49 protein-coding genes and 1 riboswitch (1 of these 50 running past the window's edge) are annotated in these 57671 nt (G+C 43.0%); of the genes, 28 read left to right on the top strand and 21 right to left on the bottom strand.

Annotated features, from left to right (window positions below; genetic code table 11):
* Positions 1–306, top strand: partial view of a TorD/DmsD family molecular chaperone gene (locus L2747_RS13730; RefSeq protein WP_248999589.1) — the end only. It extends 405 nt beyond the left edge of the window; only the last 306 of its 711 coding nucleotides appear in the window; the start codon falls outside the window, past its left edge; it ends in the stop codon at positions 304–306.
* A 111-nt stretch (positions 307–417) separates the two neighbouring features.
* Here the strand turns inward: L2747_RS13730 and L2747_RS13725 are convergent, their stop codons facing one another.
* On the bottom strand, positions 418–915 hold the full coding sequence (locus tag L2747_RS13725; RefSeq protein WP_248999588.1) for a hypothetical protein: 498 nt from the start codon (positions 913–915) through the stop codon (positions 418–420).
* Positions 916–1105: 190 nt separating this feature from the next.
* On the opposite strand from L2747_RS13725, the gene L2747_RS13720 reads away from it, so the two are divergent.
* The gene (locus L2747_RS13720) at positions 1106–1456 is read left to right on the top strand and encodes a RidA family protein (RefSeq protein ID WP_248999587.1); all 351 of its coding nucleotides are present in this window, start codon (positions 1106–1108) and stop codon (positions 1454–1456) included.
* Between the two features lie 50 nt (positions 1457–1506).
* Here L2747_RS13720 and L2747_RS13715 read toward each other — a convergent pair whose 3' ends face one another.
* The 3 genes from L2747_RS13715 to nrfA form a co-directional block, all read right to left on the bottom strand.
* Entirely contained in the window at positions 1507–1944 is a 438-nt protein-coding gene (locus L2747_RS13715) for a hypothetical protein (RefSeq protein ID WP_248999586.1), read from the bottom strand.
* 216 nt (positions 1945–2160) lie between these two features.
* Positions 2161–5412 carry a M66 family metalloprotease gene (locus tag L2747_RS13710; RefSeq protein WP_248999585.1) on the bottom strand — a complete coding sequence of 1084 codons (3252 nt, stop codon included), beginning with the start codon at positions 5410–5412 and terminating at the stop codon, positions 2161–2163.
* Positions 5413–5541: 129 nt separating this feature from the next.
* Positions 5542–5624: riboswitch (cyclic di-GMP riboswitch) on the bottom strand.
* Positions 5625–6163: 539 nt separating this feature from the next.
* Positions 6164–7498, bottom strand: coding sequence for an ammonia-forming cytochrome c nitrite reductase (nrfA, locus tag L2747_RS13705; protein ID WP_248999651.1), 1335 nt, complete (start codon positions 7496–7498; stop codon positions 6164–6166).
* 368 nt (positions 7499–7866) lie between these two features.
* On the opposite strand from nrfA, the gene L2747_RS13700 reads away from it, so the two are divergent.
* On the top strand, positions 7867–8268 hold the full coding sequence (locus L2747_RS13700) for a DUF4156 domain-containing protein (protein ID WP_248999584.1): 402 nt from the start codon (positions 7867–7869) through the stop codon (positions 8266–8268).
* Positions 8269–8310: 42 nt separating this feature from the next.
* The gene (locus L2747_RS13695) at positions 8311–8712 is read left to right on the top strand and encodes an OsmC family protein (RefSeq protein ID WP_248999583.1); all 402 of its coding nucleotides are present in this window, start codon (positions 8311–8313) and stop codon (positions 8710–8712) included.
* A 158-nt stretch (positions 8713–8870) separates the two neighbouring features.
* On the opposite strand, the gene L2747_RS13690 is transcribed toward L2747_RS13695, so the two are convergent.
* The 8 genes from L2747_RS13690 to L2747_RS13655 form a co-directional block, all read right to left on the bottom strand.
* The gene (locus L2747_RS13690; protein ID WP_248999582.1) at positions 8871–9527 is read right to left on the bottom strand and encodes a 3-oxoacid CoA-transferase subunit B; all 657 of its coding nucleotides are present in this window, start codon (positions 9525–9527) and stop codon (positions 8871–8873) included.
* 12 nt (positions 9528–9539) lie between these two features.
* Positions 9540–10268, bottom strand: coding sequence for a CoA transferase subunit A (locus L2747_RS13685; protein WP_248999581.1), 729 nt, complete (start codon positions 10266–10268; stop codon positions 9540–9542).
* Positions 10269–10398: 130 nt separating this feature from the next.
* A complete protein-coding gene (locus L2747_RS13680) occupies positions 10399–11298 on the bottom strand; it encodes a hydroxymethylglutaryl-CoA lyase (RefSeq protein ID WP_248999580.1) in 900 nt (299 codons plus the stop codon).
* Between the two features lies 1 nt (position 11299).
* Positions 11300–13390 (bottom strand): ATP-binding protein, encoded by a 2091-nt coding sequence (locus L2747_RS13675; protein ID WP_248999579.1) that lies wholly within the window; start codon positions 13388–13390, stop codon positions 11300–11302.
* A 1-nt stretch (position 13391) separates the two neighbouring features.
* On the bottom strand, positions 13392–14273 hold the full coding sequence (locus L2747_RS13670; RefSeq protein WP_248999578.1) for an enoyl-CoA hydratase-related protein: 882 nt from the start codon (positions 14271–14273) through the stop codon (positions 13392–13394).
* Positions 14274–14331: 58 nt separating this feature from the next.
* Positions 14332–15939 carry a carboxyl transferase domain-containing protein gene (locus tag L2747_RS13665; RefSeq protein WP_220782460.1) on the bottom strand — a complete coding sequence of 536 codons (1608 nt, stop codon included), beginning with the start codon at positions 15937–15939 and terminating at the stop codon, positions 14332–14334.
* A gap of 101 nt (positions 15940–16040) precedes the next feature.
* Positions 16041–17210 carry an isovaleryl-CoA dehydrogenase gene (locus tag L2747_RS13660; protein ID WP_248999577.1) on the bottom strand — a complete coding sequence of 390 codons (1170 nt, stop codon included), beginning with the start codon at positions 17208–17210 and terminating at the stop codon, positions 16041–16043.
* A 123-nt stretch (positions 17211–17333) separates the two neighbouring features.
* Positions 17334–17732, bottom strand: coding sequence for a MerR family transcriptional regulator (locus L2747_RS13655; protein ID WP_248999576.1), 399 nt, complete (start codon positions 17730–17732; stop codon positions 17334–17336).
* A gap of 279 nt (positions 17733–18011) precedes the next feature.
* Between L2747_RS13655 and L2747_RS13650 the strand changes: the two genes are divergently transcribed.
* Both L2747_RS13650 and gndA read left to right on the top strand, forming a co-directional pair.
* A complete protein-coding gene (locus tag L2747_RS13650; protein WP_283107294.1) occupies positions 18012–20000 on the top strand; it encodes a propionyl-CoA synthetase in 1989 nt (662 codons plus the stop codon).
* A 268-nt stretch (positions 20001–20268) separates the two neighbouring features.
* Entirely contained in the window at positions 20269–21804 is a 1536-nt protein-coding gene (gene gndA / locus L2747_RS13645) for an NADP-dependent phosphogluconate dehydrogenase (RefSeq protein WP_248999574.1), read from the top strand.
* Positions 21805–21878: 74 nt separating this feature from the next.
* Here gndA and L2747_RS13640 read toward each other — a convergent pair whose 3' ends face one another.
* Positions 21879–22763: a 1,4-dihydroxy-2-naphthoate polyprenyltransferase gene (locus tag L2747_RS13640; protein WP_248999573.1), complete on the bottom strand. Its 885-nt coding sequence runs from the start codon at positions 22761–22763 to the stop codon at positions 21879–21881.
* Between the two features lie 332 nt (positions 22764–23095).
* Between L2747_RS13640 and L2747_RS13635 the strand changes: the two genes are divergently transcribed.
* The 7 genes from L2747_RS13635 to ompW all read left to right on the top strand — a co-directional run bounded on the left by L2747_RS13635 (position 23096) and on the right by ompW (position 29860).
* The gene (locus L2747_RS13635; RefSeq protein WP_248999572.1) at positions 23096–24031 is read left to right on the top strand and encodes an SDR family NAD(P)-dependent oxidoreductase; all 936 of its coding nucleotides are present in this window, start codon (positions 23096–23098) and stop codon (positions 24029–24031) included.
* 159 nt (positions 24032–24190) lie between these two features.
* Positions 24191–25057, top strand: coding sequence for an acyl-CoA thioesterase II (tesB, locus tag L2747_RS13630; RefSeq protein ID WP_248999571.1), 867 nt, complete (start codon positions 24191–24193; stop codon positions 25055–25057).
* 54 nt (positions 25058–25111) lie between these two features.
* Positions 25112–25510, top strand: a complete 399-nt coding sequence (locus L2747_RS13625) for a YbaY family lipoprotein (RefSeq protein WP_248999570.1) — start codon at positions 25112–25114, stop codon at positions 25508–25510.
* Positions 25511–25594: 84 nt separating this feature from the next.
* A complete protein-coding gene (locus L2747_RS13620; RefSeq protein ID WP_248999569.1) occupies positions 25595–26212 on the top strand; it encodes a nucleotidyltransferase family protein in 618 nt (205 codons plus the stop codon).
* A 136-nt stretch (positions 26213–26348) separates the two neighbouring features.
* Positions 26349–27095 (top strand): hypothetical protein, encoded by a 747-nt coding sequence (locus L2747_RS13615; RefSeq protein ID WP_248999568.1) that lies wholly within the window; start codon positions 26349–26351, stop codon positions 27093–27095.
* Positions 27096–27540: 445 nt separating this feature from the next.
* Positions 27541–27864, top strand: a complete 324-nt coding sequence (locus tag L2747_RS13610; protein WP_248999567.1) for a hypothetical protein — start codon at positions 27541–27543, stop codon at positions 27862–27864.
* Positions 27865–29212: 1348 nt separating this feature from the next.
* Positions 29213–29860, top strand: a complete 648-nt coding sequence (gene ompW, locus L2747_RS13605) for an outer membrane protein OmpW (RefSeq protein WP_248999566.1) — start codon at positions 29213–29215, stop codon at positions 29858–29860.
* 83 nt (positions 29861–29943) lie between these two features.
* Here the strand turns inward: ompW and L2747_RS13600 are convergent, their stop codons facing one another.
* A complete protein-coding gene (locus L2747_RS13600; protein ID WP_248999565.1) occupies positions 29944–30717 on the bottom strand; it encodes an SDR family NAD(P)-dependent oxidoreductase in 774 nt (257 codons plus the stop codon).
* A gap of 277 nt (positions 30718–30994) precedes the next feature.
* Between L2747_RS13600 and L2747_RS13595 the strand changes: the two genes are divergently transcribed.
* Both L2747_RS13595 and metA read left to right on the top strand, forming a co-directional pair.
* Positions 30995–31396: a YbaY family lipoprotein gene (locus L2747_RS13595; protein ID WP_248999564.1), complete on the top strand. Its 402-nt coding sequence runs from the start codon at positions 30995–30997 to the stop codon at positions 31394–31396.
* A gap of 73 nt (positions 31397–31469) precedes the next feature.
* Positions 31470–32408 (top strand): homoserine O-acetyltransferase MetA, encoded by a 939-nt coding sequence (gene metA, locus L2747_RS13590; RefSeq protein WP_248999563.1) that lies wholly within the window; start codon positions 31470–31472, stop codon positions 32406–32408.
* Between the two features lie 193 nt (positions 32409–32601).
* Here metA and L2747_RS13585 read toward each other — a convergent pair whose 3' ends face one another.
* The 5 genes from L2747_RS13585 to L2747_RS13565 all read right to left on the bottom strand — a co-directional run bounded on the left by L2747_RS13585 (position 32602) and on the right by L2747_RS13565 (position 38041).
* On the bottom strand, positions 32602–33501 hold the full coding sequence (locus L2747_RS13585; RefSeq protein WP_248999562.1) for a hypothetical protein: 900 nt from the start codon (positions 33499–33501) through the stop codon (positions 32602–32604).
* A complete protein-coding gene (locus L2747_RS13580) occupies positions 33488–35932 on the bottom strand; it encodes a fimbria/pilus outer membrane usher protein (protein ID WP_248999561.1) in 2445 nt (814 codons plus the stop codon). Before L2747_RS13580 ends, L2747_RS13585 begins: the two co-directional genes overlap by 14 nt.
* The gene (locus L2747_RS13575) at positions 35929–36621 is read right to left on the bottom strand and encodes a fimbria/pilus periplasmic chaperone (RefSeq protein WP_248999560.1); all 693 of its coding nucleotides are present in this window, start codon (positions 36619–36621) and stop codon (positions 35929–35931) included. The genes L2747_RS13580 and L2747_RS13575 overlap by 4 nt, the downstream gene beginning before the upstream one ends.
* Positions 36622–36682: 61 nt before the next feature.
* On the bottom strand, positions 36683–37210 hold the full coding sequence (locus L2747_RS13570) for a hypothetical protein (RefSeq protein WP_248999559.1): 528 nt from the start codon (positions 37208–37210) through the stop codon (positions 36683–36685).
* 159 nt (positions 37211–37369) lie between these two features.
* On the bottom strand, positions 37370–38041 hold the full coding sequence (locus tag L2747_RS13565) for a helix-turn-helix transcriptional regulator (RefSeq protein WP_248999558.1): 672 nt from the start codon (positions 38039–38041) through the stop codon (positions 37370–37372).
* Between the two features lie 680 nt (positions 38042–38721).
* On the opposite strand from L2747_RS13565, the gene L2747_RS13560 reads away from it, so the two are divergent.
* The 9 genes from L2747_RS13560 (at position 38722) to L2747_RS13520 (ending at position 49854) form a co-directional block, all read left to right on the top strand.
* Complete coding sequence (locus L2747_RS13560) at positions 38722–39912, top strand: acetyl-CoA C-acyltransferase (protein ID WP_248999557.1); 1191 nt, start codon at positions 38722–38724, stop codon at positions 39910–39912.
* A 175-nt stretch (positions 39913–40087) separates the two neighbouring features.
* Positions 40088–41587, top strand: a complete 1500-nt coding sequence (locus tag L2747_RS13555) for a CoA-acylating methylmalonate-semialdehyde dehydrogenase (RefSeq protein ID WP_248999650.1) — start codon at positions 40088–40090, stop codon at positions 41585–41587.
* Positions 41588–41797: 210 nt separating this feature from the next.
* On the top strand, positions 41798–42955 hold the full coding sequence (locus L2747_RS13550; protein ID WP_248999556.1) for an acyl-CoA dehydrogenase family protein: 1158 nt from the start codon (positions 41798–41800) through the stop codon (positions 42953–42955).
* Between the two features lie 78 nt (positions 42956–43033).
* Positions 43034–43822: an enoyl-CoA hydratase gene (locus L2747_RS13545; RefSeq protein ID WP_248999555.1), complete on the top strand. Its 789-nt coding sequence runs from the start codon at positions 43034–43036 to the stop codon at positions 43820–43822.
* Positions 43822–44973, top strand: a complete 1152-nt coding sequence (locus tag L2747_RS13540; RefSeq protein WP_248999554.1) for an enoyl-CoA hydratase/isomerase family protein — start codon at positions 43822–43824, stop codon at positions 44971–44973. The genes L2747_RS13545 and L2747_RS13540 overlap by 1 nt, the downstream gene beginning before the upstream one ends.
* A gap of 125 nt (positions 44974–45098) precedes the next feature.
* The gene (gene mmsB / locus L2747_RS13535; protein WP_248999553.1) at positions 45099–46007 is read left to right on the top strand and encodes a 3-hydroxyisobutyrate dehydrogenase; all 909 of its coding nucleotides are present in this window, start codon (positions 45099–45101) and stop codon (positions 46005–46007) included.
* 11 nt (positions 46008–46018) lie between these two features.
* Positions 46019–46777: an SDR family oxidoreductase gene (locus L2747_RS13530; protein WP_248999552.1), complete on the top strand. Its 759-nt coding sequence runs from the start codon at positions 46019–46021 to the stop codon at positions 46775–46777.
* A 724-nt stretch (positions 46778–47501) separates the two neighbouring features.
* Positions 47502–47729, top strand: coding sequence for a M48 family metalloprotease (locus L2747_RS13525; protein ID WP_248999551.1), 228 nt, complete (start codon positions 47502–47504; stop codon positions 47727–47729).
* A gap of 91 nt (positions 47730–47820) precedes the next feature.
* The gene (locus tag L2747_RS13520; RefSeq protein WP_248999550.1) at positions 47821–49854 is read left to right on the top strand and encodes a S9 family peptidase; all 2034 of its coding nucleotides are present in this window, start codon (positions 47821–47823) and stop codon (positions 49852–49854) included.
* Between the two features lie 18 nt (positions 49855–49872).
* On the opposite strand, the gene L2747_RS13515 is transcribed toward L2747_RS13520, so the two are convergent.
* A complete protein-coding gene (locus L2747_RS13515) occupies positions 49873–50274 on the bottom strand; it encodes a MerR family DNA-binding protein (RefSeq protein ID WP_248999549.1) in 402 nt (133 codons plus the stop codon).
* Positions 50275–50479: 205 nt separating this feature from the next.
* Between L2747_RS13515 and L2747_RS13510 the strand changes: the two genes are divergently transcribed.
* Both L2747_RS13510 and L2747_RS13505 read left to right on the top strand, forming a co-directional pair.
* Positions 50480–52753 (top strand): heavy metal translocating P-type ATPase, encoded by a 2274-nt coding sequence (locus L2747_RS13510; protein ID WP_248999548.1) that lies wholly within the window; start codon positions 50480–50482, stop codon positions 52751–52753.
* Between the two features lie 296 nt (positions 52754–53049).
* Positions 53050–54642: an ABC-F family ATPase gene (locus tag L2747_RS13505; protein ID WP_248999547.1), complete on the top strand. Its 1593-nt coding sequence runs from the start codon at positions 53050–53052 to the stop codon at positions 54640–54642.
* A gap of 283 nt (positions 54643–54925) precedes the next feature.
* On the opposite strand, the gene L2747_RS13500 is transcribed toward L2747_RS13505, so the two are convergent.
* Entirely contained in the window at positions 54926–55897 is a 972-nt protein-coding gene (locus L2747_RS13500; RefSeq protein WP_248999546.1) for an integron integrase, read from the bottom strand.
* Positions 55898–56603: 706 nt separating this feature from the next.
* Here L2747_RS13500 and L2747_RS13495 point away from each other — a divergent pair.
* Positions 56604–57155, top strand: coding sequence for a hypothetical protein (locus L2747_RS13495; RefSeq protein WP_248999545.1), 552 nt, complete (start codon positions 56604–56606; stop codon positions 57153–57155).
* A 103-nt stretch (positions 57156–57258) separates the two neighbouring features.
* Positions 57259–57561, top strand: coding sequence for a hypothetical protein (locus L2747_RS13490; protein ID WP_248999544.1), 303 nt, complete (start codon positions 57259–57261; stop codon positions 57559–57561).
* The last annotated feature ends 110 nt before the right edge of the window (positions 57562–57671 follow it).

The raw sequence follows: 57671 nt of genomic DNA, 5'->3' as shown, positions 1-57671 counted from the left end.
GCTCATGGCGTTGAGTTGCAGCTTGATTACAAGCAGCCCATCGACCATATTGGTTTGTTTTTCGCTGTACTTGATCAAACATTTGGTCGTTTGCAGAGCGAAACAGATAACCAAGCTTTGATCCGCTTTACTCAAGTGTTATTACAGCAGCACCTATTACCTTGGGCAATGCGTTGCTGTGAGCTCGCTGTGGAGCATGCCAACACCGATTTTTATCGCGGTATTGCATTGCTAACCACAGACTTTTTATTGCAACTGCAGCAAGATTTTCAAGTGTTAGCGCTGGATAAACGCTTGTTCCGCTAATATGTTAGCGGTGATGTGAGTACTAAAAAGCCCGTAAATTTAATTTACGGGCTTTTTTTATGGATTTGTCATACTCGCGTTTTATTGGCGTAAGTGGCCTGATAAAAAACCTTAGTTAAAACTTCCCATATTGCGACTAGACTGGCGTTTATCGTTTCTGACTTGCTCAAGTTGGGTATTAATCGTCTGCAATAACTGGCATAACTGTTTTGCATTATCGTCGAGTAGCGCTGCAGTATCTTGATTATTTGCGCAGGGGGTGATTAACGACTGGCTCCATTGGTAGCCGATAGTTAACACTAAATGCTCAGATTGGTTGAGTTCGCTTTGCTCAATCTCTTTGATAAATAATAAACGACTGGCGGCAAACAAGCAGTGAAGGGCGAGTTCATTAGCCAAAGGCGTTTGTTCATCGCTTGTCATAGGTGGCAGCCACACCGGTTCACCTTCAGCAAAAACTAATGCCGAAATGGTGTTGGTCACTGTGCTAAGAGAAGTTGCGCCGCCAAACAGCTGTACCACTTTTTCTGATTTTTGCAGTGTCAGTGCTAAGCGACTAGCAAGGATGGATTTACTCCATTGCTGACCTAAAGAGCGTCTTAATGTCATCTTAATAAAGTCTCGTCTAAACAGCCTCATGATTGAGGCGAAACCAAGCTTATGAAGTAGTTTAGCATTTTGGCAATTAGCCCGATGTGCTTAGTGCAGCATTATCGGATTAAGATGCTAAATTCACTAGGTCTGCGGCACATTTCTGTTAAAATTCGGCTTCTATCACCATGACTTTTAAGGTTCCCCAATGGATATTCAACGCGTTAACCCATGTGCAAATTGGTCTGATGCGACCGTGTTTAATAACATGGTACATTTTGTTGAAATTGCTGCCGATGTTGAAGGCAATATGCTCAGCCAAACTGAGCAGGTTTTTGCTCAAGCCGAAGCGACTTTAGCTAGTGTGGGTAGCGATAAGTCGCGTTTGCTATCAGTGACTATTTACGTGACTGACTTTGCCAACGTCGCGGTATTTAATCAAGCATGGCAGGCATGGTTACCAGAAGGTTGTGCGCCAAGCCGTGCCTGTTTAAAGGTTGAGCTTGCCGATCCGGCTTATCTTGTTGAAATCGCTTTTGTGGCAGCGGTTAAGTCATAGCTTTAAAAGCTTAATTTAAGGATTAGTTTAAGCTTATCATTGGACGTCAGTTACTCTAATTGCTTAAGTAACTGACGTACCTTAGCCCGAGTGTTATCAATGCTACTTACAATGACCTCTGCACTGGTTTCATCATTTTCTAATTCTTGCCAATTTGTTTGCCAGCTTTGTTGAAGCTGTTTTGCCGCAGCGCTAATTTCTGGCTCAGTGATCATACTGAGATCGGCAATTAGGTTTACTTTTACCCAACCTTTACGTGGATTGCCTTGCACAAGGTCTTTATCGTAATGGGCGGCATAGACAATTGATTCGAGCTCAGACAATTGTAGCAATAGCTCAAAGCTTGCAGAGCGTACATTGTTGTTATACTCAGTGATTTCCATTCGCCAAACGTTATAGCTAAAGCCTACCAAAGCAAACAACATGCTGAACACTGCTGTAAGCTGAAATACCGAAATGGTTTGCTCGCCAGAAATTGCGATTTTCAAAGTTAGCGCCTTTTGTCGGTTTAACTAGAGTAATTTTAGACAATGACACTCGGTATGCTTTATTTCTAGTCATTCCTTTACATTGGCTGATGTTAGATCTTTCCTTTATCTCCTTTTATTCTTGTTATTTGCAGGCTTAAAAAAATCCCCTCCAGATCACGCGAACTGAAGGGGATATTATTCAATCTCTAGGTTTATATCGATTGTTGTTTAATATTAAAAGTGACCTAGATACTGCCAATGTTTGTCGCTGGCTTCTGCACCTTGATTTGGGTGAGGGAAGTAAGAATACCAACCTGTTTTCAATCGGTAATAATGGATTTTACCATCAAAGTCATACTCGTAAACATCACCAACGATGCCATATTGACCGTCACTTCCCCATTGACCGATTTGCTCTTGCTTATACCAAGCGAGTAGACGTTGCTCGAATAAACTTTGATTACTATTTAGCTCGGCAATATCCGCTTCGATACTGGTTTCGTCGCCTAGGTAATGCCAATCAGTATTTGATTGTTTATCGGTAGGGAACGCACCGCCTTGTCCTGGACGCTTTTGGATGAAGTACTGTTTGGTTTCGTCCCCCTTTGGCTCTGAAGCAAAAACGGCATTTTCAAGCAAGCCCCAGTGAGTGCTGGTTCGCTCATCCCAATTGAGTAGCTTTTCCTGTGCGAAGTAGGTCAAGATTTTATCATCGACTGAAGAGTTACTGCGATCGAGTGTAATAGGGTTAAAGTTCATATTAACGAAAGCGGCCGCAGAGCCTAAGTACTTCCAGTCATCATTGCTTTGAGGTGAATGTGGAATCGCACTCATGGCGATGGTTTTCTTTAACCAGTAATCTCGGCTGCCAGTTACTTGATTAGGATTAACATACAAGGCACCGACTTTTTCTGAGGCTAAGGTGACGCCGTTGTTAAGAACTTTACTACCGTAGTTATCTGCCATCCAAGTATCAAATTCCGCTACGGTGGTAAAATCTAAAGCGCTTAACGCTTGGTTATCAACCAGCTCTGGTCGAGTGTCAATCGCAGCTCGATATCCGTGATCTTTACCTACCGTCACAGCCTTGGCTGGTTCTTGAGGATGAGTATTGAAAATACGGCTATCGACTTCAACAATGCCAAAATCATCATAGCTAAGGTGAGCAAAGCGCTCGTTGACTAAATCGGTTAGGTACCCCATAAACTGCCATTGGTGATTCGATTGACCCGATTCAGGGAAATACCAATATGAAGTGGTTTTTAAACGGTAGTACTCAATATCACCACCACGGTGATATTCGAACACATCGCCCGGGGTACCTTGTCGGTTATTGTCGCCCCATGTAAAGAAGCGAGATTGACCACTCTCTTGCAGAACTTGTGCGTGTACAATTTGTCTTGGATCTTGCTCAGGGCAACTCACTGCCACAGACTCAGGGTTGCGGTCACGTGCTAAGTTGATATGTAATTTATTGCTCCAATCCAACTTTTGTCGATGACCAATGAGACCGAATACATCTGTTGCGTGATTAGCATAAGTGACTGTTGCCCAGCATTGGCCCAGAGTCGGGGCTGGGTAATCGAAAATATTACCGTGGCTACTGTACATTTCAGGGTAAATATAGCTGGTGTTTTCCTTCATCGGGTCGTAGTAACCGACGACAGTAATGATATCAACCGCCTGCTTGGTTGGTAGTGGGTTAGTGCTATCAGCAACGCCCTGCATCGTTTGACTGTCATTATCCCAATGGGCATAGCCTGTCGGGAAGTCTAAATCTAGGTAGTTTCTTTGCTCTAGGAAGTGTTGCATTGCCTTAGAGCCATAGGAGGTAAAGTGTGGATAGACAGATGTGCTTGAATCGAAATTACCACCGCCCATAGAGTCAGAACCATAGGCATACTTATCGTTAAATGGCGTCACCATTATGCCGCCATAGCCGTAATCACCATCGACTAGATTATGCCAATTAAGATTATCGGTCATTACGCCGCTGTAAGCATCGTATCCCCAACCTGAGTTTTGATGGTGGGTTAGATTTTCTGAGCCACCATTGTAGTCTGGCAAGCCAAGAGCGTGGCCGATTTCATGAGTCGCTTCGTTATAGATACTGTCAAGTAACTGCACGTAGCCGGTGCCAGCTAACAAACCGTGGGCGATATCTTGGATTTGGCCTTTACTGTTTTTATAGCGGCCAATAGAGTGCATTATGCCGATTTGCGGGAAGTAATTGGCATACCATACCGTAGGCGCTGAGCTTGCTAGGCCATAGTTGGCATTTGAGATCCCTAAGGTAATAAGAGAGGCGGCAATTTCATTGTTCATGTCGCTAGCGTAAACTCCAGCATCATATTCACTGTAATTCTCTTTAACGCGGCCATCGGCCATTACCACTTTGTCGAGATAAACCGGCGCGTAAGGACGTACCGTCATCGATGCAACAGGGTAACGCTGGAATAACTGCGAGGTGTAGTGGGCAGTATCTTGCTCCAAATGTTTGATAGATTGAGGCTGAGTTAACATACCAATACGGATCATTGGAAACTCAATATGGCTAGGTGCGCCGAACTCGATTTGGTCTTCACTTAGGACACCTTGAGTACCTTCCCAAGTATCGATAGTCAGACTTAAGCCTTTTTCCATCACATGCCAAGGCAGTACCGCTGTGTATGAATGCTTCGAGTACATCACATCATCACGATCATCAATGACAGAGCGATCCGACTTTAATATTTGTTGTGGTGGGGTCATAACTATGGTGTCGATAAGCTCACCATGGTTGCTAATTTTCAGCTCCAGCATCTTTGGATCGTGGCCGTGTTCTGGCGTGATCACGAGCAAGGCTTCACGCTGGCTAACCACTCGTTGCTGCTCTTTACTGTCATTGCCGTAAGCATCGGCTGTTTGGTTTTGAATAAACCTGACTTGAGCCTGAAAGTCTCCTGATAGATGGTTCACGACGTCTAAGCCATCGATGAAGCCATGAGCCTTGCTGGTGGCTGTGTCGTATGTCTGACAGTTTTTGGTTGCGACAGAAACCAGAGTATCAGTGTCATTACCTGCTAGGTATCTGACATTGCACTGTTTGTTTTCTTCTAGGTAATTATGCCCAAATTGGTCGTGGTAAATGAAGACCCCATCCCACTCATTGATAAGTTTCCACTGGCCATTAACGAAATCAAACATGGCAGTTGCAGAATTATCGGCATATTCATTACCAGCAATAAATGGGAAAAACATCGGATTGCCATCTGGGCTCAAATCGTAAAGAAAGTCACCATACTTTAGATGTGTCTTGCCATTGATGACTTCCAGATTAGCTGGGTCTTTTGCTAAGGCTCTAACTTCGTTAACTCTCGCTTGAACTTGTCGCTGCATTTGCTGCATCTGCTCGACACTAGTCGGTAGAGCGGATGTTGCACTGGTTGCGGTATTCATTCCCATAAGCAGGGTGCTTATGGTGAGTGCTAAGGTTTTTAATTTCATTGGTATTCCTTATTGAGTTTTCAGTATTCAATAAGGCAAACAAAGCATAAGCTAATATCCAGCCAGTGTTAATTTTCAGCCGCTAAGAGTATGTTCTTAAACTGATAAATAAGAGTTGACTGTAGGTTATTTGGCATCCCCGCTATCTTAGGCTAACCCTTAGACCGGAAGCTTTGCGTCCCAGCATTTCTACTGGTTTGCCTTTATCTATATTTTCATGCACATGGATATTTCCAGCGGAGAGAGAATACACTTTAGTGGTGGGTTTGCAATAAGTTGTTGATGTATAAGAATTAATCGTTTATTTCGTGACAATTTATTGACTCATTGATACGTGAAATATTGGATAACAAACACTTGGGTGGCTAATGCTTAAGTCCATGATTTTATAAGGTAAAAAAGTTTGAGGTTAATATTTACTAAAGCTGTGTTTTAAAGAGCCAAAAAAAAGACGCAATAAAATTAATCAAATAAAATAGTTAGTTAGGCTTGTCAGTTTACATAATCATCGAAAAACTGAGTCGGAATGACTCGTGAGGTTTTGCCATTTTCGTTAGCGGATGTTTGATATGAGATTTATCTGCCAGTGAGGCTATAAGTCTAGATTATTGAAAAACACATTGAAAGTGAGCAAAGGTGGCAAAGAACGCAATTAAAACCGGGAAATAATTTCCCGGTTTTGATTTGTATTCACCTTAAGATTAAAACATGCGATTTAAATCTAACGGCCTTAACCACAGTTATATACTTTTTATCCGCCATTCTCCGCTTTATATTCAGCTTCCCATTTAGGGACCACTTTTTCGATAAAGATGGCTTTATCGGCGCGCATCTTATCCATATCCATGCCTAATACTGCTTGAGCTTTTTCTTTAGTCGAGATGTCTGGAATCGCGACTGTCGATACAACACCTTGAGAGTTAAGAATTTCAGCTAGTTTTTTACGAGCTTCAGCTGATTTCTCAAGTGATGTTTTAAGGATGCGAATACCTTCTTCAGGTGCATGTGCCGCTATGCCATGTGAAGCAATTGCAAAGTCCCAGCGCCATTGCGCGTGACGAATATCAGTAAGAGCTGCAGCCATTTTTTCCTCATTAGCACCAGCTTTCCAAGCCGCTGCTGCTTCAAAGTGAGCTTTAACTAGTTCATCTTCAGCCTGTAGCTTTAGTTTATTTACCTGGTCTTTATTGGTTTGAACCAGCGCTTTCATTTGATCTTTAGTTTGGTCATGACAGTTGGCGCAAGTAAATTCAAACTGATCGAACGGGCTTCCGACGTTATGATCTGTGTATTCTTTACCTTCAGCATTAGTGACACGTGGCATATGGCAGTCGGTACAAGAGACCCCCATATCACCATGCAAGCCTTTGGCTGTGGTTTCGTAACCTGGGTGCTGCGCTTTTAGCATTGGCGCTTTAGATAATTGATGAGTCCAATCTTTAAATTTCAGCTTGTCATAGTAGGCTTCCATTGCTTCTACTGACGTGCCGCCATCCCATGGGAATTTAACCCAATTTGGATGCTCTTCATTTTTCTCAAAATAGTATTCAACGTGGCACTGACCACAGACCATGTTCTGTTTTTGGCTTTTATCTGCTTTATCAAATGGTGTGCCTAACGAAGCAAAGGCGCGTTCAGCGAAGGGTCTAGCAATTCTCAGTTTTGGTGTGCCTGGCTTATGGCAATCTGCACAACCTAATACGTGCACTATCTCAGGGCCGCCTTTAGCCCACTTACCTTTAAAGTATTCAGCTTCACCTTGTTCCTCAATAACTCGTGGCACATCAGGGCTTTTACAACTCCAACAAGCCATAGGCATAGGGCCTTCATCCTCTGTCATTGGTGCACCTGTGCGAAGGGTATTTCTTAGATCGGTAATCACATATTGGTGTCCACGTGGGGCATTGTAGTCTTTAGAAAAGCCGTAGCCCGCCCACAAAATAACTAAGTTTGGATCATCTGCTAACGCGTCCGTCACATCTTTACTTTCTGCTGTCTTTTGCCAGCTTTGGTATTGTTTAGGGAATCGTTTCTCATATTGGGAATTGTCAGCTGGGTTGGAGTTTGCAGTAGCATTTAGGCTCATCAAACCTATGCAAGCTCCTATAATCAGAGGCATTTTGTGTGCGTTCATTTGGAGTTCATCCTTTAAATAAGGGTTTAGTTATATGTAAAATGTAGTCGCTAGCTCTATGTTGTCAAAAGCAAAAGGCTGATATTTTTTACATTTTACTTACAAGTGGTTTTAGGAGAGGGCAAAATGTGATGATTATTAATGTTGTAGAATATGCTTTTCCAATCAGGTATACGCCAGTATTTCATGAATGGCGTTAACTTCGGAGCGCTATCATCACTTTATATAGAGTTGTTTGAATTGAATATGTGAGCTAGATAGATTCTTTTAAAGTTATAAAGGCTATATTATCGCCTCCTTTTTAATTTTGATTGTCCATCATGAAATTCGTAAAACTGGCCGCTATCGGCCTAATGTGCTCTAGTCTCTCCGCTTGCATTACCTTTCCAACCGCTGAATCTAACACTGTCAAAGTGTTATGGGATGATACTGATGCACTCGTTGGCTGCGACCACAAAGGCACTGTGATTGGTTCACAAGGTCATTTCTATGACTATTGGCTGCATGCTGATAAAGATATGGTTTGGGGCACATTAAACGAGATGCGCATTAAGGCGGCTAAATTAGAAGCAGATACTATCTATTTGTATAAGCCGCTTGGTTTTACAGGCTCTGTGACAATGATTGCTAACGCTTATGACTGTGAAGTGAATACGACTAAACTTGTAACTAATGAGACAGATACTGCGGTTAGCAAGTCGGTCGCAACAGTGAATCAGTAGTTTTTTTGTCTAAATTCATCAGTAACACATTTAAGGAAAGCCATGAGTATCAAAGTTGATTGGCAAAAAGATTGTCAATTTAAAGTGACTACTAGCAACGGGTTTAGCATTATTATCGATGCTGAAAATGAAGTTGCCCCCTGTCCTACAGAAGTGCTGCTATCAGCGCTAGGCTCATGCAGTGCTACCGATGTGATGCAGTATTTTAAAGACAAACAGGCGCAGCTAGAAAGCCTAAATAATCATCTGACTTACACGCTAACACAAACTGAGCCGAGACTTTATCAAAGTGTTAATTTGCACTTTACAGCTAAAGGAGAGGGGATTTCGGTTGCTGAGTTAGAAAGAGCCGCTGAACAGGCGATTAATCAGTATTGCCATGTGTGTTTGATGCTTAAGCCGGCAATCAAGGTTAGTTTCTCGGTTGAGGTATTACCTAACTAATACAAATTAATATTGCTCGATGTCTGGTTAGAATTGTTTAGCCTGTTAGCGTTAATAATAAGCTTTGACTAATTTTTTTGCTGATTTCTATGGATCAGCTCAAATAAATAAAAACGCAGCTCTAGGGCTGCGTTTTTTATTTAGAATACGTTTAGAGACTAAAATGTCATCTCTGGCACATGCTCTGGCACCACGAGTTTACCTGCGGTTTTAGAGACGATTTCTTCTACCGATACGCCTGGTGCACGTTCTAGAAGATGAAATGCGCCATCTTTAATTTCCATAAAGGCTAAGTCGGTTAGTACGCGTTTGATACAACCAAAGCCTGTTAAAGGTAGTTCACATTTTGGTAGCAGCTTAGAGTTACCTTTTTTGTCGGCGTGCATCATGGTGACAATAATATTGTCGGCGCCTGCCACTAAGTCCATTGCGCCGCCCATGCCTTTTATTAATTTGCCTGGGATCATCCAAGAGGCGATTGAGCCTTGCTCATCGACTTCAAATGCGCCAAGCACGGTTAAATCTACATGGCCGCCACGGATCATGGCAAAGCTTTCTGCTGACGAGAAAAACGATGCGCCATCAACCGCAGTAACCGTTTGCTTGCCAGCATTGATTAAGTCAGCATCGATGGTTTCTTCAGTAGGAAATTCCCCCATACCTAATAAACCATTTTCCGATTGCAGCATCACTTCAATGCCTTCAGGGATGTAGTTGGCCACTAAAGTTGGAATACCAATACCTAAATTGACGTAAAAGCCATCTTGCAGTTCTTTAGCAACACGTTGTGCCAGTTGTTCTCTTGATAATGCCATGGTGTTGCCTCCTTATGCTTTGTCTGCTGTGGTTGGTTTTACGGTGCGCTGCTCAATACGTTTTTCAAACTTACCTTGGATGATGCGATTAACGTAAATGCCAGGCGTATGAATATGGTCAGGATCCAGTTCACCGGGCTGCACGATATGTTCAGCTTCTACCACAGTTATCTTGCCTGCGGTTGCCATCATAGGGTTAAAGTTAGCCGCCGTTTTACGAAATACTAAGTTACCCATAGTGTCAGCTTTCCATGCACGTACTAAGGCAAAGTCGGCTTTTAGTGCTGGCTCTAATACGTAGTAACGCCCGTCGATTTCACGGGTTTCTTTACCTTCTGCAACGGGGGTTCCGTAACCTGTTGCAGTAAAGAATGCAGGAATACCAGCGCCACCTGCACGAATTTTTTCAGCTAAAGTACCTTGGGGAGTCAAGATAACGTTAAGCTCGCCCGATAACATTTGCTGTTCAAAGGTAGCGTTTTCACCCACGTATGAGGCGATCATGGTATCGATTTGACGGCTCTTTAATAACAGACCTAAACCAAAGTCATCGACGCCGGCATTATTTGAGATGGCGGTAAGTCCGGTGACACCAGTTTTGACCATTTGTGCGATTAAGCCTTCAGGTATACCGCACAAGCCAAAACCACCGACCATAACGGTCATGTCGTTACTTAAGCCTGCGAGTGCTTCTTCATAACTACTGACTACTTTATTAAGCCCTTGATTTAGTCCTGCCATTATTGTTCTCTCCATATTCTGTCAATGCTAGATGCTAGGCCCTAGATTTTAAGTTCTGCTGTTTATTAACTTAGTGCGCTTTATTCGCTGATGGCTATCTATTCGCTGATGGCTCTTAACTTAGCGCTCTTTATTCGCTGATGGCTCTAGCCACTTTTGAGCCAGACTGACGGCCCAGTGCTTGGCTAATCTTGTTGCCCGCATTCACCAGCTTGTTTAAATCGATACCAGTTTCTATTCCAAGCCCATGCAGCATATACACTAAGTCTTCAGTGGCTAAATTGCCTGATGCGCCTTTTGCGTAGGGGCAGCCACCAAGTCCAGCAACCGATGAATCAATTACGCTTACACCTGTTTCTAAACACGCCAGAATGTTAGCGAGTGCTTGGCCGTAGGTGTCATGAAAATGCAGTGCAAGCTTCTCTATTGGTACGACTTCGGCTACAGCCTCAACCATTCTACGGGCATTAGCCGGTGTGCCAACGCCTATGGTGTCGCCAAGTGAAATCTCATAGCAGCCCATTTTGTAAAGTAATTCAGACACTCGAGCAACTTCACTAACCGCAATTTCGCCTTCATAAGGGCAACCTAACACGCAAGATACATAACCACGTACAGGGATGTTTCTGGCTTTAGCCAGCTCCATCACTGGGATAAAGCGGTCAATTGATTCTGCAATTGAGCAGTTAATATTTTTTTGGCTAAAACTTTCAGAGGCTGCACCAAAAATGGCAACTTCATCGGCACCAGCGTCAAGCGCAAGTTCCAAGCCTTTTAAATTCGGTGTCAGTGCACTATAGGTAATACCCGTTTTACGGGTAATACCAGCAAGCACATCACCTGAATCTGCCATTTGCGGCACCCATTTAGGCGATACAAAGCTAGCAGCTTCAATACGCTTTATACCGGCAGCGGCTAAGTCTTCAATCAATGTCATCTTATCTTGAGTGGTGACTGGTTTTTCATTTTGTAAGCCATCACGAGCGCCGACTTCAAAGATGCTAACCTTTCTAGGGTAAGAGTTTGTCATCTTATGCGCTTTCCTCTTTAGCCACTGTATCTGTTGCCTCAACTTCAGCTAACAGCATGCCGTCACTCACCAGTTCACCAGCTTCAAAGAAAAATGCGCTGACGATGCCGTCAAATGGGCTTTCTATTGTGTACTCCATTTTCATAGCTTCCATCACCATAATGCCTTGGCCGGCTTTGACGCTATCACCAACAGCGACAAGTTGCGTCACAATCGTGCCGTTCATTGGTGCTTTGAGCTTATCTTCAAGGTTATCTTGCTCTTCAATCACTTCTGATTCTAGTGCGCGGTAGTGATAGCTTTTTGAGTCGATAAATAGGGTAAAGTCATCGCCCACTTGGCTAACTGGAAGCTTGAGCTTATGACCATTAGCTTTATTAATTTGCTCGGTTTGGGCTGCATCAAGCTTTTGTACGCTTATCTCTGCGTGCAGCATCTCAGCAACTAATTCACCCGAAAGCGTGATTAAGCTATCATCAAGCTGTAGCTGATATAGAGACTGACCTGCGATTTGAGTTTCTATTAAATCAAGGTGATTAATCTGATGATTGTCATCTAACAGCGCCACCTGATGCTGGCTGGCGCTATTTAGCCTAAAGCCACTATTTTGATGCCAAGGTGAGTAGGGATCATGGCTAATGCTTGCATCTAATTGTGCTTGTTTTTTACGGGCGCATAGCTGATAAAGAGCCGCTAAACTTAACGCTGTATTGGTATCGTCTGCCGCATCTGTTGCCGGCGTTAACAGTAAGTCGCCATAACGTTCAATAAAGTCGGTGCTAAAGTCGGCATCCTTAAACGCTGTGTGTTTAGCAATATTGGCTAAGAATTCAATATTGTGTTTAAGACCACTGATCTGATAGTCATCTAAAGCGTGTACTAAGCGCTGCAGTGCGCGAGGACGTGATTCATCCCAAGTGATAAGCTTGGAGATCATTGGGTCGTAAAAATTACTGATCACATCATTTTCACGTACACCCGAGTCAATTCTCACAAACTCACTTTGTGTAGGCTCACGTAAGAAGTCGAGCTTGCCGCTGGCGGGTAAAAAGTCATTTTGCGGATCTTCAGCGTAAATACGAGCTTCAAAGGCATGGCCAGTAATCTTTACTTCACTTTGTTTAAGCGGCAATTCGCTACCGCTGGCAACCATTAGCTGCCATTTAACTAAGTCTTGCCCGGTTACCAGCTCGGTGACGGGGTGCTCTACCTGCAGACGGGTATTCATCTCCATAAAATAGAAGCTGTCGTCGGTATCTAATAAAAACTCAACCGTACCCGCGCCTTCATAGTTAATGGCTTTAGCTGCTGCAACCGCAGCTTCCCCCATCTTCACTCTAAGGGCGTCACTAAGACCTGGTGCAGGGGCTTCTTCAACCACTTTTTGGTGACGGCGTTGAATTGAGCAGTCACGATCTGACAAGTAAATACAGTTACCTTGGCTGTCGGCAAAGACTTGTACTTCAACGTGGCGCGGCTGTCTCAGGTAACGTTCCATCAGGAGTTTGTCGTTACCAAAAGAGCTAATCGCTTCACGTCTGGCTGAATTAATCGCTGCAAGTACTTCATTGCTACTTTCAACAATGCGCATACCTTTACCACCGCCGCCAAAGGCCGCTTTTATCAGTAAAGGGAAGCCCATTTTATTGGCCTCTGAAACCAGTAAGTCATCCTCTTGTGCATCGCCGTGATACCCAGGAACTAACGGTACATTGGCGGCGCCCATAATCTCTTTAGCGGCACTTTTGCTGCCCATAGAGTCAATGGCTGTAGCACTTGGGCCAACAAAGGCGATATTAGCTTTCTCGCATTTAAGTGCGAACTCGGCATTTTCAGATAAAAAACCATAACCTGGGTGAATAGCCTGCGCGCCTGACTGCTTGGCGATATCAATAATTAAATCGCCTTTAAGGTAGGAGTCAGCCGGGGCACTGCCGCCTAAGTAAAAGGCTTCATCAGCCATGGCAACATGGCGTGCATTGATATCTGCATCTGAATATAAGGCTACTGTGCGCACGCCCATAGCTTTTGCGGTGCTGATGATGCGGCAAGCAATTTCGCCGCGATTGGCAATTAGCAGTTTAGTAAACATATTATTTGGCTCCTTGCACGCTGGCGTTTTGGTTATTATTTTTTGTTGCCGCGTTAAAGTCGGTCGTAGTTGGCCATTGTGGTGTGCGCTTTTCAAAAAAAGCATTAAGCCCTTCTTGGCCTTCATCTGATACACGGATGCGGGCAATACGCTCACTGGTGTGATCTAATGTCTGTTGATTTATCTCGCCACTTTCTAAAGTTGAAAGCAGCGATTTAGCCCATGCCATGCCTTGTGGGCTGTTACTTAGTAATGAGGCTATAATCGGCTGCGCTGCAGCGTCGAGATCGTCATTTACTTCATGGATAATTTGCAGTTCAAGCGCCTTTTGCACATCAAAGCGCTCAGCGGTTAACATGTAACGACGCGCTGCGCGTTGCCCCATTGCGCGAGTCACATAAGGGCTAATAACTGCAGGAATAAGCCCAAGTTTGACTTCGCTTAAGCAAAAGCTCGCACGCTCATTAGCAATGGCGATATCGCTGCAGCAAATAAGTCCGAGTGCACCACCAAAGGCGGCACCTTGTACTAAGACTATCGTTGGCTTTGGAAATTTATCGAGCACAGACATCAGCTTAGCCAGCTCATTGGCATCCGTTAAGTTTTGCGCAAAATCCATCTTGGCTTGTTTGCGCATCCAGTTAAGATCGGCGCCGGCGCTGAAGTTTTTACCGTTGGCCTTAAGCACTAATACTTGGCACTCTGGGTTAACCGCAAAATGCTCCAATACTTGGATCATTTCGTTTATCATCACTTCATCGAAGGCGTTATGTTTATCGCTGCGATCAAGCACCATTTGCGCTACGCCGTTATCGACGGAGCAGTTTACAAATTGTAATTGCTCAGCGAGTTGTTCTGTTTGGCTAGTGGCTAGATTATTCATTATTATCGATCCATTGTTTTAGCTAAGTAGATGTTCTATTTGAAGTAGCGCTTAGCTACTACATACGGAACACACCAAACTTAGTGTCTTCAATTGGCGCATTTAACGCCGCAGACAAGGCTAAACCAACAACATCACGGGTTTGCGCTGGGTCGATAATGCCGTCATCCCACAAGCGGGCGCTGGCATGGTACGGATGACCCTCTTTGTCATACTGCTCGACAATTGGCTTACGGAAATCTTGTTCATCAGACTCAGACCATTCAACGCCTTTACGGGCGAGGCCGTCACGTTTGACCGTTGCTAATACACCAGCGGCTTGTTCACCACCCATCACCGAGATGCGAGCATTAGGCCACATCCACATCATGGTTGGTTCGAATGCGCGGCCGCACATACCGTAGTTACCCGCGCCATAACTGCCGCCAATAATCACAGTAAACTTAGGCACATTGGCACAAGATACTGCGGTCACCATCTTGGCGCCGTGCTTTGCTATGCCTTCATGTTCATACTTTTTACCCACCATAAAGCCGGTGATATTTTGCAGGAACAACAGCGGGATTTTACGCTGGCAACATAGCTCAATAAAGTGCGCGCCTTTTTGTGCCGACTCTGAGAACAAGATGCCGTTGTTAGCGACAATGCCAACTGGGTAGCCATGAATGCGAGCAAAACCGCAAACTAAGGTATTGCCGTAGTTAGCTTTAAACTCATCAAAATCCGAGTCATCCACTAAGCGCGCAATCACTTCTTTTACATCGAATGGTTTTTTTAGATCGGTACCGACGATGCCGTACAACTCGTTGATATCAAATTTAGGTGGTTTTACGGGGCTAAGCTGAGCTGCGATCTCTTTTTGATGGTTAAGGCGAGTCACGGCTTTGCGAGCAAGCTCTAATGCGTGTTCATCGTTTTGAGCCATATGGTCGGCAACACCAGATATTTTAGTATGCACTTCAGCGCCGCCAAGCTCTTCAGCAGTCACTTCTTCACCGGTTGCAGCTTTTACTAACGGTGGACCTGCTAAAAATATCGTGCCTTGCTCTTTAACGATAATCGATTCATCAGCCATCGCTGGTACGTATGCACCACCTGCGGTGCAGAGCCCCATTACTACGGCGATTTGTGGAATGCCTTTGGCAGACATCTGCGCCTGGTTATAGAAGATCCGCCCGAAATGGTCTCTATCTGGGAACACTTCATCTTGGCGGGGCAGGTTGGCACCGCCAGAGTCGACCAAATAGATACAAGGCAAATGACAGCGGCTAGCAATATCTTGTGCGCGCAGATGCTTTTTCACGGTTACTGGGTAGTAGGTGCCCCCTTTTACAGTGGCATCGTTAGCGATAATCATGCACTCAACACCACTGACACGGCCAATACCGGCGATAACGCCAGCTGCTGGCACGACATCTTCATATAACTCGTAGGCCGCAAATTGAGAAATTTCTAAAAAAGGTGAGCCGGGATCTAGCAGCTTTTCAACCCGCTGACGGGGCAGCAGTTTGCCTCTTGATAGATGACGGTTACGCGCGACTTCACCGCCGCCCTGTTCAATTTGATGGAGTTTAAGTTTTAAGTCTTGAACCACGGTTGCCATGTCATCAAACTTGGCTTTGAATTCATCGCTACGTGCATTAATACGGCTGCTTAGTTGCGTCACAATTTCAATCCTTTTGAAGCTGTCAGAGTGAGGCGGCGTAGAGCAAGCCGCCTTGATGCTTAGCTATTTACATGTCTTGTTTGTCGACCTGTTTGGTCTGGCTATTTTGATTCGTTAAACAGTTCGCGGCCGATTAGCATACGACGGATTTCTGAGGTGCCTGCGCCAATTTCATAGAGCTTGGCATCACGTAGCAAACGGCCTGTAGCGTATTCATTTACATAACCATTACCACCAAGTAGTTGAATCGCATCTAACGCCATTTTGGTTGCAAGCTCTGCTGAGTAAAGAATTGCACCCGCGGCATCTTTACGGGTCGTTTCACCACGATCGCAAGATTTTGCTACGTTGTAGATATAAGATTTTGCCGCGTTCATCCCCGTGTACATATCGGCAAGTTTGCCTTGAACTAGCTGAAATTGGCCAATTGATTTACCGAACTGCTCACGCTCATGAATATAAGGCACTACGATATCCATACAAGCCGTCATAATGCCAAGTGGGCCACCAGACAAGACAACACGCTCGTAATCAAGGCCGCTCATCAGTACTTTTACGCCGTTGTTTAGGCCGCCAAGAATGTTCTCTTCTGGGACTTCACAATTTTCAAATACTAGCTCACAGGTGTTTGAACCACGCATACCTAGCTTGTCGAGTTTTTGTGCGGTGCTAAAGCCCTTAAAGCCACGTTCCACAATAAATGCAGTAATGCCGTGAGCGCCCTTATCTAAATCGGTTTTGGCATAGATCACGTAGGTGTGCGCATCTGGACCGTTAGTGATCCACATCTTGTTGCCGTTGAGTATGTATCTGTCACCCTCTTTGCGCGCATGCAGCTTCATCGAAACTACATCTGAACCGGCATTAGGCTCACTCATGGCGAGTGCGCCGATATGCTCACCGGTGATCAGCTTTGGCAAGTATTTGGCTTTTTGCTCACTATTACCGTTACGGTTGATTTGATTAACGCAAAGGTTTGAATGGGCGCCGTAACTTAGGCCAATAGATGCTGAAGCACGCGAGATCTCTTCCATGGCTACTACGTGGGCTAGGTAGCCCATCTCTGCGCCGCCATATTCTTCAGATACGGTTACGCCCAATAGACCCATATCTCCTAACACCGGCCAAAGCTCATTGGGAAAGGCGTTATCTCGGTCAGTTTTTTCTGCTAAAGGAGCGATTTCGTTTGCGGCAAAACTTTGTACTGCATCACGCAGCATATCGACGTCTTCACCAAGGCCGAAGTTTAGAGATGTGTAGAGTTGGGTCATTTGCTTGTGTCCTGTCAATGTGTCTGGTTTTAAGCTCACTGATCTTTGCCGTGATACTTATTAATTGTTTTATAAGTGCTTTTTATTAACTCATTTTGCTTAGTAATTCTTTGGGCTTATTACCTATGAAGGGTTGTTATCAAGTGCATCACGGCATTGTTGCTCGGCAGAATTGAGCTCCATTAACACCACTTTGATATCGTCCATTTGCTGCTGCAATGAGACTTTTTTTTCTTCTACAAGCTCAAGCATGGTGTGTAATTGACTACTGCTATTTTTATCGGCATCGTAAAGCTCGAATAAACGACGAGTTTCAGCCAGTGAAAAGCCTAAACGCTTACCGCGAAGGATAAGTTTCAGTCTAACTCTATCTTTGAGACTGTAGATCCGTGTTTGACCACGGCGCTTAGGTTTAAGAAGACCTTGGTCTTCATAGAAACGAATACTACGAGTGGTTATATCAAACTCTTTTGATAAATCACTGATTGAGTAAGTCGTTTGTGAAAGCTGAGTTTCTGCCATCAAAAAACACCATATTTATTTACATTTACTGCACGATATATGAAGTTTACGTAAAGGTAAAGTTTGTGTGGTTTAGCTCACATTCTTTTCATGTCAATTGCAGTTTCCACAAGCCAATCTAGAGCTAATACTAGCCTTTCATTGTTTTATGTTTTTTATTGTTTATTTTAATTTAAACAAAGGTTTAGTGTGATTCTGTCTTTTTGTTTTATTAGTTTTAAAAGTGGTTCACTTACTTATTCTAAGGTCTAATGGGGATTTTTTAATCGTCGAAGCATAATGCGGTTAAGCCTTAATAGAATAAAAAACGCCCGCAACAAGAGCGATAAATCGCCATGCACAAGCAAACAGGGAGTCAGTATTGTGAAACAAAAGCATAAACAATTACACGCTAAGTCGATTAACCAGCCCGAGGTATTTTGGGCGGAGGCTGCACATAATATCGACTGGAAAACACCTTGGAGCAGCGTGCTTGATGACAGTGATGCCCCGTTTTATCGTTGGTTTGCTGGTGGCAAGATGAACACCTGCTATAACGCGGTTGATAGACATGTTATTGCGGGAAGGGGAGAGCAGATAGCACTGCAATATGTCAGCCCAGTAACGGATTGTGAATATGGTATCACTTATCGTGAACTGCTAGCGCAGGTAAGCAGACTGGCTGGATATATGGATTCCATTGGCGTTAAAAAGGGTGATAGGGTCGTCATTTATATGCCTATGGTGCCAGAAACGGCGTTTGCCATGTTGGCTTGTGCGCGCATTGGTGCAATTCATTCGGTAGTGTTTGGTGGCTTTGCCGCTAATGAACTAACAACCCGAATTAACGATGCCAAGCCTAAACTGATTTTATCGGCATCGTGCGGTATCGAACCGTCAGGTGTGGTGGCTTACAAGCCGTTACTGGATGAGGCACTTTTACAAGCCAGTCATAACGTTGAGCACTGCTTAGTGCTTAATAGAAGTCAGCTTGAAGCAGAGCTTTTACCCCAGCGAGATCAAGACTGGCAACATGCAGTTGCTAGCGCGCCAGATATCGACTGCGTGCCTCTTGATGCGACGGATCCACTCTATATTTTGTATACCTCGGGTACGACAGGTCAACCTAAAGGTGTGGTGCGAGATAACGGCGGCCATGCGGTCGCACTCGCTTGGTCTATGAAGCACATTTATGATATCGATTGCGGTGATACTTTTTGGGCTGCATCAGATGTGGGCTGGGTAGTAGGTCACTCTTATATTGTGTATGGGCCATTATTAGTTGGCGCCACCAGTATTATGTATGAAGGCAAGCCGATAGGTACACCCGACCCTGGTGCGTTTTGGCGTACTATTGCTAAATATAATGTTAAGAGCTTTTTCACCGCACCGACTGCGATTCGTGCTATTAAACGTGATGATCCTAATGGTGATTACTTGCAAGGCATCGATCTAAGCGGTTTGAAGAATGTGTTTTTGGCAGGTGAGCGCTGCGATCCCGATACCTTACACTGGTCCGAAGATAAACTGCAGAAGCCCGTGATTGATCATTGGTGGCAAACTGAAACCGGTTGGCCTGTGGCCGCGAACTTGATGGGCTACGCGCCGGTTGAGGTTAAAGCTGGCTCGCCTGCATTAGCGGTGCCCGGTTATCAGATTGATGTTGTTGATGTCATGGGGGATGAAGTTAGTGCTAATGAGTCAGGTAACGTGGTGATTAAATTACCTTTGCCACCGGGCACTTTAACAACGCTTTGGCAAAATGAGCAGCGTTATCAAGACAGTTATTTATCTATGTATCCGGGCTACTACCTCACAGGTGATGCCGGCTATAAAGATGAAGATGGTTACCTATATATTATGAGCCGCATTGACGACATTATTAATGTTGCAGGACACAGATTATCGACTGGTCGATTTGAAGAAGTATTGTGTCAGCATGAAGCCGTTGCAGAGGCCGCTGTCATTGGTGTTAAAGATGCTTTAAAGGGTCAAGTCCCCTTGGGGCTAGTGGTACTTAAGAAGGGGGTAACCCTTAATGACGATGAATTAAATCAACAATTAATGCATTTAGTGCGTCAAGAAATCGGTCCAGTAGCGGCATTTAGGCTAGTGAGTGCGGTACAAAAGTTACCTAAAACCCGCAGCGGTAAAATTTTGCGCGGTACGATGCGCAACATTGCCGATAACCAAAATTACAATGTTCCTGCCACCATTGAAGATCCTGCGACCTTAGATATTGTGCGTAACACCTTAACCCGCATGGGTTATGCAGACGCTCATGTGTGATTGCATTATCCATTTTGCAGAACGATCTGCAAAGCCCTAAATACCATGCATAAAGTACAAAGCTGAAATCAAGGTTTCAGCTTTTTTGTTTTTGAACTAGATTAAAGCGATTGGCGTAATCGTTAGCCTTTATCTAGTAATTAAGTTACCAAAGTCTGTATAATCGCTAACAAAATTAAACCCATTATCTGATTAAGTGAGTATTTTTATTGTCGCTTATAGAAAATAATAGATGGGTAACTCTCTGTGACCTACGGAACTAATCTACATGAATAACCAAAATCAGCTTTATGATATCGGTGTTATCGGCTTAGGTGTAATGGGTAAGAACCTTGCACTGAATATAGCGGATAACCAGTATAAAGTGGCGGCGTTTGATCTTGATGAACATAAAGTGCAAGACACTGTACAGCAAGAAGAACGCGAGCGTAAACAATACCTAAAGCAAGTCACTGAGCCGCGGATTTTAGGCTGTAACAATCTTTCTGAAATGTTATCTAAACTAGAAAAACCACGTGTATTACTGCTTTCAGTACCTGCTGGCGCACCGGTAGATGGTGTGTGTAAATCATTAATTGAAGCGGGTATCGAAAGCGATGATATCGTGATTGATACTGGTAATAGTCTGTGGACCGATACTGTTGAACGTGAACAGCGTTATAACAAGGACTTTTTGTTCTTTAGCTGCGCGGTTTCTGGTGGTGAAGTCGGTGCGCGTTTTGGCCCATCTTTAATGCCAAGTGGCAGTTTAACTGCTTGGAATCGAATCGAGCCGATTTGGCAAGCGATAGCCGCTAAAGTTGATGCTAAGACCGGTTTACCTATTGAGCGTTTTGAGCCCGGCAACCCTGTAACCGAGGGCGAGCCTTGTACAACTTATATTGGCCCTGCTGGTTCAGGCCATTATGTGAAAATGGTACATAATGGCATTGAATATGCTGACATGCAGTTGATTTGTGAAGCCTACCAACTATTGAATCAAGGCTTAGGTTTAAGCCCTGCAAAAGTCGGCGATGTATTTGAACGTTGGAACCAAGGAAGCTTAAATAGTTACTTGATGGAGATCAGTGCTGATGTGCTTAAGCAAGCAGACCCGTTAACTGGGGCGCCACTGGTTGAAATGATCTTAGATAAAGCAGGCCAAAAAGGTACCGGGCTGTGGACGGCGGTAAGCAGTTTGCAAATAGGCTGCCCTGCGCCAACAATTGCCGAAGCTGTTTATGCACGAGCGATAAGTACTCAAAAAGGCCAAAGACAACAATTAAGCCAATTGTTATCTGGCCCGAATGAAACGCTTAAACTTAGTGATCCGCAAGCCTTTATCGACCAGCTTGAAAATGCACTGTATTGCGCCAAAGTCTCTTGTTACGCCCAAGGTTTTCAATTGATGGCAATGCAAGCGAAAGAGCAAGCATGGCAATTAGATTTTGCCGAAATCGCCAAGATTTGGCGAGCAGGCTGTATTATCCGCGCGACTTTCTTGCAATCAATTACTCAGGCTTACCAGCAAGATAGCAAGCTTGAGAATTTGTTGATGGCAGAGTCGTTTGCTAAAGGGTTATCAGACAAACAAAATGATTGGCGCATAGCTGTTTCGACTGCGGTTATGGGCGGGATCCCTGCACCTTGTATTAGCTCGGCACTGGCCTATTACGATAGTTATCGTAGCGCAACGCTACCAGCTAGCCTGTTACAAGGTCAGCGTGACTATTTTGGCGCTCATACTTTTGAGCGTACTGACAAACCTGCAGGTGAGAAGTACCACTTAAACTGGAGCAGTGATCGCAGTTTAAATAAGGTGTAACCCCATTTTAGGGTAAAAAACAGTCAATAAAAAAGCCTATCAATTGATGGGCTTTTTTATTGCTCGAAAATGGGTTAACCAATAAAGATATCAAGTAATAAACCGGCACTAAATAGCGCACTGAATATCATGGTTAACTTGGCTGTGCGCCCAAGCAGTGGATTTAGGGCTGCGCCTTTTACCTCATTAAAATCGCGGCTCAATGTCCTTGCCATTATAAAGGCTAGGCCAGCTAACAGGACTGGCAGACCAGGCAATGCGCCCATAAAGAAACCCGCAATAATGATAGCAAATGGCAAGAACACAAAACTCTGGTAGAAAATACGAGACTGTTCGAGTCCCATACGTACTGCCAGCGTCTTTTTACCTGCTTTAATATCCGTTTCCATATCGCGGGTGTTATTAACCAGCATAATCGCAGCGTTTAAAAAGCCGATAGCGCTACCTAATAGCCATGCACTTGATGCTGTTTCGCCGGCTTGCAAAAAGTAGCTACCAACAACGGCAACTAAGCCAAAAAATACAAATGCAGCAACTTCACCCAAACCATGAGATGCAAGTGGGTAGGGGCCACCACTATAGCCAAGCGCGCCGAGTATTGCTGCCGCAGCTAAAAAGGCAATCACTATTCCGCCATGATAGATCAAGAATGAGCCAACCATTAACGCGAGCACTAAGCATAGTATCATCGCATTTCGCACAGCGTTAGGGCTTAGCATGCCGCTTTGAGTTACGCGAACAGGGCCTAAGCGCTCTTCAGTATCGACACCACTTTTAAAGTCAAAGTAGTCATTTGCAAGGTTCACAGCTATCTGCAACAAGAGTGCGCAAAGCATTGAGGTTACAGCAATGAACCAGCTGAACTGTTCAAGCTGCAGTGCTAGTACATTACCAACCAGCAGTGGGCCAATCGCCGCAGGCAAGGTGCGTGGGCGTATGGCAAGTATCCAAGGATTCATGGTTTAAATTTACTTACAGAGGTTTACGCCAAAGAAGGATGGCATAAAGATAAAAAGAATTAGCTATAGCATAGCAAATTTAACAACTTCTAAAAAGTGGATTTTATTGATGACAAAGTGGGCAAGTTAACAAATTTCTAAGTCTTAATTATTTTTCATTATTATCGTTTAATAAGTTTGAGCTAGCGCACATCGGTAGGCAGGAGTGTATGCAATATTATATTTCTAAAGCTGAACACTATGATTTGTCTACTTTAGATAGGGAAGCTACATTGCAGCTTGCAGCTTGCAGCTTGCGGTTTTGGTAAACGGTATTCTTAGAGGTTAAAGCTATGCGTTTTGAGGGACAAGTCGCAATAGTTACTGGCGCAGCATCGGGTTTAGGAAGAGCCTATGCAATAGCCTTAGCTGAGCGAGGAGCGAGAGTTGTTTTAATTGATAATGAAGCAACTCAAACAATGGATGTTAGCTTAAATACTGCGTTAAATCTGGAACCTGACTCTGGTTTAAAAACTTGTGGTGACGCCATAAAGGCGATTGGCGGAGAGTTTAAGTCTTTTAGCTTGGATGTTACTTGTATCGATGATATTACTGCCATGATTGAGCATGTGATCCAAAGCTGGGGACGGGTCGATATCCTGATTAATAATGCTGGGATCCACCATCCCTGTGCGTTTGAGCAAATGAGTGAGTCGAGCTGGAAACACCATCTAGATGTTGACCTTAATGGCACCTTTTATATGACTAAGGCTGTATGGCCGATTATGAAACGCCAAAGCTATGGCCGTATACTGATGAGCAGTGCTAGCTCAGTATATGGAGACATGTACGAAACTAGTTTTAGTGCGAGTAAAATGGCGGTAATGGGGCTCGTAAATAGTCTACATCTTGAAGGCAGCGAACACGGGATTGCCGTTAACAGTATTATCCCTCATGCCGTAACTTCGATGACGGCCAACCATCTAGCATCGGCCGTACGGCCGTTATTTTCCAAAACCACAGTGGTTGCGACTGCACTGTACTTATGTAGCTGCAAAAGCCCTTCTGGACAGCATCTATCTGCTGCTGCAGGTGGCATTAGTCATACTGCGTTAGTTGAGTTTTCACCAAGCCGTTTTAATGCTGAAGAGTGCACGCCTGAAGTGATTACTGAGCGCTGGCCTGATATGTATCATGCTAAGCCATTTACTGCACATGATAGCGGTGAAGCACAAGTTCTTGCATGGGCAAAGGCATCCGCCAATCAACGACATATACAAATTGAGTAACTAGTTACAAACAGATAAGCCTTTAACTCAAAAACTGAGGCGCTTAAGAATGCATTTATTATTTTAGGATTTGTTGCAGATCCTGCGTGGTTAAAAGCTGGCTAGCTATGACAGTCTTGAGTTAAGCTTAAGGCAATATATGTTGAGTTTTAGGTTGCAATGAGCCAAGTATTAGATGATTTACTAGCGTTACTTTCTTTAGAGCAAATTGAAGAGGGTCTTTTCCGTGGTCAAAGCCAAGATTTAGGTTTTGGACATGTGTTTGGTGGTCAAGTGATGGGGCAGGCGTTAAGCGCTGCGAAACAGACTGTCAGCCCAGACCGCAAAGTGCACTCATTACACTCTTATTTTTTACGTGCCGGTGATGAAAAACTACCTATTGTGTATGACGTTGAAATTATGCGTGATGGCGGTAGTTTTAGTGCTCGCAGAGTTAAAGCAATTCAAAAAGGTCGGCCGATTTTTTACATGACCTGCTCGTTCCAAACGGCTGAAGAAGGTTATGAGCATCAAGCGACGATGCCAAATGTTCCAGGTCCAGAAGGCCTGCTAAATCAGCAAGAACTTGCTATGACACTAAGAGATAAAGTGCCATCACGAGTGCTTGAAAAATTTATGGCCGATACACCGATTGAGATGCGCCTTGTGGATCCAAGTGATCCAATAGCACCGAATCCTAGTGAGCCTGTACGTCATGTGTGGATGCGTGCCAGTGGTAAAGTGCCTGATAATTTATGCGTACACGACTACTTGTTAGCTTATGCTTCAGATTTTAATTTTTTGGTGACTGCAGCGCAGCCACACGGCGTGTCATTTTTGACACCGGGCATGCGAATGGCAACGATTGATCATGCCATGTGGTTTCACCGTCCATTTGATTTCAGTCAATGGCTGCTTTATAGCATTGAAAGCCCTAATGCTAGCGGTGGTAGAGGGTTTGTTAAAGGGCATTTCTTTAATCAACAAGGTGAATTAGTTGCATCAGCGACTCAAGAAGGCCTTATTCGAATGACGAAAAAAGACTAACGCCTGTTTAGCGTAAGCAGCATAAATTTAATGTGGGAATAAAGGATCAATGCAATGATTTCAATGATGAAAAAAAGCGTAGTGCTCTTATGTTTAATGGTACTTACGGCCTGTGTAACAGTTGAAGAAAAGCCACCAGTGGTGGTTAATGGCGCAGCAGGTTATTTAGAGCGATTAGCGCTACCTCAAGGAAGTGCAATTACCATTGCGATTATTGACTTGGATACACCAGGGGTCATTGTTGCGCAAAAAAGCTTTGATATTGTTAGGGCGCCAGTACCGTTTAAGTTTTTACTACCAGCGGACACTATTGATAACAGCATCAATTATGGTGTGGTAGCAATGATTCAATACCAAGGACAAGTTATTTTTCAAACCTACGACCGTTTCCCGGTAATTAGTAATAAAAAATACACCACTGAAGTACTGATGAAAGCAGTGCCCGCCCCATAGGGCAATGTTAATATCAAAAAGGAGCTTCGGCTCCTTTTTGTTTATTTGGCACTATGTATTAATTTCGAGGTGAGTTGGCTCATTATGGCTGTAAAAAACAACAATTCGCTGGATGAGATAGAGCTTCAAGCATTGATCATAAAGTGGCTGCTTGAGGATGAATACAGAATCGATGCGCTGATTGTGGCTGAGCAGCTAAAGCTTAATGATTGGATGTTAGCCGCGGGGTTTGTACGTAATTTAGTGTGGGACAAAATACATGGTTTGCAATCAGCGCTCAATGATATCGACCTTATCTATTTTGATGTAAATGATTTATCTATTGAGCGTGATAAAGCTATTGAAGCGGAGTTAAAGCGTATTGCTCCGATCTATCCATGGTCAGTGAAAAATCAAGCCAGAATGCATTTACGCAATGGTCATCAACAATATAGCTCTAGCCTTAATGCCATGAGCTACTGGCCTGAAAAGCAAACCGCCATTGGAGTCAGCGGCGTATATTTATCATCAGTAAGCAACCCAATACCAGCATCAGTGTCTGGAATGGCAACGCAATTAGTTTTGCATACTCCGTTTGATTTTAATTGTTTGTTTGACCTGTCATTACAACACAACCCCAAAGCTAAGCGTGCGTTGTTCGAGCATAGGTTGGCGCAAAAGGGATGGTTGCAAACCTACCCAAAGCTGCGAGATAATGGCTAGTGATGAACTTATGAGCATACGGTTTTAATTAAATAGCATCGAAAACAAAGTCGGTTACGATCTTGTTTGCGGCTTTTTTATCGCTTGCCATAGGGACTTCTTCAATTTGTTCTTGCTGTAAATGGTGGTTTAATCGATGGATCCATATCTTGATGCGATAAAAGAAATTAAAGAGTTGGCAACCGCAGAGGAGATCCACCGAGTCGATGATATATCGATATATCTTGAGCGCTTTACTGATCTTGATTTAATCGCTACCGGGATCTACGCCGAAGTGTATGAAGTACCCGGTGAGCCAGATAAAGTGGTAAAGGTATGTAGCAGTAAAATTGATGGTTACTACTTATTCGCCCGCTGGTGTATGCGCCCGGAGAACCAAGACAATCCACACGTCCCCACTATTCACCGTGAAGACACCATTGAGCTCAGCAGTGGTCGTGTCGTGCGTTTTTATGTGATAGAACGGCTAGACGATATTAGTGATGATGGCAGCGAGCCGACTCGACCAAGCCATTTTCATAATGATGATTTTGGTAAGTTGTGGGGGACATTACGCACCATGACCTTACCATTTGCTGACCCCAAAAAGCCTTTTAATGATCAAGTGCAATCTGCCGATGAGTTTGTTGAGCAGATCCAAGCGCCACGGCCACATTTTTATATGAGCTCAAACGAGCGTAAGCCAGTGGTGATAGATGATGAAGTGATTGATGACCATGCGGCGCTGCTGAAAACCTTGTTCGATGTATTGAGCTTCATTGATGACCACGGAGTGATGGATTTACATGGTGGTAACTATATGCTTCGTGGCGATACTATCGTGATCACCGATCCTATCTCGCATAAATATGCTAAAGATGCCCCATTGAACTTAATCAAGTAAGTTTGAGGAATTCAATCGGATATTGTGAATGCCTAATAACTGGTGCATGTAATTTGAAGTAAACCGTTATATGACTTGAATAGTATTTAAAATTCTTTTCAAGTCATAGGTGTTAATATAGTTTTTTTGATGAAAGGAATCACCAATGAAAACAAAGTTACTATCAAGTTCGAGAGATTATTTTATTGGGGCGATAGTGATGTTTTTAGGCCTGATTTATAACGCCTTTGATCGAGATGTATTTGGGAGTATTGCTTTTTTGATATCGCTTTTAATCTTTCTCTGTATTGCTATTTATAAGTATCGTAAAACGCCTCTTTAAATGCTCGTAGTTCATAGAAACCTGAATTTAGCTCGCCTGTAAAAAGGTTTTCTTAACGTAAACGTTTATAAATAATCTAAATCTAAAATAGCATTTAGCCCACTTATAATGGAGAAGATTAGCTTGATTAGCGTCATTTTATTTATCACACTGCTTAGCTGTTACTTTAGCTTTGATAAAAGTGAAACGCCTGCTCGAGAGGCTTACTTAGCTATTTTGGCTTATAGTCTTTATCTGCTTACTTACTTGTTTATTCCGCCTTTTCCCAATGGTACATCGACTCATATGGGACAGTTGTATGGTTTGGTTCCTATCGTTTCTCTTGCTGCTATTTTATTTCCACACTTTAACCATAAATCGCCGGAAATCGTGACTCGGGTTCTTGGTTGGTTTGGCCTAATTGTGGTGGCGATAGTTTTGCTTTGTTTTAAGTTATTTGTTTGGTGATTTACAGTTTGCCAAAATATATAAGAAATTGAATTAATTGGTTTTTAGCTAAGTGTTAATTTTTCAATCGAAATGAAGAATACTATATTTTCTTTATCTTTAGCAATGAAAGTGGCAGTAGACCATTAGCCTTAAAAACCGTTGAAGCTTTAGTGAGTTTAGTCGCAGCCATTGTGGCTGTTTTCAATATATTTATCGCCTAAAAAAAACCATTTCTTAAGTCATGCTACTATTTGTTTCGATGGTAAATGTGTTTTACTCATTTAGTATATTTTTAGCTAATCGATTTTACTAAAAGAGTCTGACTAAGCTTCCTCCTCGATATTATAAGCGGTTGGATATATCGGCTATGTATTGAAATGAGCCAATATATGCCTCAATGCTTAAGGTTGAATTGATGGCTCTCATAGGCCGGACAGCGAAAAATCGACCTAAGTATAAACGCAGTGGCAACCTTTGAGTTAGATTCCAGTCGCAGGGAAGGTGAGTTCTTTAGATCCACAAACATTCATTGGTATGTCTATCGGAAGTCCTTTTTACTAGGAAGCATTATTACATTTATGGGATTTCACTTACTGAAACCCAAAAGCAGTAAATAGGTTTTAGATCTAACACATAAAAATCCGCTTAATTGCCGCTTTTTTGTGTGTGACTAGTTTAGTTATGTAGCGACCTACCTTAGCTATGATTCATCGATAATCGCTATCCCAAGCAAATAAGCTCAGTTTTTCTCTGGTTAAATCCATATTTTTATGAGTTTATTTGCAGCCATCTAGCTAAGTATAGGTATAAATATGCCACTAGTCAGACCGACCAGCTCAAGAAGGAAGCTCCACTCCCAAGGCTAATATCTATCCGAGTCTTATAGCTAAAGTCTATTTTTAACCTTCAGACTAACGCAGACAGTCATGTTTTAATTAAAAACTCGAGTAGTGTCTGTTTAATAGACTGTCAGTAAGACGACAATCTACTTCATCAGTCTTATCAGCTAAAACTGCCTTCGTTGACGACTTTGTAGCGGTAGTAAACCTTCCTTAAATACGGTTTGCAATATAGGCAACGACTTTCATCACAGGTCAACTTTGCGTTAAATAATTGTTGGCTTTTGAGAATGCGTGGCTTGCTGGTTAAGTGATCAAGGTGTGCATTGGTCACGAATATAAAAGGTGCGATATCAATATATGTTTAATTAGTGTGATCTGGATCGGTTTAATCTACACCTAAGTAGGTATCCGTAGTTGAGTTTGATTTGGATCAATTTTTCAGGCTCTCATATCTGGCAGGATGCACGCAAATGTAAGGAAATTGAAAATAAAGACAGCGTTAAGTGTTGTATTAATGGAGTAGTATGATGAACAAAAAAATCGTTTCTAGCTTGATCGCCACCGCCCTTCTCACTACTGGTTTTGCCTCTTCTGTATCAGCTCACCAAGCAGGCGACATTATTGTTCGCGCTGGTGCCGTAGTGGTTGCACCAAATGAATCTAGCCAAGATGTTTTAGGTTTGGGTGAATTCAGTGTTGGTGACAACACTCAGTTAGGCTTGAATTTTGGCTATATGCTCACTGACAACATTGGTATCGAGCTATTAGCAGCAACACCATTCAGCCATGACGTATCATTAGATGGCGTGGGTAAGATTGCTGAAACTAAGCACTTGCCACCAACCCTAGTTGCTCAGTATTACTTTGGCGATGCGAACTCAAAACTACGTCCATACATTGGCGCTGGTGTTAACTTCACTAACTTCTTTGATAATGAATTTACAAACGATTTAGGTGGTGCATTAACGGATTTAAGCATGACGAATTCGTGGGGCGTTGCAGCGCAAGTTGGCCTAGATTATCAAATTAACGATAGTTGGTTAGTTAATGCTTCTGTTTGGTATGCGCAGATTAGCACTGATGTTAAGTTCAACTATTTAGGGGATGCTCAAAAGGTTGAAACAGATATCGACCCTTGGGTTTACATGGTGAGCGTGGGTTATACATTCTAATTTTTCGTTAAGTTGGACATTTCCCACCCATGAAAAAAGGAGCCTATTGGCTCCTTTTTTACGCTTAAGCTTTTTAATTAAGCTTATTTAGATTCTTTCTTAGCTGCGCGTTCAGCTTTCTTTTGCTCTTTGGTTTTCCAGTGGCGAGTATTATAAACAAACTCAGGTAGCGCTTTGGTTAACCAAGCAACTAACCGCCAACGCTTAGTGACATAAGCTTTGCGTTTACCGGCTTTCATCGCCTTAATGACCTGACTTGCCACCACAGCTGGTGGCGACAACCATAAGCGGTTTTGCTGCATAGCTGCTTTATCAAGCATACCTAATTGAATATCTGTAATGGTGATCGGCAGCTTTAAACGCTGGGCGTGCATGCTTAGACCTTCAAGATAGTTTTGCGCAAAAGCTTTTGATGCGTGATAGGCCACACTCGGACCACCACGTAGGCCTGCAATAGAGTTGATCGCCGCAAGTTGGCCATAGCCTTGATCGCGAAATAGCCTAAAAGCCGTATTGCAAACGGCAGAAAAGCCTTGCACATTAATTGTGATGATATCTTGCTCTGGTTGCCAAGGCAGTTCAGGATCGTAATGAGTTAAACCTGTATTCACTAAGATCAAATGAGCGCCACCTAAAGAGTGCCAAACGGCATTTAGGCTCGCTATTACTGCCTGTGGGTCGTCAATTTGCAATGGAAATACTTGCGCTTTAGTTGGCAAGGATTGACTAAACTCAGTAAGAGATTGTGGATCTTGTGCTAGTAGGGCCAGTTCAACGCCTTCATCTGCAAGTTGTTTTGCAATTTCACGGCTAAGTAATGAGCTAGCGCCCACAATTATTGCAGTTGCTTGTGTCATATGGGTATTCGACTTCGAATAGGTAACTTATCATAGAAAGATAAGTGTATTAGAACAAGATTAATTGTCCGTTGCTGTGACACGGATAGTGAGAATGCATTTTACTCCCGAGCGATTAATCTGACGGTAGTTAAAATTTTTGTTAATTTCGTCAACTTTATAAAATCAGTTACTAACATAATTTGGCAGCATTAAAAATTTGATAGTTAACTGCAAAAATTTCAAGTTCAGACATATAGACTTCTAGAAGTCTTGATGTATTATTAGGAGCATAAAAATGAAACAGTGGTTAAAACCTTTATTACCTTTAGCGGTAGCAGCAAGCATGTTGACTGGTTGTGCAACATCAAATGCAGTGGTGGAGATCCAAGGTGAGGTTTGGTACAAGGAGCGCATAATGCTACCTGAAAATGCAGTGATTACAGTGCAAGTTCAGGATGTTTCGTTAGCAGATGCACCCGCTGAAGTGATTGCTGAGTTTGAAAGAAACGACGTCAGTACACCGACACCTTTTCAGTTTTTAATTAACAGAGATCAGTTTGAAGACGGCCATACCTACAGCATTGGTGCACGTATCAGCCTTGACGATAAATTGATGTTCATTAATACACAGTCTTACCGAATTGATTTGGACTCAAGCAAGCCCATGTCAGTTTTAGTGCAGAAAGTGGCGCACTAACTCCGCAACACCTTAGTGTATGCTTTGCGCCTCTTTCTGATCGGTTGTCATATTAGAAAAGAGGCGCGTTGTTATGCCGGTCAAAATTCCCGATAACCTGCCAGCGGCAGAAATCTTGGAATCTGAGAATATCTTTGTTATGTCTGAAACTCGGGCTGCGAATCAAGATATTCGTCCTATGAAGGTATTAATTCTTAATTTAATGCCTAACAAGATTGAAACCGAAACTCAGCTGCTACGTCTTTTAGGTAATACCCCGCTGCAGGTTGATGTTGATTTGCTACGTATTCATGATAAAGAATCTAAGCATGTATCGATTGATCACATGAACAATTTTTATCGCGACTTTGAACAAGTTCGCCATAAAAACTATGACGGCTTGATTATAACGGGAGCACCACTTGGCCAAGTCGAGTTTGAAGACGTCTCTTATTGGGATCACATTCGCGAAATTATCGATTGGTCACAGTTACATGTCACCTCTGTGCTTTTCTTATGTTGGGCTGCTCACGCTGCTTTGTACCATTTATATGGTTTAAATCGAAAATTGCTGACGACAAAACGTTCAGGTGTATTTACCCATAAACGTACGACTGAGCATTATCCTTTATTGCGCGGTTTTGATGATGAGTTTTTTGCCCCGCATTCGCGTTTTGCAGAGATGGATGTTGAGAATCTACGCGCTCATCCACAATTACAGGTATTAACTGAATCCGATACTGCTGGTGCCTATATGGTGCTAAGTAAAAGTAATCGAAACTTGTTTGTAATGGGCCACCCTGAATATCAAAAGTCGACCTTAAAAGATGAGTTCTTAAGGGATTTAGCTCAAGGGCTAAACCCTGAAATCCCACTGAATTACTTTACGGATAACGACCCAAATAAAGCACCTATAGCTCGTTGGCATAGCCATGGTAGTTTGCTGGTTAGTAATTGGCTTAACTATTATGTTTACCAGCTAACACCTTATAATCTTGATGACATGAGTGGTATCACACCTTGGGAATCATAGAGGAGCCGTTGGGCTAATGCCGGATAAAACAAATGCCAATATAATTGTTAAATATTGGCATTTTTTAATGTGTATTATTCGCTGAAGCCTAGTTTAAGATTTTGATTATTAGTGTTTTATATATTCACGCTTTTGCAAGGCATTGAACATAGCGATAGCTCAACGCCTTTTATCATTCCTTTGCTATAAAGGGCTACTTAGCGAATAAATTAATGGTAATAATATCTTCATAATAACCGGCTCTTGCAAAAGGCTTTGGGGTGTTTTGAAACGATATCGGCATTTTTTGACCATTTAAAAGGCGATTGTTGATGTTAAATTCTGCCTCGTTAATTAGGTTAACTTGTTGGCCTCTAAACAAGAGTTGATAGGGTACCTTGTTTTTCTTATTGGTGACGTTAACAAGGTGACCATTGTTCAAAGATGACATTGATACGCCGACATAGCTATTGCTCTCAATAAAAAGCGGCAGCTCTTTACGGTTTTGTTGGGTTAAATTGCCTAGGTCCACTCTCACAGAAGTGCCTGTAGCGGGTAACCAACTATCATTGCTATTGGCTATTTTGGCACGAACATAAGGGGAAACTTGATAGTTAAAAGAGTAGCTACTCGTCGATATAATGGTATCGATATCGCTCTTAAGTTCAACATCTAATATGCCTTGATAAGCGCCAGGATAAAAATCATATCCATTTGGTATATAGGCCCATAAATTGATTTTTCGTTGACCTAATACAGGCAAAACATAGTTGTTTCTACCAGTTGTATCGATTGACTGGCGTGAAGTGTTTTTTAACTCATATCTATGTAGTGACGTAGTTCCACGAAGTTGAGGCTCGCCACCTTTTGGCTGTTTTATCACAACTTCTTTAGCACATAATGCTAATGCTCTATCAAGATAAATTGTGCCTGGGATCCACACTCCGCGTTGACCTTTTTTTTCTGAAGTCGCAGATTGTGTTTTTAACTCTATATGCCAGTTTCCATCACATATAGCTGAGCCTTCATCAGATTGTGCATGCGATACATTAGCAAAAACAATGCAAGATATCGCCAGCATTAAGATCTTATTTTTGAAGCTACAAACTTTCATCGCAGTTCTCCTTAATACACGTGATGTTGAGTGTACCTAGTTCGATTAAATGACTATCGACCTGGTCAATGACCAAAGTACTAGGCTTAAAATTGTCACTCGAAATCGTTATGACATATTCGCCCGGACCTATACCTTGGATATAGAACCGACCAGATTTATTGGTGAAGAAAGGTAAGCTGATCCCTTCACCCGAAATAGTGCCTTGCAGGTATGATATCGGCTCACCATTGCTCGCTTTTAATATACCCTTTGCGGTATATGAGCTATTTGAACCAATCATGAAAAAGTGGCCGGTCGTGGCGCCAGGTGAAACGGTTAATCGGCTTTCTCCCCAGTCATAACCAATGGGAGCATCTGGTACATTAAGATCTATAACATTGTCAATATAAGGTACATCCAGTGATAAGAGCGCGCCTATCATTGAAGTGCCAGAGGCTTCATAGTCATGTTTTTGATCTATACCAAGCATGACTTGCTGTTGTGATAATGAGGGATGCAGTTTCGAGATAATAAATGGTCCGTCTTGCGCACGTCCCCAGCCTACTTGCCCATCAACAAGGCCAATAGCTGTATTTCCTCTTATTGACGCTGAATAGGATGCCTCGCTATTGGCGTTGGTGTTACTGTTATTTCGCTCTACTTCAACTTCGACTCTGAGGCGGTTTGCTGTGTAATCGAACTGAGCATTTTGGCTATCGCGCCCATCTTCGTACTCAGCCTTTGCTCTGTAGCCAAAACTACCGACTCTATCGTTACTGGTTTTACTTGCCTCTAGCCGAGCATAGTTATTCACACTATGATAGTTTGCAGCTAAATTAGGTTTATTTTGGGTATTTGAGCGTCTCCAATCAAGGGTGATAAAGTACTCAATATCTGCATTTTCATAGGTGTTGTTGTCGTTATAGTTAACACCAGAGCCTAAAGTCCAGTCGCCTAGTCTCCAGTTCATAGTCATTGACATATTGCTCTGTTCAACGTCATGGGTATCTTTGTAATACGATCCTGAAATCGTGGTGTCCCATGCGTTATTAATCACCCATACGTAATTGGCTAAATAGCGTTCATATGAGGTTGCTAAAATTTCTTTATCCCAAGGAGTTGAAGTAAATGAGTCTGAAAAGTCAGCACTTAATCTAAGATTTGGTGCGTTGTTAGAATTACCAGCAACAGTGCTTTCAAATGTAAAGGAGACCACATTGCCTATACCTGTATCTTCGAGGTTGCTAAAGGATAAGCGGCTAGAAAGGTTGCCCCAAGAGGAACCAAATGTAGCCGTTGCACCTAAGATTTGGCCGTACTGTGCTACAGCGCCGTTAATGCCAAGTGTTAACCAAGACGACACGCCATATTCAGCGAAGCCAATCACAGTCCAAGTATCTAAATACTCGACACCATTTTCTGCATAGATTGAGGGCGCACCTGCGGTCAATCCGAAATCGAGCATGTCCTCGTTTAGTAGCTTATTGTTATAAAACTGGCTAAATACAAATCGTTCAGTCTTTCCTGATAGATAGGTGACATTAACGATAATGTCATTGGCGCCATTGGTCATTGGCAAATTATTGAGGTTAAAGCGACCGGCTTCTTGGCGGCCACTGAAAATGATTTGTCCGTTTACAGTGATTTCAACCTCGGCACTTTCTTTAAGGATTAACTCCTGATTATTATTAGGACCGATAACCCGATCGGGTTGTAATTGTGCATAATCACTTTTTATTGAAAAGCCACCTAAACTGGTACCAGAAAGGTGACCAGAAGCACTCGCTCCAGACTCAACATCACCCATTGCGACTCGAAATGGAGCGCTGGGTCTATCGTAAAAAGCGGTCCATTCTCCTCGTAAGAGATTTGTATCGTTATCTGAGGCTTCGAGGTGGTTGGCCAGTGTCACATTGAGTCCATTTGCGCCACCAAAGTTCATCTGTGCCAGCCAGTCAGCGGTTGAGAAGCGACTGCTTGTCTTTGGCTCCCAGCTTTCAGTATGGTTAAAATTAATGCTGTTAAGCCAGCTAAAACTGCCACTTTTTGAGGGGACAAAGGAGTTGAACTGATCACTGAAGTCGACGTCATATTGGCCAAAAGCTTCAGGCGAAATTTTCAGATCTAAGGTTAAAGTCGAAGAGTTAAAGGTTACATCTAAGCCTTTTTCTGCTAAGAGGCTGAGAGCAACCATCTGCTTATCGTTTTCATTGGGTATGGATAAACTTTGCCAAATCTCATCGGTAATTCTACGGCCAAGCAATGACTTTAAAGAATTAAACGAAACCGATTCGACTTCAGTGCCATTTAGGTTTACCGGGATAGTTCCAATCTCTCGGCCTTCAATTTCGAGAGGTAACGAGAAGCTCATTGCAAAAGACTTTATAGGGAGAAGCAATGCAACTGAAAAACTTAGCCATAATGGCAGTGATGAGCTAACGCTTGTCACCGGTTTTCCTTTATATCCACCTTTGCTTGGCTGTCTTTTGGCGAGAGCAAAGTGTCCATAGCAATATCAACCGATTCACCAGGTACTAAATATTGTTGTTGCAAGAGGTGTTGAATATCTTGCCATTTCCAATTGTGTGTAGCCTGCTCGCTTTTTACTTCAAACGACAGCTGCGGAATAATAACAATGCCGTCCCCTGTATTAGCAAGCTTCATCGACGTCGGAATATTACCTTGATAATTAATATCAGCACTTATTGTGTTAAACACATTATCTGGCGAAACAAACACTAAAGCACCGATTTGAAATAACATCTTGATACTGCTTTGCTCTACATCATCCTTAATAGGTAGTTGGCTAAAGACAACACGGTAGGATTGGGCGGTGTCGACTAAGTTGCCGATATATTTTACTTTGACCATCTGAGTACTTTTGGGTGGAATAAGTACTTGCGGAGGAAAGACAAAGAAATCCTCAGTGTCGGCAAGTTGCTCTCTATCGCCAGTTGAGACTTGTCTTTGTTTAACAAAAACCTCTAACGGTAAAGCTTGCTCTGTGGTGTTATTAACTTGAAAAAACTGCTCACTCTTACTGCCTTGTGGTGAAAAAAAACTCACCATAGGAAATAGTTCAAAGGCATAGGCCATTGGATGGGATAGAAAAAGTATTAGAAAGAAGAAAATCCGCATAAGTCCTCAAGTGGGGCCAAAGGCCCCGTGTCGCTATAAATCACAACAAAACAATCATTATTTATCTTGGGTAAAGCGCTACGTACATTGACGTTTGGTATTCACCAGCTTTTTCCCAGCCATTAATCACAGGCTTAATTTTTAGAGTTTTGTCTGCACTTAAACGGCCATCGGTGCTATTGCTCACATTCATACCGACTTCAATCGCATGGCTATTATTGGCGTTATTTTTCGCGTCAATGGTGCCAGAAGTACCATTAAATGAGACTTCAAGAGGGATTACATCAACGCCATTGCTATTTTTAAATGCTTGTGCGCCAACGACTAACGTGCCTTTTGAGTTATCGTTATTACACCAAGCTTGGAATTTGAACTCACTTGCTGCTTCATATGGAGTTTTTACATCTAACTCAATAGAACGATCTTGTGTTGAATGCATATAACAGCGCTGTGGAATTTCGCCCGTTAGGTTTACATAAAATTGTGTTGCGCCGTCCGGATGTTCGTCAGGGTTGCTTGACCAATTATTTGCAGCTACACCAGCAGAAAAAAGTAAAGCTACCGCTACACCACCAACTAAAGTTTTCATTTTATTCTCCAATGGATTATGAATTATGTTTTGACGAATAAAAGATATACATTTAGAGGTAGTATTAGTATCGACCAATGGGCTAGTTAATCGTTATTGGAGAACTAATTTAGACCTAACTAGGTTAGTTCTTAGTCATTTAACTAATTTAGACTGGGATTAATTGATTCTGGTTTGGTTATTATTTTCTGTATCCATTAAAAGCATGTTTATTTGTGACCGGCTACGTTTGCCTGTCTTTAATAAGATACTTGATACATGGCATTTAATTGTACTAGGGCTAAGGTGCAGTTGATTGGCGATTTCTTTATTACTGCTGCCATTCAAAAGGTGGAAAAACACCTGTTTCTCTCTACATGAAAGCGTGTATTTAGCCCCCAAGTCATTTAATGAGTTTTGGCAGTTATCCGCTGATTGTACTAGAACCTTTAATGCTAGAGACATAGCATCACGGCTAAACCATAGTTGGTTTTTCTGGATGGTGCGTATAGCACGAGTGAGCATTTCTAGAGTGAATTCAGTGGTGATTAATCCTGAGAATCCTAAAGATATAATGCTAGAGATGTTTGCCTCATCAGCAGCGCCAGCGTTGACAATAAGCCAGTGGCCTCCACGTTGAGGTGGGGATATATCTGATAGTAGCGGGGGCGCTAAGCTAGATTTATCGACTATCACAATAGATTCAGACGATAGATCCCAAAGGTTATCTGTATTTTTAGTTTCAACAATTGTTTTTGAATCAAATCCTGAAGCAAGAATCGCCAATACAACCTCTTTCCAAGCTTGATTTGTCGATACTATATATAAGAGTTTTCCCTTTTGGCTATTCATATTCTGTCCCTTGATTCAAATAACTCTGGCGAGCATATTTAGCCTTTTCTAAATGTTTTTTTCCTTGATGGTGTTCACCAAACTGGATTTAAGTTTTTAATTTTGTAAAAACGGTAATTTAAAGATTTTAATATGTAATAACTATCTGGTTTGGTCACTTTCTATGTTGAACTTGATTGTAAATTGATGATTTGTTCTTTTTGCCATATTTAGGCTGGCACTTATATTGGTTATTTTGTGTTTAATTGAAAGCTTTTGTAAGGCTTAAGTAAATTAGCGTGCGCAATTTTACGTGTAATAAATATTTATTGTTTCTATTTTAAGTTCTTTATTTTAGCTAAAAATATTTATGTTTAAACCTAAGGCAAACTAACAACGAAAAAACCGCTTAATCTTTCTGGTTTACGCTTTTTAGTTTTGGCTTTTAGTCTGTTTGCTTGATTTGCTATTTGTAAATTTTAAGTGACAACTTCGGCTCATACTTTGGTAGATATTTGACCAATGGGCACTTGCTTTACGTTAGCGTAAACGTCAGAGTGGTAAATATTGAGCAAGATCACATTTATATTAGCTAGGCGATAACCTCTGAATCGTTACTAAACGAAGCCGCTAAACCCTACAACTAGCGCAGCTTTGGATGAATTCTAATAAAGGTTAACTAGCGTATTACCGGAGTCATTATGAGTTCAGTTCAGTTAGATCAAGATATTGTTATTGTTGCCGCAAAGCGCACACCAATGGGTGGATTCCAGGGCGCATTATCAACGGTTGCTTCACCAAAACTCGCTGCGACAGCAATTAAAGGCTTAATGCAGCAAAGTGGTCTAGCCGGTGAGCAGGTAGATGAAGTCTTGCTGGGGTGTGTACTCCCAGCAGGTTTAGGGCAAGCACCAGCACGCCAAGCGACATTAGGTGCAGAGTTGCCATTATCGGTTGGCGCAACCACCGTTAATAAGGTGTGTGGTTCAGGTATGAAAACCGTCATGTTAGCCCACGATTTAATTAAAGCGGGCAGCGCCAACGTTGTGGTTGCGGGTGGTATGGAAAGTATGAGCCAAGCACCGTATTTACTCGATAAAGCGCGTGGTGGCATGCGTATGGGGCACGGTAAAGTACTAGACCACATGTTCCTCGATGGTCTTGAAGATGCCTACACCGGCGGTGCAATGGGTACGTTTGCGCAAAATACAGCAGATGACTTTAACCTGACACGCGAGCAGATGGACAGCTTTGCATTAAGCTCACTAGAAAAAGCCAATAATGCCATTAATAGCGGTGCATTTAGCGATGAAATTACCCCGGTCACAGTAGCTAATCGACGTGGTGATGTTGTGGTTGATACTGATGAACAGCCAGGTAACGCGCGCCCAGATAAAATCCCAACATTGCGTCCGGCATTTGCTAAAGACGGCACCATTACAGCCGCCAACTCAAGTTCAATTTCAGATGGCGCAGCTGCATTAATGCTAATGACTCGTGCCCAAGCCACAGAGCTAGGTCTAAATGTGATGGCCACAATCAAAGGGCACACTACCCACGCGCAAGAGCCTTCTATGTTTACCACTGCGCCAGTCGGTGCCATGAACAAACTTCTCGATAAAGTGAACTGGACTAAGGAAGACGTTGATTTGTATGAAATCAATGAAGCCTTTGCCATGGTCACCATGCTCGCGATTTCCGAGCTTGGACTCGATGCCAATAAAGTCAATGTTAACGGTGGTGCATGTGCCCTGGGTCACCCAATTGGTTGCTCAGGTGCTCGTTTACTGGTGACGTTGATTTATGCCCTAAAAGCTCGCGGCCTTAAGCGCGGCGTAGCATCACTTTGTATTGGCGGCGGCGAAGCGACAGCAATGGCGATTGAGCTTTAACCACCTAGTTAACTAACGGTAATGGTTAATAGCTAATCGTTAAAGACAGTAATAGTAATCAACAAGACCGGATCTGTATCAAGCCGAGGCAGTTATAGCCACATAAAAATCAGGCCAAGCGGATCCATCATTTTTGCAAACGTCATTAGATGACATTGCCAAAGTAGGAAGCGATATGACAACTCAAGTGAAGCATTACATTAACGGTGAATGGGTATTGGGCCAAAGCGACAAGCAGATAGCCGTAACCAACCCAGCGAATAACGAAACCATTGCCGTTGTTAATGCAGCGAACGATGCTGAAGTGCTCAGTGCCATAGCCAGTGCTAAAACCGCGTTTCAAAGCTGGAAAGAAGTGCCTGTTTCAGAGCGTGCGCGTGTCATGCTTAAGTATCAGCACCTTTTAAAAGAGCATCATGACGAAATCGCCACCATTCTAGCGCAAGAAACCGGTAAAACATTTGATGATGCTAAAGGCGATGTTTGGCGTGGAATTGAAGTGGCTGAGCACGCTTGTAATATCGCTTCTATGATGATGGGCGAAACCGTAGAAAACGTAGCGCGTTCAATCGACACCTACAGCTATACCCAGCCACTTGGAGTGTGCGCTGGTATTACTCCATTTAACTTCCCGGCAATGATCCCATTATGGATGTTCCCGTTAGCGATTGCTTGCGGTAACACATTCGTTCTTAAGCCGTCAGAGCAAGATCCAATGACGCCGCAGCGTTTAATTGAATTGTTCGAACAAGCGGGCGCGCCAAAAGGTGTGGTGCAACTGGTTCATGGTGATAAAACCGCAGTGGATATTTTACTGACTCATCCTGATATTAAAGCCATCTCATTTGTTGGTTCGGTTAATGTTGGCCAATATATTTACAAAACCGGTACCGATAACTTAAAGCGTGTACAAGCTTTTGCGGGGGCTAAAAATCACTGCGTAATTATGCCAGACGCTAATAAACAGCAAGTGATTAATAACCTAGTTGGCGCATCGGTAGGCGCGGCGGGTCAGCGCTGTATGGCATTGTCTGTAGCGGTATTTGTTGGCGCCGCAAAAGAGTGGATCCCAGAATTAAAAGAAGCTATTGCCAAAGTTAAACCGGGTCTTTGGAACGATAAAGACGCCGCTTATGGCCCGGTAATTAGCCCTGCAGCAAAACAGCGCGTTGTTAGTTTGATTGCTCAAGGTAAGGAAGAAGGCGCTGATTGCTTACTCGATGGTACTGATTTTACCGTTGAAGGATATGAGTCGGGTAACTGGGTTGGTCCAACTATGTTCGACAAAGTCACAACCGATATGAGCATTTATAAAGAAGAAATTTTTGGACCAGTGCTTTGCTGCATGAATGCTGAAACGCTAGAAGAAGCGATTGCGATAGTCAACGACAGCCCATACGGCAATGGTACTTCTATCTTTACCGCCAGTGGCGCAGCTGCACGTAAATATCAGCACGAAATTGAAGTGGGCCAAGTGGGCATTAACGTGCCAATTCCTGTGCCATTACCTTTCTTCTCGTTCACGGGTTGGAAAGGCAGTTTCTATGGCGACCAACATGCTTACGGTAAGCAAGCGGTGCGTTTTTACACTGAAACCAAAACCATAACAGCACGCTGGTTCGAGTCTGATATTGCCGTGGCGTCAGCGCCTAACATGACTATTGACCTCAAATAATTACGGCTGTTGTCACCCTAGTTGGGTGGCAACGCTGATTAAACTGCAGGTTTTCACTACTGCAAAAGTTAATACAACAAGCTAATTCAATAAGAATCAATAACGAATAGAGGTCAGCGGCTATTTTAAAAGGCGCGCTATAAATGACCCAGAGCCTTAATTTTTAAATACAGCGTTAAGGCAAGAGACAGAACAAATAGGAGTACCCAGATGGATTTCAATCTTAATGAAGACCAACGTCAATTCGCCGATTTGGCTCAGCAGTTTGCGACAGAGGAGCTAGCGCCATTTGCTGCTAAGTGGGATGAAGAGCATCACTTTCCAAAAGATGTGATTCAAAAAGCCGGTGAGCTTGGTTTTTGCTCTCTATATTCACCAGAATCTGAGGGCGGAATGGGATTATCACGCTTAGATTCATCGATTATTTTCGAGCAGTTATCCATGGGGTGCACCGCCACCACAGCGATGTTAACTATTCATAATATGGCAACGTGGATGATCACAAGCTTTGGCTCTGAAGTATTGCGCCAAGAGTGGTCTGAATCACTCACTACTGGTGAAAAACTGGCGTCTTATTGCCTAACTGAGCCGGGAGCAGGTAGCGACGCGGCATCTCTGCAAACCAAAGCCATTCGCGAGGGTGATGAGTATGTGATCTCTGGCTCTAAAGTGTTTATTTCAGGTGCTGGTGCAACAGAGATGTTAGTGGTGATGTGCCGCACAGGTGAAGCAGGGCCAAAAGGCATTTCAGCGATTGCGGTCCCAGCTGATGCCGCAGGCGTTATCTACGGTAAAGCAGAAGATAAAATGGGTTGGAATGCCCAGCCTACACGTCAAATCACCTTTGAAAATGTGCGCGTTCCAGTGGCGTATTTACTCGGTGAAGAAGGTCAAGGTTTTACCTTTGCTATGAAGGGACTCGATGGCGGACGCATTAACATCGCCACTTGTTCAATTGGAACTGCGCAAGCAGCGCTTGAACGTGCCACTCAATATATGAACGAGCGTAAGCAATTTGGTAAGCCTTTAGCGGCATTTCAGGCACTACAATTTAAACTTGCCGATATGGCAACCGAGTTGGTTGCTGCGCGTCAGTTGGTGCGTTTAGCGGCATTTAAGTTAGATGAGCAAGATCCAGAGGCTACGGCTTATTGTGCAATGGCTAAACGTTTTGCGACTGATACCGGCTTTAAAGTGTGTGATGAAGCACTGCAAATTCACGGCGGATACGGCTACATTCGAGAGTATCCATTAGAGCGCCACGTACGTGATGTACGAGTACACCAAATTTTAGAAGGAACTAACGAAATCATGCGTTTGATTATTTCGCGCCGTTTGTTAGATGAAAATGCTGGCGCCATCTTATAAGCGCACTGTATCGACGTATTCTAAACGTGGCTTTGTCGGCCAGTGTTAAATGATTTCAGATTTATATAGGGAGTTACCATGTCAAACCAACAACCATCTTTATTAATCGAGCGTATCGTTGGCAATACCGCAGTGATCAGCATGAATAACCCGCCAGCCAATACTTGGACAGCCCAAAGCCTACAAGAGTTAAAACATAAGGTATTAACGCTAAACGAAAACAAAGATGTTTACGCGTTAGTGATCACTGGTGAGGGGCAAAAGTTTTTCTCAGCCGGTGCAGATCTTAAGTTATTTGCCGATGGTGATAAGCAAAACGCAGCCGAGATGGCACGCTATTTTGGTGAAGCTTTTGAAACCTTAAGTGCGTTCAGAGGTGTGTCAATTGCGGCAATTAATGGCTACGCCATGGGTGGTGGTTTAGAAGTGGCTTTAGCTTGTGACCTACGTATATGTGAAGAACAAGCACAACTTGCATTGCCTGAAGCTACCGTTGGTTTATTGCCTTGCGCTGGTGGCACACAAAACTTAACTGCGCTAGTGGGCGAGGGTTGGGCGAAACGTATGATTTTGTGCGGTGAGCGCATCACTGCTGAAAAAGCAGAAAAAATCGGTTTAGTGGAAGAAGTGGTTGAACAAGGGAACGCCTTTAATGCGGCAATGAGTCTTGCAGAAAAAGTAGCAAATCAAAGCCCAAGCAGCGTTAAAGCGTGTAAAACATTAGTGCAGGCTGGCCGCACTATGCCAAGAGCCGAGGCGTTGCCATTAGAGCGCCAATTGTTTGTTGAGCTATTTGATACCGAAGATCAAGCTGAAGGGGTGAATGCCTTTTTGAACAAACGCAAAGCTAATTGGAAGAATGGCTAATGAGTGCCGAGAATATGCAAGTAAACAGTGAGCAAGTGCTGTTTAGTACGCTGACCTCCGACTCTGGAAAGCAAGTTGGGGTTGCGACACTGAACATTGAAAAGGCCCTTAATGCACTAAACCTTAACATGGTTCAGGCATTATCGGCTCAACTTAATGCTTGGCAACGTGATGACAACATTGCTGCTGTAGTGCTTGATGGTGCGGGCGAAAAAGCCTTTTGTGCAGGTGGTGATGTACGCGCCATTTACCAAGCATCAATAACAACGCCGGGTGAGATCACCGCTGCTGCCACAGAGTTTTTTAAACAAGAGTATGAGCTAGATTATCTACTGCACACTTTTGGTAAACCAGTTTTAGTCTGGGGCGATGGCATTGTTATGGGGGGCGGTTTAGGGCTAATGGTTGGCGCTAGCCATCGTATAGTTACCGAGCGCTCTCGTATTGCTATGCCTGAAGTGACTATCGGTTTATATCCTGATGTTGGTGGCAGTTATTTCTTAAATCGTATGCCAGGTAAAAGTGGTCTGTTTTTAGGTATGACGGCCTATAACATGTCTGGCGCTGACGCGCTGTATGTGGGAATTGGTAATCACTATCTAAATAGTGATGATAAAGCGGCATTATTTGAGCAACTCACATTATTGCCTTGGGGCGCTAGCCAAGATGCAAACCATCAACTGCTTAGTGACATGTTAAGTACCATGAGTGCGGCATGTGCGGCTCCAGCTTCTGATAGCGTACTTGAGCAAAATCAGCCATTAATAGATGAGTTGATGACAGGTTCACTCAATGAGGTGTTAGTAAATGTCAGTCAAATTGAGCCAAGCACGTTAGAAGCCAACCCTTGGTTAGCTAAAGCGTTAAAGACCATGCTAACAGGCAGCCCGATAAGCTTGAACTTAGTGCATTTGCAATCCCAAATAAGTCAGGACTTAAGCTTAGCTGAGTGTTTTAAGTTAGAGCTTGGTTTAAGTGTGAATTGCTGCGCCAAAGCTGACTTTAGCGAGGGCGTGCGTGCTTTACTGATCGATAAAGACCGTAATCCACAATGGCAGTTTAGCGACGTCGCATCAATTCCTGAAGGCTTTGCGCAATCGCTAATGCTATCGCCTTGGGATGATGGGCATCCACTAAAGGATTTGCACTAACAGACCTGGACTAACAGTGTAATTTGTTGAGCAGGTTTAGCTTAGCTTCAAAGTAAACGCTAACGGTGACTGGTATTAGCCGTAACAGGGAATAAAACACTCACAAACGTGAGCGGGAGTGAAACATGAGTACAGTTGCATTTATTGGTTTAGGAAACATGGGCGGACCAATGGCGCTCAACCTGATTAAAGCAGGTTTTACCGTAAAAGTATTTGATTTAGTGCCTGCGGCAATGCAGTCACTTGCCGAGCAAGGCGCATTGATGGCAACAAGTGCATGTGGCGCTGCTGCGGGTGCAGACATAGTGGTGACTATGTTACCTGCGGGCAAGCATGTGCGCGGTCTATATGTAACTGATGACTCGAGCAAAGGCTTAATTGATGTCGTTGCACCGGGCACATTATTGATTGACTGCTCAACGATTGACGCCGACAGTGCGCGTTTTGTAGCAAAGCATGCAGCAGATAAAGGGTTAGAGTTTATCGATGCGCCGGTTTCGGGCGGCACTGCAGGCGCCGCAGCGGGAACGTTAACCTTTATTTGTGGCGGCAGTGATAACGCATTTGAGCAAGCGCAAGGCGCACTAAATGCCATGGGCGGTAATATCTTCCATGCAGGTGGTGCTGGTGCTGGGCAAGTCGCTAAAATATGTAATAATATGCTGCTGTCGGTATTAATGGTCGCCACCTCAGAGTCATTGCAGATGGGTATCGATCATGGGCTTGATCCGAAAGTGCTATCTGACATTATGAAGGTAAGCAGTGGTGGCAATTGGACATTGGATAAATATAATCCGTGTCCTGATGTGATGGGAGCGGTGCCGTCATCAAATGATTACCAAGGTGGCTTTATGGTCGACTTGATGGTGAAGGATTTAGGCTTGTCGCAAGAGGCGGCGCTGTTATCTAATTCAAGTACACCGATGGGCGCGCTGGCGCGTAGTCTTTATGTTAATCATGCTAAGCAAGGTAACGGTAAGCGTGATTTTTCAAGTATTTTTGAGCAATTTGCTAATTCAGAACAGAATAAATAAAGGGTGTTCCAATGGATTTAAAAGATAAGGTTGTTGTTATTACTGGCGGTGCTGGTGGGCTAGGTTACGCGATGGCGGAAGATTTAGCGGCGGCAGGAGCTAAGTTAGCACTTATCGATGTTGACCAAGAGAAGTTGGAAAAAGCCTGTGCAAACATTGGCGCAACGACCGAAGTGCAAGGTTACGCGGTTGATATTACCGATGAAGAAGATGTATTTGCCACTTTCCAATTTATTAAAGAAGACTTTGGTCAGGTTAATGTGCTGGTAAACAATGCAGGCATTTTACGTGACGGCTTATTGCTTAAAGCAAAAGAAGGTCAAGTATATGATCGTATGTCGTTTGACCAATTCCAGTCAGTGATTAACGTAAACCTTACAGGTTCATTCTTGTGTGGTCGTGAAGCCGCAGCCGCTATGATTGAAACTGGCCAACAAGGCGTGATTATTAATATTTCGAGTCTTGCTAAAGCCGGTAATATGGGCCAGTCAAACTATGCTGCGTCAAAAGCGGGCGTAGCGGCAATGAGTGTCGGTTGGGCCAAAGAGCTAGCGCGTTACAACATTCGTAGCGCAGCAGTCGCACCGGGCGTAATTGAAACTGAAATGACAGCCGCGATGAAGCCAGAAGCGCTTGAGCGTTTAGAAAAAATGGTTCCAGTTGGACGTTTAGGTCAAGCCGGAGAGATTGCTTCTACAGTACGTTTCATTATCGAAAATGACTACGTAAACGGCCGCGTATTCGAGATCGACGGCGGTATTCGTCTGTAAATATACAGCTAGTGCAGACAATGGTGTCAATAGTGAGGTTGTTTCTACAGTACGTTTTATTATCGAAAATGACGATATAACGGCGATGTAAACGGCCACGTATTCGAGATCGACGGCGGTATTCGTCTGTAAATATACATCTAGTGCAGACAATGGTGTCAATAATGAGGATGTTTAGAACAAGCTGAAGAGATTGTTTCTACAGTACGTTTCATTATCGAAAATGACGATATAACGGCGATGTAAACAGCCGCGTATTTGAGATCGACGGCGGTATTCGTCTGTAAATATACATCTAGTGCAGACAATGGTGTCAATAATGAGGATGTTTAGAACAAGCTGAAGAGGTTGTTTCTACAGTACGTTTCATTATCGAAAATGACGATATAACGGCGATGTAAACGGCCGCGTATTCGAGATCGACGGCGGTATTCGTCTGTAAATATACATCTAGTGCAGACAATGGTGTCAATAGTGAGGATGTTTAGAACAAGCTGAAGAGGTTGTTTCTACAGTACGTTTTATTATCGAAAATGACGATATAACGGCGATGTAAACGGCCACGTATTCGAGATCGACGGCGGTATTCGTCTGTAATTAGGTTGAATATTGGGTTATGAAAAACGGGCTTTTGCCCGTTTTTTTATGGATGTTACGTAGGGTTTGAATAATGCTTTAGCATTAGGTCATAATAGCTTCATTATAAAAGGAATATGGGAACAAAATGGATAAGCTGGAAAAGGCGACGAGATTAATGATGCTAGTTGTAGGTTGCATCGGCCTGCTGGTGATCTATTTTGGTTTTTTTTATTTAATGTTTACAGGTAGAAGCACGGCGGCCATCCCTTGGTATATTTTACTATCACCTTGGGTTTGTATTTATTTTGGCTTAACTAAACATCAGCAATTGGCTGTTGTTCGCTGGTTTACCAATAAATGGTCACGCAAGTAGCGCGTGCACAGATTGAAGTCTTAAGTTTATAGTGTAGTTATAATAAAATTAGTCAGTTATCAACTCGATTAAATCATGTTTAAGAGGCGTCATGAAAGGGCTTAAGTCGGCAATATACATTTTGGTTTGTGTACTTACTCTTGTTGGGTGTGATGACGCACCAAAGCAAAATGAAATCCTTGCCCCACAAAAACCTATCGATGGGAAAGTGATCGCGGAGTATGGTAGTTGGGCCTCTCCGGTAACGCCTGAAGATGTTTATGATCTTTCTGATGATATTAGCCATGTGCGCGCTACATCACAGGGTATTTATTTTGTGCAATCCAACGCTAACAATGAGGGTAAAATGGGCGTGTACCGTCTAGACCTTGATGGTAGTGTTAATAAAGTTGTTTCGTCAAACTTCAATATTCGCAGTAGAGTGCATGAATATGGCGGCGCTCCTTATGCCGCTATAGGTCATAGTTTATTTGCGACTAAATTTTCTGATCAGATCCTCTATCGTATCGCCCCAAATCAAGCCCCTTTTGCTTTAACGCCTAATGGTACACGCCATGCTGGTTGTATCTCTAACCCTAAAGCCTCACGCTTAATCTGCGTTCGAGAAGACCATCGTGGTAACGGCGAGCCGATAAACAGTTTAGTTGGCGTTAATTTAAGTTATGCGGACGAAGGCGAGAGTTTAGTCAGTGGTGCAGACTTTTATGGCAAACCTGTATTATCACCGGATCAAACTCAATTGGCATGGGTATCATGGGAACATCCGAATATGCCTTGGGATAATACAGATCTTTGGCTAGCAGATTTAGATGCTAAGGGCGCTATTGTTAACTCAAGAAAAATAGCCATGCCAAAGCAAGGTTCAATTACTCAGCCGTTGTTTAGTCCAACTGGGCAACTGTATTTTGTGGCTGATTTTAATAACTGGTGGAATCTATATCGTTTAGACCCGCAATTGGAACCAGAGTTAGTGTTAGAGAAACAAGCTGAATTCGCCAATGCAGATTGGCAATTAGGCCAAGCTAATTATGCTTTTGAAAACGAACACAGCTTAATCGCAAGCTATAGTCATGATGGCTTATCTCAACTTATTCGCATTGATACTCATAGCGGTGTAACTGAAGGGATCGCTGTTGACTTCGCTGATATTTCCTATGTAACAGAGTATCAAAATGAGGTGCTATTTGTTGGAGCTAAGGAAACGCCAGAGAAAGGTATTTATAAAATAAAAGGCCGCTCAGCCCAGTTAGTTTATTCGCCAACCTTACCGGTAATGGACCCTAATTATATCTCTAGAGCTCAGGGAGTCAGTTTTAAAACTGCGAGTAAGCAAACTGCGCATGGTTATTTATATTCGCCGCAAAACCCAAACTTTCAAGGGCCACAAAACAGTGAGCCGCCTTTGGTCTTGATGATGCACGCAGGTCCTACTGCTAAAGCAAGCCGCGCATTTAGGCGTGATATTCAATATTGGACTAGCCGCGGTTTTGCGGTGTTTGATGTTAATTATCGAGGCAGTACTGGTTTTGGCCGAGACTACCGCAATAGCTTGTATGGTAATTGGGGCAAGTCAGACGTTGAAGACGCCGTTAGAGCTGCTGGCTTCTTGGTTAATCGCGGCGATGTAGATGGACGAAAGCTAGCTATCAGAGGAAACCGTGCAGGTGGCTTTACTGCGTTATCTGCTGTGGCAAATTACAGCACGTTTGGTGCAGGCGTTAGCTATTCTGGTATTAGTGATATGGAAGAGTTTAAACGCCATTCACACAAGTTTGAGTCATATTACTTATTGCGTTTGCTCGGCAGTGCTGAGAATTTCCGCGAGCGTTCAGCTATGGCAAACCTTAAAGGCGTTAATGAACCGTTGTTGTTGATTCAGGGGGTAAAAGATTCACTTATTCCTGCCGAGCAATCTTTGATTATTTACCAAGCGGCAAAAAGCAAAGGCATACCGGTGGCTTATCTTGCCTTTAATGATGATGCAGCCAATCGTGTTACACCGGAAAGTAAGAAAAAGGCTTTGGAGGCAGAGTTGTCTTTCTATGGACAAGTTTTTGGTTTTACACCAGCTGGCAGCATGCCGGCTTTAGCGATTGAGAATATTGAAAACTTGCGTCGTCGGTAAGTGGCTGGTCTTGCAGGTTCAGCATTTCGTGCAGGTATGCTTACTTAAACCGCTTAAAATCGCGCAATTAGGCTGATTGCCGCCTTGGCAGTCATGGATTAGTGCGCCTAGTTGTGCCTTGAGTGTACTTAACTGGGTTATACGGGTTTCAATGTCTTGTAAATGATGCTCTGCTAACGCTTTTACATCTGCCGCGTTACGAGCGGTATTATTTTGTAGTTCAAGTAGCGCCTTACTATCATCTAAGGTGAAACCTAAGGCGCGGCAGTGCTGAATAAACTCTAATGATTCAACTGCTTTTTGGGTGTATTCACGGTAACCATTATCGCCCCGTTGCCCGACCACTAAGCCAATATCGTGGTAATAACGAATACTCTTAACTGAAAGCCCTGTTAATTTAGCTACTTCGCCTATCTTCATCACATTTTCCTCAATCAAATCTAATTGTAGTTTGACTCTCCCCTAATGGGAGACATTAGCATAAATCTATCTTATACAGTTAAAGCCTTTTATATCTTAACCAATAAGGCACAGCGTCTGGATGCTGGCTGACTCAACGTTAGTAGCAAGGCGAGCGCTTACTATTTGGTTTGGTATGTAAAACCAATTATTTAAGGAAAATCTCATGGCTAACTTCAATCTGTATGTACCTAAAATGGGCTGCGCCAGTTGCGTAGCTAAGATTGAGAAAGCATTTGGTCAATCGGCTCAATCAGTATCGGCCACGGTGAACCTTGCCGATAAGTTGGTGCTGGTGTCGGGTGATATTGCCACTGACACTGCAATTGAGATCATTAAAAGTGTTGGTTTTGATGGTGAGTTAGTGATTGATGCCAAAGTGGCTGCGGAGCAAAAAGCTGCGGATGAAGCTAAAGAGTATCGCCTTCGTATGATCCAAGCTGCAGTCGGTTTAGGGCTTGGTGTTCCTTTAATGCTGTGGGGCCTTTTAGGTGGTGAGATGATGGTGAATAACCAAACTCAGCAATGGGCTTGGGGCGCAGTGGGGGCAATAACTCTGTTGGTTATGCTACTAACGGGTCGCCATTTTTATCAAGGTATGTGGCGCGCAATTAAAGCCAAAAGCGCCAATATGGATACCTTAATCGCGCTTGGTACAAGTGCTGCATGGATATACTCGATGATGGTTGTGGTTGCGCCGCAGTGGTTTCCTGCTGATACCCGCCATGTGTATTTTGAAGCAAGTGTGATGATTTTAGGTTTAATTAACTTAGGTCATGCGTTAGAGCTGCGTGCCCGTGGTAAAACCAGCGAAGCAGTACAAGCACTGCTTGGGCTACAAGCAAGCACTGCTATACGCATTTCTGACAATGGTGATGAAGAAGTTGCTATTGAACAGCTAAAGTTAGGTGACCGATTGCGTTTACGCCCAGGTGATCGAGTTGCGCTCGATGGTGAAGTTGAAAGCGGTCAGACATTAATTAATGAGTCTATGTTAACCGGAGAGCCCGTTCCTGTTGCTAAAGCGCAAGGTGATAAAGTCAATGCCGGTACGGTAAATGCTAACGGTAGCTTGATTTACAAGGTAACAGCCAAAGCGACCGATACTAAGCTGGCAAAAATTATTGAGTTAGTGCAGCAAGCGCAAATATCTAAAATGCCGATAGGGCGCTTAACTGACAAAATCTCAGCCTACTTTGTACCAGTTGTGGTGATGATTGCAATTATTAGCTCATTGGTTTGGTATAACTTTGGCCCAGAGCCCGCACTATCGCACGCGTTAGTAGTATTAACTAGCGTATTAATTATTGCTTGCCCGTGTGCATTGGGCTTAGCAACGCCTATGTCGATTATGGTATCGGTTGGCCGCGCCGCGCAATTAGGCGTGTTAGTGCGTAATGGCGAAGCGCTGCAAACCGCGAGTAAAGTGACTACTGTGGTGCTTGATAAAACTGGCACAGTGACTCAAGGTGCGCCAGAGCTAACCGATATTCTGATGTTAGATGACTCGGTGTTAAATGATTCGCTTTCAAACGAGTCGGCGTCAGTGGGAAGAAACCAATTAGCTAAGAATCAGTTGCTTAAGAATGTCGCCTCTTTAGAACAACACTCAGAGCACCCGCTTGCTAGTGCCATCATTACCAAAGCCCAAACGGATGGCTTAATGTTGATGGAGCCTGAGCACTTTACTAATTACCAAGGCATGGGCATTAGCGGCCAAGTTAATGGTCAGCAATACAGCGTAGGCAATTTAAGTTTAATGCAGCAATTGCACATTGGTGAATCGGCAGATTGCGAGAAGCTCAGTGCAGAGCTTGCAAGCCAAGCAAAAACACCAATATTTGTCGCTGTAGATAAACAGCTGGTTGCGATAATGGCGATTGCCGATCCAATAAAAACCGATGCGGCAGAGGCTATTCGCGCCATGAAAGCAAAAGGTTTAAAAGTGGTGATGCTTACCGGCGATAACCCAATTACTGCTAACGCCGTAGCGGCAAAAGTCGGTATTGATACAGTGGTTGCCAATGTATTACCAGAGCAAAAGCAAGCTAAAGTGCTTGAGTTACAACAAGCGGGGGAAGTGGTAGCGATGGTTGGCGATGGTATCAACGATGCGCCAGCGCTGGTCAGTGCCGATGTGGGCTTTGCTATGGGCTCTGGGACTGATATAGCCATTGAAAGTGCCGACTTTACCTTATTGTCACCGCGATTGATGGTGATAAATGACAGCTTAGCGTTAGCTAAAGCCAGCATGAGTAACATTAAGCAAAACTTATTTGGCGCGTTTATTTATAACAGTCTAGGGATCCCAGTGGCAGCAGGGTTACTGTTCCCTTTTACGGGCATGCTGTTAAGCCCAGTTGTTGCGGGCGCAGCGATGGCACTATCTTCACTTACTGTAGTGACGAATGCCAATCGCTTACGTAGAGTTAAGCTATAATCGTTTGCTTAACTGATTATTAATCGGGCGAGAAGTTATAGCTAACTATACTGTTCTGTATATTGCAGGCGAGGGTATACCGTTTAATTCACTAAAATGTCATCCCAATGCGCCTTTGACAGTTGATAAATTAGGCTAAAATGCTATAGTATCGCGCTTAATTTTACAGGCTTGGCGCCCGATGGCGTCAACCTTCGGCCAGTAGGTTGGTAGCGAGTAAAACTTGGTACTGATTTACTGGTTTTTGTTTTATCTATGATGACGTTAATCATATAACCAAAAGCGGAATTGTCACTTTGATTACTACAGCTAATATCACCATGCAGTTTGGCGCTAAGCCACTGTTTGAAAACATCTCAATTAAGTTTGGCGGCGGAAACAGATACGGTCTGATCGGCGCTAACGGTTGTGGTAAATCAACCTTCATGAAGATCCTTGCTGGTGATTTAGAGCCTACAGCTGGTAACGTTTCATTAGACGTGAACGAGCGTTTAGGTAAGTTGAGCCAGAACCAATTTGGTTACGAAGAGTTCAACGTAGTTGATACCGTAATTATGGGCCACGCTGAACTTTGGAAAGTGAAGCAAGAGCGCGACCGTATCTACTCGCTACCTGAAATGTCTGAAGAAGACGGTATTAAGGTTGCTGATCTTGAGATGGAATTCGCTGAGATGGACGGTTACACCGCAGAATCTCGCGCTGGCGAATTATTAATGGGCGTAGGTATCGGTGTTGAACAACACTTTGGTTTAATGAGCGAAATCGCACCAGGCTTTAAGTTACGTGTACTTTTGGCTCAGGCATTGTTCTCTGATCCAGATGTACTACTTCTTGACGAACCAACCAACAACTTGGACATCGACACCATTCGTTGGTTACAAGAGATGCTAAACCAACGTAACAGCACCATGATTATCATCTCGCACGATAGATATTTCTTGAACTCTGTTTGTACTCATATGGCTGACTTGGATTACGGCGATATCCGTGTATTCCCTGGTAACTATGATGAATACATGATGGCTGCACAGCAGTCGCGTGAGCGTTTAATGTCTGACAACGCTAAGAAGAAGGCGCAAATTGCTGAGCTTCAAGGCTTCGTTGCACGTTTCTCTGCTAACGCATCTAAAGCTAAGCAAGCAACATCACGCGCTAAGCTAATCGACAAGATCAAACTTGACGAAATCAAAGCATCTAGCCGTGTTAACCCATTCATTCGTTTCGAACAAGAGAAGAAATTGTTCCGTAACGCCTTGGTGGTTGAAGACTTGTCTAAAGGTTTTGAGCATAACCTATTTAAAGACCTTAACATTATTGCTGAAGTCGGCGAGCGTATCGCTATTTTGGGTGATAACGGTGTGGGTAAAACAACACTGCTACGTACTTTAGTACACGATATCCCACAAGACAGCGGTACCATTCAATGGTCTGAGAACTCAGCGATTGGTTACTACGCACAGGATCACGAGTCAGACTTTGCTAATGATATGACATTGTTTGAGTGGATGAGCCAGTGGCGCAAACCAGAAGATGACGACCAATCAGTTCGTGGTTACTTAGGTCGTATGCTGTTTGGTTCTGATGACATCAAGAAGTCTGTAAAAGTGCTTTCTGGTGGTGAAAAGGGTCGTATGTTGTTTGGTAAGCTAATTATGCAAAAGCCAAACATCTTATTACTTGATGAACCAACCAACCACATGGACATGGAATCAATCGAGTCATTAAACAACGCGCTTGAAATGTACGAAGGTACATTATTGTTCGTCAGTCATGACCGTGCATTCGTATCATCACTAGCGAACCGTATCCTTGAAATCACCCCAAATGGCGTGAATGATTTCAAAGGTACATACGATGAGTTCCTAGCGAGCAAAGGTATTGAAGGTTAATTAACCTTTGTACCTGAATCGATAAAATAAAAGCCCGAGCAATCGGGCTTTTTTGTGTCTGGAACATTTATGGAAAATTGCCATGGATGGCAAAAATTTTCCGTTGTGTCTGGAGAATTTATGTTTCTCTTGGTTTAAGGAGCGTCAATGAATGGAAAGAATCAAATGCTGTGTCTGGAAGTTGGTTAGTCTTGGAATGATGGCTGATTATATTTTCTAGTTAAATGTTTCTGCTGTTTTTATTTATACTGCGAGACAAGCTTTTTAGCCTCGATATATCGTCTTAACTTACAATACCCGACAAACGATCAAAAGGACTGATTGTTCCTGCTCTATTTTGCCCAAGAACATGTGTGTAAATTTCTGTCGTTCGCAGATCTTTATGCCCTAATAACTCTTGTACTGTTCGTATATCACTGCCCTGAGCTAATAGTTGTGTAGCAAATGAATGGCGAAAAGTGTGAGCCGTTACTCTTTTCTGAATATTACTTTTTATTACTGCGTTTCTCAGGTTTTTCGAAAAGCTCGATTCATGAATATGATGGCGACAAAGGTATCCGTCAATGGGGTGGCAACATGTCGTTGTCGACGGAAATAGGTACTGCCAACTCAAGTCTTTTAATACTGATTTGTATTTCCGGTGTAAGGCGGAAGGAACAGAGGTGAGGCCATTTCCATTATTTAAGTCATTTTTATGGATTTCATGGACCAACTGTATTTGGTTTTGCACAGGTTGATTTAATTGCTTAGGTAACAGTGTATATCGGTCTTTTGCCCCTTTCCCTCTAAAAACAAATAAAGACTGAGCTTCAATATTCACGTTCTGTACTCTTAATGTTAAAGCTTCCCGCAGCCTTAACCCACAACCATATAGCAATGAAGTTAGTAACCAATATGGAGCGCTAAGATGCCTTAATATCAATGCGACCTCGATAGGCGTTAATACTGTTGGTAAGTTCTTTGGCTTTTTAGCATAGCCATATTTTAAACCTTCAAATTCCATACTGAGCACATGTTTGAACATAAAAATTAGTGCGCATAAGGCTTGGTTTTGTGTTGCCGAACTGACACCTCGATTACAGCTAAGAAACGTAAGAAATTGCTCAATATGACAGCCTTGCATATCTTTTGGGTGCATATACTGATGAAATCTAATGAAATAACGTACCCAATACAGATAGCTTTTCTCAGTTCTCAAACTGTAATGTTTAGTTCTTAACACTTGCCGAATGGATTCAATAAAAGACGATGGCATAGCTCCTCACTTAACAGCACTGTCTATATATACAGTTATAATGGGTGTTGGACATTTTTGCCATTATTTGAGAACAAATAAGGAAGGTATTTCAAGTAGGATGTTTATAAGTGACTGTTTAAAAACAACTATCCATAATGGTTAACTTTTAATGCGTCACAAATATGCAAATTCTGACTTTCACGATAAGAAGCGCTAGTAAAAGGACTGACAATGAAGGTTTAAAGTATTGAATTTGTAACTGTTTAAGGTTAGCCTGTTAACATTTAAGTCGCTCGGCTGTCTGTTCTTATTCGGAATTCAGCCTAATATACTGTTATCGTGTCATAAAAAACACGGAGCCTATATATTATAGGTGATACAGAAACTTTAGCTGTATATTTAAACAGTATTTAATTGGCTGTTTTTATCTCCATAAAATCTAATAAAGGAACTTGACGGGACTATACTCACTTCTATCCCTTAAGATAATCGCTATGCTGTTGGAAGAGTGCGTGGTTCTTCGCAATCAGACATAGCGATTATCTTAAGGTAGCGAATATCCCATCCGTACCGTTTCTTCCGTATTTTTTTGATTCGCAGTCAAAGCGAGCTAAGGCTCTGACTGCCAGATAACTAGTAAAATCAAAGGATTATTTATCTTCGCTTCGCGAGGTGTTATAAATAACCTTTGTTTTAAGCGTTATGTTGCCTGATGGAGGCCGATATGGAATTTAAACTTTCTATCAATTACCAAACATTTCACAGTGATGAGCCATTATTTCATGGCGAACCATATATAGGGGTGAATACCTCATCAGTTTCAAGAAGGCTGAAAGCAGAAAGACTAAACGATGATGCTATTACCTATAGAAATGTAAGCAACGATAATTCTGAAAAAGTTGCTGCTGATGAGTTATTGAATTCCCTAACTGAGAAATTGGCTGATATAGATTACGATATAAAAGAAACTAAAAAAATAAATTCCAATAAAGGTGACGGGGTTTTTAAAAATGGAGATAGTTATCTACTTCCTGAATTAAATTCACTAACCACTGTTTCTTATAATTTAGAGTTGTTATTTGGCGCTGGCTCCGCAGGTGCTTATATATTAAAAGTAATAAAAGATGTTGTTATTGCATATTTAAATGCTAAAAAAGGCAATAAGATTACTTTTAAAACTCAAGAATTTAGCCTCGAAGTAAATAATGAGAAAGAATTAAAAAAAGCATTAGAGCATTTAAGGCAACATAACAAGTCATTAAAGCAGGACAAATAATAGTTGGCTTTTGCTCCTGCGTCGCTAATTATAGCCAACCATTATCTGCCTCTTAATGAGGCGTTATATTTTACGGAGAGTTTGGCGTACATGGAGGTATTGAATGTATAATTATGAATACCTAGTCTTTTGGTTAATCTTGAGCGCGGTTGGAATGTCTGTACCTTTCCTTATCCATAAGAATAAAATTTTCTGGAAATATTATTTAATACCAACAGCAATAAATTTACTGGGTATAGCATATTTAATTTGGGCACAAGAGCATTCGCGTATGTCTGGGCAAAGTGATTGGGGCTATGTTGTTCCATTAGGTAGCGTTTATTTTCTAGCTCCTGTTTCTTTCATCGCTTACATCCTCGTAGTGGCATTTATTAAAGTTGATATAAAACAGCAAAAAAACACATAATCGGGTAGCCGGAGGTATCTAGCCTCCAGCCCCCACACCACCCTGCATGCGGCTCCGCACAGGGCGGTTCATTTAGAACACCTAATTCATTTTCTGATTAGGATATTGAA

The organism is Shewanella marinintestina (assembly GCF_023283845.1).
GTDB lineage: Bacteria > Pseudomonadota > Gammaproteobacteria > Enterobacterales > Shewanellaceae > Shewanella > Shewanella marinintestina.
This window is presented reverse-complemented; position numbering and strand designations above follow the sequence as displayed.

Bases quoted from the DNA above. Each gene is read 5' to 3' on its own strand.
- L2747_RS13575 (WP_248999560.1), bottom strand. From the start codon at position 36,621: ATGCGGATTTTCTTCTTTCTAATACTTTTTCTATCCCATCCAATGGCC.
- L2747_RS13700 (WP_248999584.1), top strand. From the start codon at position 7,867: ATGAAATTCGTAAAACTGGCCGCTATCGGCCTAATGTGCTCTAGTCTC.
- L2747_RS13695 (WP_248999583.1), top strand. From the start codon at position 8,311: ATGAGTATCAAAGTTGATTGGCAAAAAGATTGTCAATTTAAAGTGACT.
- tesB (WP_248999571.1), top strand. From the start codon at position 24,191: ATGAGCCAAGTATTAGATGATTTACTAGCGTTACTTTCTTTAGAGCAA.
- L2747_RS13540 (WP_248999554.1), top strand. From the start codon at position 43,822: ATGAGTGCCGAGAATATGCAAGTAAACAGTGAGCAAGTGCTGTTTAGT.
- L2747_RS13670 (WP_248999578.1), bottom strand. From the start codon at position 14,273: ATGAATAATCTAGCCACTAGCCAAACAGAACAACTCGCTGAGCAATTA.
- L2747_RS13530 (WP_248999552.1), top strand. From the start codon at position 46,019: ATGGATTTAAAAGATAAGGTTGTTGTTATTACTGGCGGTGCTGGTGGG.
- L2747_RS13710 (WP_248999585.1), bottom strand. From the start codon at position 5,412: ATGAAATTAAAAACCTTAGCACTCACCATAAGCACCCTGCTTATGGGA.
- L2747_RS13565 (WP_248999558.1), bottom strand. From the start codon at position 38,041: ATGAATAGCCAAAAGGGAAAACTCTTATATATAGTATCGACAAATCAA.
- L2747_RS13660 (WP_248999577.1), bottom strand. From the start codon at position 17,210: ATGACCCAACTCTACACATCTCTAAACTTCGGCCTTGGTGAAGACGTC.
- L2747_RS13640 (WP_248999573.1), bottom strand. From the start codon at position 22,763: ATGAATCCTTGGATACTTGCCATACGCCCACGCACCTTGCCTGCGGCG.
- L2747_RS13680 (WP_248999580.1), bottom strand. From the start codon at position 11,298: ATGACAAACTCTTACCCTAGAAAGGTTAGCATCTTTGAAGTCGGCGCT.
- L2747_RS13570 (WP_248999559.1), bottom strand. From the start codon at position 37,210: ATGAAAACTTTAGTTGGTGGTGTAGCGGTAGCTTTACTTTTTTCTGCT.
- mmsB (WP_248999553.1), top strand. From the start codon at position 45,099: ATGAGTACAGTTGCATTTATTGGTTTAGGAAACATGGGCGGACCAATG.
- gndA (WP_248999574.1), top strand. From the start codon at position 20,269: ATGAATAACCAAAATCAGCTTTATGATATCGGTGTTATCGGCTTAGGT.
- metA (WP_248999563.1), top strand. From the start codon at position 31,470: ATGCCGGTCAAAATTCCCGATAACCTGCCAGCGGCAGAAATCTTGGAA.
- L2747_RS13725 (WP_248999588.1), bottom strand. From the start codon at position 915: ATGACATTAAGACGCTCTTTAGGTCAGCAATGGAGTAAATCCATCCTT.
- L2747_RS13520 (WP_248999550.1), top strand. From the start codon at position 47,821: ATGAAAGGGCTTAAGTCGGCAATATACATTTTGGTTTGTGTACTTACT.
- L2747_RS13650 (WP_283107294.1), top strand. From the start codon at position 18,012: ATGCGGTTAAGCCTTAATAGAATAAAAAACGCCCGCAACAAGAGCGAT.
- L2747_RS13560 (WP_248999557.1), top strand. From the start codon at position 38,722: ATGAGTTCAGTTCAGTTAGATCAAGATATTGTTATTGTTGCCGCAAAG.
- L2747_RS13625 (WP_248999570.1), top strand. From the start codon at position 25,112: ATGATTTCAATGATGAAAAAAAGCGTAGTGCTCTTATGTTTAATGGTA.
- L2747_RS13615 (WP_248999568.1), top strand. From the start codon at position 26,349: ATGGATCCATATCTTGATGCGATAAAAGAAATTAAAGAGTTGGCAACC.
- L2747_RS13525 (WP_248999551.1), top strand. From the start codon at position 47,502: ATGGATAAGCTGGAAAAGGCGACGAGATTAATGATGCTAGTTGTAGGT.
- L2747_RS13515 (WP_248999549.1), bottom strand. From the start codon at position 50,274: ATGAAGATAGGCGAAGTAGCTAAATTAACAGGGCTTTCAGTTAAGAGT.
- L2747_RS13620 (WP_248999569.1), top strand. From the start codon at position 25,595: ATGGCTGTAAAAAACAACAATTCGCTGGATGAGATAGAGCTTCAAGCA.
- L2747_RS13635 (WP_248999572.1), top strand. From the start codon at position 23,096: ATGCGTTTTGAGGGACAAGTCGCAATAGTTACTGGCGCAGCATCGGGT.
- L2747_RS13550 (WP_248999556.1), top strand. From the start codon at position 41,798: ATGGATTTCAATCTTAATGAAGACCAACGTCAATTCGCCGATTTGGCT.
- L2747_RS13720 (WP_248999587.1), top strand. From the start codon at position 1,106: ATGGATATTCAACGCGTTAACCCATGTGCAAATTGGTCTGATGCGACC.
- L2747_RS13555 (WP_248999650.1), top strand. From the start codon at position 40,088: ATGACAACTCAAGTGAAGCATTACATTAACGGTGAATGGGTATTGGGC.
- L2747_RS13595 (WP_248999564.1), top strand. From the start codon at position 30,995: ATGAAACAGTGGTTAAAACCTTTATTACCTTTAGCGGTAGCAGCAAGC.
- L2747_RS13495 (WP_248999545.1), top strand. From the start codon at position 56,604: ATGGAATTTAAACTTTCTATCAATTACCAAACATTTCACAGTGATGAG.
- L2747_RS13675 (WP_248999579.1), bottom strand. From the start codon at position 13,390: ATGTTTACTAAACTGCTAATTGCCAATCGCGGCGAAATTGCTTGCCGC.
- nrfA (WP_248999651.1), bottom strand. From the start codon at position 7,498: ATGAGCCTAAATGCTACTGCAAACTCCAACCCAGCTGACAATTCCCAA.
- L2747_RS13545 (WP_248999555.1), top strand. From the start codon at position 43,034: ATGTCAAACCAACAACCATCTTTATTAATCGAGCGTATCGTTGGCAAT.
- L2747_RS13655 (WP_248999576.1), bottom strand. From the start codon at position 17,732: ATGGCAGAAACTCAGCTTTCACAAACGACTTACTCAATCAGTGATTTA.
- L2747_RS13685 (WP_248999581.1), bottom strand. From the start codon at position 10,268: ATGGCAGGACTAAATCAAGGGCTTAATAAAGTAGTCAGTAGTTATGAA.
- L2747_RS13500 (WP_248999546.1), bottom strand. From the start codon at position 55,897: ATGCCATCGTCTTTTATTGAATCCATTCGGCAAGTGTTAAGAACTAAA.
- L2747_RS13490 (WP_248999544.1), top strand. From the start codon at position 57,259: ATGTATAATTATGAATACCTAGTCTTTTGGTTAATCTTGAGCGCGGTT.
- L2747_RS13510 (WP_248999548.1), top strand. From the start codon at position 50,480: ATGGCTAACTTCAATCTGTATGTACCTAAAATGGGCTGCGCCAGTTGC.
- L2747_RS13690 (WP_248999582.1), bottom strand. From the start codon at position 9,527: ATGGCATTATCAAGAGAACAACTGGCACAACGTGTTGCTAAAGAACTG.
- L2747_RS13600 (WP_248999565.1), bottom strand. From the start codon at position 30,717: ATGACACAAGCAACTGCAATAATTGTGGGCGCTAGCTCATTACTTAGC.
- L2747_RS13585 (WP_248999562.1), bottom strand. From the start codon at position 33,501: ATGAAAGTTTGTAGCTTCAAAAATAAGATCTTAATGCTGGCGATATCT.
- ompW (WP_248999566.1), top strand. From the start codon at position 29,213: ATGATGAACAAAAAAATCGTTTCTAGCTTGATCGCCACCGCCCTTCTC.